Origin of the sequence: Pseudoalteromonas sp. SMS1, from assembly GCF_021530565.1 — a bacterium.
Taxonomy (GTDB): Bacteria; Pseudomonadota; Gammaproteobacteria; order Enterobacterales; family Alteromonadaceae; genus Pseudoalteromonas.
Genome location: NZ_JAKGBI010000019.1, coordinates 57,672 through 115,342 on the forward strand (window position 1 = coordinate 57,672; position 57,671 = coordinate 115,342).

Annotated in this window: 52 protein-coding genes and 5 tRNA genes (1 of these 57 only partly in view); 21 read left to right on the forward strand and 36 right to left on the reverse strand. The window is 41.6% G+C overall.

Annotated elements, in window-relative coordinates; all coding sequences use genetic code 11:
• Nucleotides 1–14: 14 nt before the first annotated feature.
• The 7 genes from L1286_RS18660 to hutH all read right to left on the reverse strand — a co-directional run bounded on the left by L1286_RS18660 (nt 15) and on the right by hutH (nt 8,668).
• Nucleotides 15–443, reverse strand: a complete 429-nt coding sequence (locus tag L1286_RS18660) for a hypothetical protein (protein ID WP_235408538.1) — start codon at nt 441–443, stop codon at nt 15–17.
• Between the two features lie 83 nt (nt 444–526).
• Nucleotides 527–889, reverse strand: coding sequence for a VOC family protein (locus L1286_RS18665; protein ID WP_235408539.1), 363 nt, complete (start codon nt 887–889; stop codon nt 527–529).
• 686 nt (nt 890–1,575) lie between these two features.
• On the reverse strand, nt 1,576–3,210 hold the full coding sequence (locus tag L1286_RS18670) for a methyl-accepting chemotaxis protein (RefSeq protein WP_235408540.1): 1,635 nt from the start codon (nt 3,208–3,210) through the stop codon (nt 1,576–1,578).
• 330 nt (nt 3,211–3,540) lie between these two features.
• Entirely contained in the window at nt 3,541–4,155 is a 615-nt protein-coding gene (locus L1286_RS18675) for an HAD family hydrolase (RefSeq protein ID WP_235408541.1), read from the reverse strand.
• 286 nt (nt 4,156–4,441) lie between these two features.
• Nucleotides 4,442–4,615 carry a hypothetical protein gene (locus L1286_RS18680; protein WP_235408542.1) on the reverse strand — a complete coding sequence of 58 codons (174 nt, stop codon included), beginning with the start codon at nt 4,613–4,615 and terminating at the stop codon, nt 4,442–4,444.
• 541 nt (nt 4,616–5,156) lie between these two features.
• Entirely contained in the window at nt 5,157–7,157 is a 2,001-nt protein-coding gene (locus tag L1286_RS18685) for a urocanate hydratase (protein ID WP_235408543.1), read from the reverse strand.
• A gap of 11 nt (nt 7,158–7,168) precedes the next feature.
• On the reverse strand, nt 7,169–8,668 hold the full coding sequence (hutH, locus tag L1286_RS18690; RefSeq protein WP_235408603.1) for a histidine ammonia-lyase: 1,500 nt from the start codon (nt 8,666–8,668) through the stop codon (nt 7,169–7,171).
• A gap of 215 nt (nt 8,669–8,883) precedes the next feature.
• Between hutH and L1286_RS18695 the strand changes: the two genes are divergently transcribed.
• On the forward strand, nt 8,884–9,780 hold the full coding sequence (locus L1286_RS18695; protein WP_235408544.1) for a LysR family transcriptional regulator: 897 nt from the start codon (nt 8,884–8,886) through the stop codon (nt 9,778–9,780).
• Between the two features lie 332 nt (nt 9,781–10,112).
• Here L1286_RS18695 and L1286_RS18700 read toward each other — a convergent pair whose 3' ends face one another.
• On the reverse strand, nt 10,113–10,523 hold the full coding sequence (locus L1286_RS18700; protein ID WP_235408545.1) for a GNAT family N-acetyltransferase: 411 nt from the start codon (nt 10,521–10,523) through the stop codon (nt 10,113–10,115).
• A 221-nt stretch (nt 10,524–10,744) separates the two neighbouring features.
• A complete protein-coding gene (locus L1286_RS18705; RefSeq protein WP_235408546.1) occupies nt 10,745–11,206 on the reverse strand; it encodes a pyridoxamine 5'-phosphate oxidase family protein in 462 nt (153 codons plus the stop codon).
• Between the two features lie 355 nt (nt 11,207–11,561).
• On the opposite strand from L1286_RS18705, the gene L1286_RS18710 reads away from it, so the two are divergent.
• Nucleotides 11,562–12,722 (forward strand): lactonase family protein, encoded by a 1,161-nt coding sequence (locus tag L1286_RS18710; RefSeq protein ID WP_235408547.1) that lies wholly within the window; start codon nt 11,562–11,564, stop codon nt 12,720–12,722.
• 16 nt (nt 12,723–12,738) lie between these two features.
• Here the strand turns inward: L1286_RS18710 and L1286_RS18715 are convergent, their stop codons facing one another.
• Entirely contained in the window at nt 12,739–13,437 is a 699-nt protein-coding gene (locus tag L1286_RS18715) for an alpha/beta fold hydrolase (protein WP_235408548.1), read from the reverse strand.
• A gap of 41 nt (nt 13,438–13,478) precedes the next feature.
• On the reverse strand, nt 13,479–14,183 hold the full coding sequence (locus L1286_RS18720) for a hypothetical protein (protein ID WP_235408549.1): 705 nt from the start codon (nt 14,181–14,183) through the stop codon (nt 13,479–13,481).
• 789 nt (nt 14,184–14,972) lie between these two features.
• Between L1286_RS18720 and L1286_RS18725 the strand changes: the two genes are divergently transcribed.
• Nucleotides 14,973–15,779, forward strand: a complete 807-nt coding sequence (locus L1286_RS18725) for a hypothetical protein (RefSeq protein WP_235408550.1) — start codon at nt 14,973–14,975, stop codon at nt 15,777–15,779.
• 173 nt (nt 15,780–15,952) lie between these two features.
• Here L1286_RS18725 and L1286_RS18730 read toward each other — a convergent pair whose 3' ends face one another.
• Nucleotides 15,953–17,194 (reverse strand): amidohydrolase family protein, encoded by a 1,242-nt coding sequence (locus L1286_RS18730; protein ID WP_235408551.1) that lies wholly within the window; start codon nt 17,192–17,194, stop codon nt 15,953–15,955.
• Nucleotides 17,195–17,204: 10 nt separating this feature from the next.
• Nucleotides 17,205–18,590: an amidohydrolase gene (locus L1286_RS18735; RefSeq protein WP_235408552.1), complete on the reverse strand. Its 1,386-nt coding sequence runs from the start codon at nt 18,588–18,590 to the stop codon at nt 17,205–17,207.
• A 481-nt stretch (nt 18,591–19,071) separates the two neighbouring features.
• On the opposite strand from L1286_RS18735, the gene L1286_RS18740 reads away from it, so the two are divergent.
• Nucleotides 19,072–19,425: a DUF3718 domain-containing protein gene (locus L1286_RS18740; RefSeq protein WP_235408553.1), complete on the forward strand. Its 354-nt coding sequence runs from the start codon at nt 19,072–19,074 to the stop codon at nt 19,423–19,425.
• Between the two features lie 65 nt (nt 19,426–19,490).
• Here the strand turns inward: L1286_RS18740 and L1286_RS18745 are convergent, their stop codons facing one another.
• Nucleotides 19,491–20,183: a DUF445 domain-containing protein gene (locus L1286_RS18745; protein ID WP_235408554.1), complete on the reverse strand. Its 693-nt coding sequence runs from the start codon at nt 20,181–20,183 to the stop codon at nt 19,491–19,493.
• A gap of 128 nt (nt 20,184–20,311) precedes the next feature.
• On the opposite strand from L1286_RS18745, the gene L1286_RS18750 reads away from it, so the two are divergent.
• Together L1286_RS18750 and L1286_RS18755 are read left to right on the forward strand one after the other, a co-directional pair.
• Nucleotides 20,312–21,166: a fructosamine kinase family protein gene (locus L1286_RS18750; protein ID WP_235408555.1), complete on the forward strand. Its 855-nt coding sequence runs from the start codon at nt 20,312–20,314 to the stop codon at nt 21,164–21,166.
• Nucleotides 21,167–21,243: 77 nt separating this feature from the next.
• The gene (locus L1286_RS18755; RefSeq protein WP_235408556.1) at nt 21,244–21,447 is read left to right on the forward strand and encodes a CPXCG motif-containing cysteine-rich protein; all 204 of its coding nucleotides are present in this window, start codon (nt 21,244–21,246) and stop codon (nt 21,445–21,447) included.
• Here the strand turns inward: L1286_RS18755 and L1286_RS18760 are convergent.
• Nucleotides 21,444–22,085 (reverse strand): riboflavin synthase subunit alpha, encoded by a 642-nt coding sequence (locus L1286_RS18760; protein WP_235408557.1) that lies wholly within the window; start codon nt 22,083–22,085, stop codon nt 21,444–21,446. The genes L1286_RS18755 and L1286_RS18760 overlap by 4 nt on opposite strands.
• A gap of 138 nt (nt 22,086–22,223) precedes the next feature.
• Between L1286_RS18760 and L1286_RS18765 the strand changes: the two genes are divergently transcribed.
• The 6 genes from L1286_RS18765 to L1286_RS18790 all read left to right on the forward strand — a co-directional run bounded on the left by L1286_RS18765 (nt 22,224) and on the right by L1286_RS18790 (nt 25,025).
• The gene (locus L1286_RS18765; RefSeq protein WP_235408558.1) at nt 22,224–23,582 is read left to right on the forward strand and encodes an MATE family efflux transporter; all 1,359 of its coding nucleotides are present in this window, start codon (nt 22,224–22,226) and stop codon (nt 23,580–23,582) included.
• Nucleotides 23,554–24,537 (forward strand): DUF3080 family protein, encoded by a 984-nt coding sequence (locus tag L1286_RS18770; protein WP_235408559.1) that lies wholly within the window; start codon nt 23,554–23,556, stop codon nt 24,535–24,537. The genes L1286_RS18765 and L1286_RS18770 overlap by 29 nt, the downstream gene beginning before the upstream one ends.
• 102 nt (nt 24,538–24,639) lie before the next feature.
• Nucleotides 24,640–24,716 (forward strand) — tRNA-Val (locus tag L1286_RS18775).
• A 29-nt stretch (nt 24,717–24,745) separates the two neighbouring features.
• A tRNA-Val gene (locus L1286_RS18780) sits at nt 24,746–24,822 on the forward strand.
• 30 nt (nt 24,823–24,852) lie between these two features.
• Nucleotides 24,853–24,929: transfer RNA gene (locus L1286_RS18785), tRNA-Val, on the forward strand.
• 19 nt (nt 24,930–24,948) lie between these two features.
• Nucleotides 24,949–25,025: transfer RNA gene (locus L1286_RS18790), tRNA-Val, on the forward strand.
• A 91-nt stretch (nt 25,026–25,116) separates the two neighbouring features.
• On the opposite strand, the gene L1286_RS18795 is transcribed toward L1286_RS18790, so the two are convergent.
• On the reverse strand, nt 25,117–27,102 hold the full coding sequence (locus L1286_RS18795) for a hypothetical protein (protein ID WP_235408560.1): 1,986 nt from the start codon (nt 27,100–27,102) through the stop codon (nt 25,117–25,119).
• A gap of 281 nt (nt 27,103–27,383) precedes the next feature.
• Here L1286_RS18795 and L1286_RS18800 point away from each other — a divergent pair, with 281 nt between their 5' ends.
• Both L1286_RS18800 and L1286_RS18805 read left to right on the forward strand, forming a co-directional pair.
• On the forward strand, nt 27,384–27,698 hold the full coding sequence (locus tag L1286_RS18800) for a hypothetical protein (RefSeq protein WP_235408561.1): 315 nt from the start codon (nt 27,384–27,386) through the stop codon (nt 27,696–27,698).
• Between the two features lie 161 nt (nt 27,699–27,859).
• The gene (locus tag L1286_RS18805; RefSeq protein WP_235408562.1) at nt 27,860–28,423 is read left to right on the forward strand and encodes a 2OG-Fe(II) oxygenase; all 564 of its coding nucleotides are present in this window, start codon (nt 27,860–27,862) and stop codon (nt 28,421–28,423) included.
• 28 nt (nt 28,424–28,451) lie between these two features.
• Here L1286_RS18805 and bioD read toward each other — a convergent pair whose 3' ends face one another.
• From bioD to bioB, 4 genes are read right to left on the reverse strand one after another with little or no spacing between them, the layout of a single operon-like run.
• Complete coding sequence (gene bioD / locus L1286_RS18810) at nt 28,452–29,129, reverse strand: dethiobiotin synthase (protein ID WP_235408563.1); 678 nt, start codon at nt 29,127–29,129, stop codon at nt 28,452–28,454.
• A complete protein-coding gene (locus L1286_RS18815; RefSeq protein ID WP_235408564.1) occupies nt 29,126–29,881 on the reverse strand; it encodes a methyltransferase domain-containing protein in 756 nt (251 codons plus the stop codon). Before L1286_RS18815 ends, bioD begins: the two co-directional genes overlap by 4 nt.
• Complete coding sequence (locus tag L1286_RS18820; RefSeq protein ID WP_235408565.1) at nt 29,878–31,011, reverse strand: aminotransferase class I/II-fold pyridoxal phosphate-dependent enzyme; 1,134 nt, start codon at nt 31,009–31,011, stop codon at nt 29,878–29,880. The genes L1286_RS18815 and L1286_RS18820 overlap by 4 nt, the downstream gene beginning before the upstream one ends.
• Complete coding sequence (bioB, locus tag L1286_RS18825; RefSeq protein ID WP_235408566.1) at nt 31,012–32,055, reverse strand: biotin synthase BioB; 1,044 nt, start codon at nt 32,053–32,055, stop codon at nt 31,012–31,014.
• Between the two features lie 114 nt (nt 32,056–32,169).
• On the opposite strand from bioB, the gene bioA reads away from it, so the two are divergent.
• Nucleotides 32,170–33,459, forward strand: a complete 1,290-nt coding sequence (bioA, locus tag L1286_RS18830; protein WP_235408567.1) for an adenosylmethionine--8-amino-7-oxononanoate transaminase — start codon at nt 32,170–32,172, stop codon at nt 33,457–33,459.
• A gap of 221 nt (nt 33,460–33,680) precedes the next feature.
• Nucleotides 33,681–35,018: a KamA family radical SAM protein gene (locus tag L1286_RS18835; RefSeq protein ID WP_063357188.1), complete on the forward strand. Its 1,338-nt coding sequence runs from the start codon at nt 33,681–33,683 to the stop codon at nt 35,016–35,018.
• 31 nt (nt 35,019–35,049) lie between these two features.
• Here L1286_RS18835 and L1286_RS18840 read toward each other — a convergent pair whose 3' ends face one another.
• Nucleotides 35,050–35,484: an AAA family ATPase gene (locus L1286_RS18840; RefSeq protein WP_235408568.1), complete on the reverse strand. Its 435-nt coding sequence runs from the start codon at nt 35,482–35,484 to the stop codon at nt 35,050–35,052.
• A gap of 349 nt (nt 35,485–35,833) precedes the next feature.
• Here L1286_RS18840 and asnS point away from each other — a divergent pair, with 349 nt between their 5' ends.
• Nucleotides 35,834–37,231: an asparagine--tRNA ligase gene (asnS, locus tag L1286_RS18845; protein ID WP_235408569.1), complete on the forward strand. Its 1,398-nt coding sequence runs from the start codon at nt 35,834–35,836 to the stop codon at nt 37,229–37,231.
• A gap of 92 nt (nt 37,232–37,323) precedes the next feature.
• Here asnS and L1286_RS18850 read toward each other — a convergent pair whose 3' ends face one another.
• The 5 genes from L1286_RS18850 to L1286_RS18870 form a co-directional block, all read right to left on the reverse strand.
• Nucleotides 37,324–38,547 carry a glycoside hydrolase family 18 protein gene (locus L1286_RS18850; RefSeq protein ID WP_235408570.1) on the reverse strand — a complete coding sequence of 408 codons (1,224 nt, stop codon included), beginning with the start codon at nt 38,545–38,547 and terminating at the stop codon, nt 37,324–37,326.
• Between the two features lie 172 nt (nt 38,548–38,719).
• Entirely contained in the window at nt 38,720–39,136 is a 417-nt protein-coding gene (locus tag L1286_RS18855) for a globin family protein (RefSeq protein WP_235408571.1), read from the reverse strand.
• Between the two features lie 247 nt (nt 39,137–39,383).
• Nucleotides 39,384–39,968: a cytochrome P460 family protein gene (locus L1286_RS18860; RefSeq protein WP_235408572.1), complete on the reverse strand. Its 585-nt coding sequence runs from the start codon at nt 39,966–39,968 to the stop codon at nt 39,384–39,386.
• Between the two features lie 9 nt (nt 39,969–39,977).
• The gene (locus L1286_RS18865; RefSeq protein WP_235408573.1) at nt 39,978–40,586 is read right to left on the reverse strand and encodes a hypothetical protein; all 609 of its coding nucleotides are present in this window, start codon (nt 40,584–40,586) and stop codon (nt 39,978–39,980) included.
• Nucleotides 40,587–40,595: 9 nt separating this feature from the next.
• The gene (locus tag L1286_RS18870) at nt 40,596–41,588 is read right to left on the reverse strand and encodes a cytochrome-c peroxidase (protein ID WP_235408574.1); all 993 of its coding nucleotides are present in this window, start codon (nt 41,586–41,588) and stop codon (nt 40,596–40,598) included.
• Between the two features lie 196 nt (nt 41,589–41,784).
• Here L1286_RS18870 and L1286_RS18875 point away from each other — a divergent pair, with 196 nt between their 5' ends.
• The gene (locus L1286_RS18875; protein WP_235408575.1) at nt 41,785–44,202 is read left to right on the forward strand and encodes a methyl-accepting chemotaxis protein; all 2,418 of its coding nucleotides are present in this window, start codon (nt 41,785–41,787) and stop codon (nt 44,200–44,202) included.
• Nucleotides 44,203–44,255: 53 nt separating this feature from the next.
• Here the strand turns inward: L1286_RS18875 and L1286_RS18880 are convergent, their stop codons facing one another.
• From L1286_RS18880 to L1286_RS18895, 4 genes are all read right to left on the reverse strand, one after another.
• Nucleotides 44,256–44,873, reverse strand: coding sequence for an FKBP-type peptidyl-prolyl cis-trans isomerase (locus tag L1286_RS18880; protein WP_235408576.1), 618 nt, complete (start codon nt 44,871–44,873; stop codon nt 44,256–44,258).
• Nucleotides 44,874–44,981: 108 nt separating this feature from the next.
• Nucleotides 44,982–45,350, reverse strand: coding sequence for a hypothetical protein (locus L1286_RS18885; RefSeq protein WP_235408577.1), 369 nt, complete (start codon nt 45,348–45,350; stop codon nt 44,982–44,984).
• 50 nt (nt 45,351–45,400) lie between these two features.
• Nucleotides 45,401–45,491: transfer RNA gene (locus L1286_RS18890), tRNA-Ser, on the reverse strand.
• An 86-nt stretch (nt 45,492–45,577) separates the two neighbouring features.
• Nucleotides 45,578–45,949: a hypothetical protein gene (locus L1286_RS18895; protein WP_235408578.1), complete on the reverse strand. Its 372-nt coding sequence runs from the start codon at nt 45,947–45,949 to the stop codon at nt 45,578–45,580.
• A gap of 455 nt (nt 45,950–46,404) precedes the next feature.
• Here L1286_RS18895 and L1286_RS18900 point away from each other — a divergent pair, with 455 nt between their 5' ends.
• From L1286_RS18900 to L1286_RS18910, 3 genes are all read left to right on the forward strand, one after another.
• Nucleotides 46,405–48,717: a TonB-dependent siderophore receptor gene (locus L1286_RS18900; RefSeq protein ID WP_235408579.1), complete on the forward strand. Its 2,313-nt coding sequence runs from the start codon at nt 46,405–46,407 to the stop codon at nt 48,715–48,717.
• A 279-nt stretch (nt 48,718–48,996) separates the two neighbouring features.
• Complete coding sequence (locus tag L1286_RS18905; RefSeq protein ID WP_235408580.1) at nt 48,997–50,601, forward strand: trypsin-like serine protease; 1,605 nt, start codon at nt 48,997–48,999, stop codon at nt 50,599–50,601.
• Between the two features lie 91 nt (nt 50,602–50,692).
• Nucleotides 50,693–51,892, forward strand: coding sequence for a hypothetical protein (locus L1286_RS18910; protein ID WP_235408581.1), 1,200 nt, complete (start codon nt 50,693–50,695; stop codon nt 51,890–51,892).
• Here L1286_RS18910 and L1286_RS18915 read toward each other — a convergent pair whose 3' ends face one another.
• The 6 genes from L1286_RS18915 to L1286_RS18940 form a co-directional block, all read right to left on the reverse strand.
• Nucleotides 51,893–53,464 (reverse strand): cryptochrome/photolyase family protein, encoded by a 1,572-nt coding sequence (locus L1286_RS18915; protein WP_235408582.1) that lies wholly within the window; start codon nt 53,462–53,464, stop codon nt 51,893–51,895.
• Nucleotides 53,465–53,467: 3 nt separating this feature from the next.
• Nucleotides 53,468–53,611, reverse strand: coding sequence for a DUF2256 domain-containing protein (locus L1286_RS18920; protein ID WP_235408583.1), 144 nt, complete (start codon nt 53,609–53,611; stop codon nt 53,468–53,470).
• Between the two features lie 5 nt (nt 53,612–53,616).
• The gene (locus L1286_RS18925; RefSeq protein WP_235408584.1) at nt 53,617–55,065 is read right to left on the reverse strand and encodes a cryptochrome/deoxyribodipyrimidine photo-lyase family protein; all 1,449 of its coding nucleotides are present in this window, start codon (nt 55,063–55,065) and stop codon (nt 53,617–53,619) included.
• Between the two features lie 4 nt (nt 55,066–55,069).
• Nucleotides 55,070–56,392 (reverse strand): DASH family cryptochrome, encoded by a 1,323-nt coding sequence (locus L1286_RS18930; RefSeq protein WP_235408585.1) that lies wholly within the window; start codon nt 56,390–56,392, stop codon nt 55,070–55,072.
• A gap of 154 nt (nt 56,393–56,546) precedes the next feature.
• Complete coding sequence (gene pyrF, locus L1286_RS18935; RefSeq protein WP_235408586.1) at nt 56,547–57,251, reverse strand: orotidine-5'-phosphate decarboxylase; 705 nt, start codon at nt 57,249–57,251, stop codon at nt 56,547–56,549.
• A gap of 36 nt (nt 57,252–57,287) precedes the next feature.
• Nucleotides 57,288–57,671 carry the 3' portion of a lipopolysaccharide assembly protein LapB gene (locus L1286_RS18940; RefSeq protein WP_235408587.1) on the reverse strand. The gene runs 753 nt beyond the window's last position, so 384 of the gene's 1,137 nt are visible here — the last part of the coding sequence; its start codon lies beyond the right edge, outside the window — the gene reads right to left on this strand; the stop codon is at nt 57,288–57,290.

Here is a 57,671-nt window from a genome sequence, read left to right on the forward strand (position 1 = left end):
TAGGCAGATAAGCACTAAAGCTCTTCAAATTGGTTTAGTGCATTTAAGTTAATTTGTGTTTGAAAATAAAATTTATCCGTTTCTTTCCCGTATTCATAGACCGTGTACTTTACTCTCTTCGCTTTTCCTTTGACTATTATTCTTTTGCCAAGAAAGTAAATTTCAGGTGGTATCCCTGTTTTCTTTTTAAATTTATGAATAAATTTCTCGGTCAAAAAAATGGTGACATTTTTCTCGCTTTTGTAATCCATCATGGTGTTTAAAAACACGCCGCCACGATGGCGTAAACTGCCGGCGATTTTTAGTTCGAATGTGCCATGCACGCCCCCCACCTTGCTCTCTTTTACTACATTACCTATGTTTGCAGTTTGTTGAATTGAGTAGTAATTGTGCGAACTACACGCACCAAGAAGGAAAAGACAAATAATTACGATATGTTTCAAAGGGGCCCCTATTTATACCTATTGCTAAACTATTTTGTGAAATTAGAGTTAGTTCACTCGCTTTGAATCATGCAAGCGTGTTCTTATACCCTTTGTGTTTCAGACCAAACAGCAAATTCATTACCACTCGGCTCTTTAAAGTGAAAGCGACACCCACCTGGAAATTCAAAAATAGGCTTTACTATCTCACCGCCATGTTCTGTAACATTGCACAATGTCACATTGATATCATTGCTATAAAAAACCAGTAGTGCACCACCCGTACTTGCGTCGCTACACATATCTGCTTGATAAAAACCACCATCTAGCCCTTTATTTGAGAATGCTGTGTAATCAGGGCCATAGTCGACAAACTCCCAATTGAAAACGGAAGCGAAAAATGATTTCGTGGCGTGTAAATCTTTTGCCGCAAACTCTACATAATTTAATTTTCCATGCTGATGCATAATGAGCCTTTTATTTTTATTGTGTAATATCTAATAACGTGAATAGTAACGCGCACGTACTGCTTAAAACAAGCCTGTTTGACACAATCTAAGCACACTAAATATGGCGAAAATTTTGGATAAGCATGCGCTGAAATCGCTACTAAGTAATACGATTGTGCAGCGTCACTGAGTAAAATGGCATCAGGAACCTTTACAACCTCGTTTTCAAACTCAATAAACAATTGACCTATTGTCAATAGCCATCATTAAGCAACCATATACAGGGCGTTAAATCACGTCTTCATTGTGTACTAATATTAATCCGCCTATGGTGAATTAAAGTGCTGCGTCATAGTCGAGAAATTTGTCTAGTTTTAATGTGTTTATTAACCCCCCTAACAAGCCCCATTGCTCGAGTGTCAACTTAAGCCAAACGCATAAGTGATGGCGTGTCTCGGTGTGCCATTTAAATTCGCCTTACCAAGACTATTTTTGCAAGATGGTACTATGACCTCTATCGAAGGGAGATATTTTCACGCTAGCCTGCCAGCGGCACAGATACTTGCAGAAAATAACGAGAAAGTGGTGAAATCAATTGTATTTATAATCCCTCTCATATTTAGACACTCGAACATACACCAACCCTACCGCCCCTCGATAAGTTGATACATCGACAGAAGCTAACTGAAGGGTGACACCTTAGATTAGTCCAATTTAAATCCGCCAACTGCTTGCCTGAGCCTATTTGCACTTGCCATTGTTTGGTCTGCAACCGTCTCATTTTCGACCGCCGTATCAAAGTTTTCACGAGTCCCCTCAGACATACGCGTCAAATTGCTGCTGATATCGTCTGTTACTTTGCTTTGTTCTTCCGTTGCAGTTGCAGTTTGCATAGCCATATCCGATACGCGTTGAGAGGCTGTCGCAATCTGGCTCAAGGATTCGAGCGTTTGTGCGGAACACTCAACGGTTGATTGTGTGGATTCATTGCCTTTTTCTATAGAGCTGACAGCTTGCCCTACCCCTTGCTGTAGGTTTTCAATCATCTCCTGAATATTTTCTGTCGACTGCTGAGTTTTACTGGCAAGCGTTCTTACTTCATCTGCCACAACCGCAAACCCTCGACCTTGCTCACCTGCCCTTGCAGCTTCAATCGCAGCATTCAGCGCGAGTAAATTAGTTTGCTCAGCAATACCACGTATCACGTCTAAGACCGACGTAATATTAGTCGAATCTTCAGATACCTTAGAAATAGTGTGAGACGCGTTTGCAATAATATCCGACAGTTGATTTATCTCAGTAACTGTTCTATTGGTCACTTTGGCGCCTTCATCTGTGAGTTGGTTAACATCCGCAAGATCCTGTGCAGTTGAACTGGCATTCTCTGCGACTTCTTTGATGGCATATGACATTTCATTCACAGCAGTTACGATCACTTCAATCGCTTGCAGCTGAGTGGAACAGGTATCATGAATACTCTTGGAACCTTTCTCTAGTGCCTCTACCCCGTTTGTTACAGACATAGACTCACTGACTATTGTCTTAATTAAGTCTGCTAACCCCGCAACAAAGTTATCAAACTCTCTAGCTACATCCCCTAACTCGTCCTCTCGTGAAGAGTTAATGCGCTTAGTTAGGTCACCATCCCCCTGGCTCATGTCTCTCAGTTGATGTGCCAAATCGTTCAGCGCATTGGCTATTTTCTTAGGCGCAATCAAGCCAATTGCGATAATGACACCAATAATGATCGCGCTAAAAATCAAAATCACCATCAGAGTACGATTTACTTCACTAATCGACTCGCTACTCACTTGCTCACTGATGCTATCTGCGGATTCTCCCGCAACATTAAAATAGTCGCGCAGCGCATTAAAACTTTGTGTTGCTTTGCCTTCACTTTGTGTAATCGCAGCACGCCTTTCTCCTTGCTGCATAAGATCAAATACCCTTTGTGAGTCTGCAAGCCAAATACGGTATTGCTCATCGAAACCTCTCAAAGGCGTTAATGCACTCGGGTAGTCGTCCATCAACAACCTGTACTTATTCATTCTATCCAAGGCTTGTTTTGCGTTTTCTTGGTAATCTGTATACAAACTTTGAAAACGACGGTCGAAATTAGTGGAATACAGTAAATGTTGCTCTGCGGCAAGTGCCTGATACAAATCTCTATCGGCATTGATTACAGCAGAAATTGCGGGGTTAAACTTATTACCGACTTCATTCAAGCTATGCTCTGTTTTGGAAATAAGGAATAAATTGACTGATACAATGAAAACAAAAAACACGGAAATCGCAATGAAGAGTAACGAATATTTTACCTGCAAACTTTTGAAGTTCATATACAACCACACATCGTTGTTAACGTTACATAACTATAGTAATAAACTTCGTGCTTTTGCATTGTTGTTTTACGCGCTGTAGCGTGTATGGCTATTGAACTTTGCCCACGCTTTTCGGCCATAGCGCACCGTTTACAAGACTAATCTTTTGTCTTTGCCATGTTGAAAGAAGCGTAACGTTCGATTCTTAATATATATCTTATGACAAACTGACGCGGCGACCTCCCCGTAAGATAGGCAGTAACCTTAAGTAAAATGACACACCATTCTTGCGCATTGAAGGCGATAATATCCATTCAGATATCAGGTTTTTGCGTACACGGCGCCACACTAAAAAATTAGCCCACGCATTTTGAGCGCCAGCTCACATTGTTTAGTATCTTCAAACTGAATCGCTTCGATGCCCATGGCCTTTGCACCAGCGACATTATGTGGCATATCATCAATAAAGATGGTTTCATTTGCCTTAAGACTAAATTGCGTCAGTAATGCGTCATATATGGCGGGATCAGGCTTAAGTACACCTAGATCAGCTGAGACGATCACCCCTTCAAATAAGGGCCAAAATTGATAAGTAGACTTTAAATAGTCCACAATTTCATGAACATTATCGGTTAATGCATACACTTTAAACCCAGCTTGTTTGACCCGTTCAATTAATGGCACAGCGTCATAGATAGGTATTAAAGATTGCTTAATGTAGTGAAATAAACGGTCACAGTCTTCACGCGTCAACGCTAACGTTTGTTGATACTTTAACTTAGTTTCTGCTTCCGTCATTAAACCTTTATTTAAGTCTAGCCATATCTCTGAGTGAAATATTTTTTCGGTCAATTCGACTTGGTTGGCTGATTCACCAAATGTCATACTGATGATGTCTGCTGGAGACCAACGAACCACGACGTTTCCTATATCAAATACCACATTTTTAATGATTGCTTCCATTTGTATGCCTTTTCAATAATAGACTTACCCAAGCGTTCTTTGATACTACTTTACACGAGGTATTCTTAATACAAGCAATAAGTATAAAGCGCTAATTTTTACAGTATTAAAATATGCGTGTAGCTAATCTAGGTTTGCCATTTGTAGCTGAGTTTTGAACGAAGTTTTGAACGAAGTTTTGAACAAAGTTTTGAACAAAGTTTTGAACAAAGTGTAGAGTATCGATAGTAGGCCAATCAAGGCCTACAACAACAAGGGTTAAGGACTGTTACTCGTGTAAACAACCTTAGCGGTCGTCCGAGTAACACTGCCAAGAAATAGGACACTTAACAGTAGGTAGACAACCTAAAGAGTCTAGGCCTTGACCACCGCCTACTTGTGGAGTTTGTTGCAAGTTAAGCGACTTATTTGCAGCGCTTAGGTTTTTCACTTTCTTTTTACTAAGTTTAAGTAACATCATAATTTCCTTTGGTTAGTTACGTTCAACAAGGTCACTTTAGCAGGTTTATATATTCACTCAAGATCTTTTTCATGGATTTTTTATTTAAATCAAACCAAGATTAAGAATTAATCAAATTGTATAATTTAAAAATCTAGCACTAAATAGACTATGAATGTTTTCATTTTGAGCAGATTTAACATTCCGATATCTTAAAACGACTAAAACAGCTAGATACACAAGCGGGTTCTTGCACAAAGATAAATGTTTTATCGTGCCTAAAAGAAGAGGATTGGTTTATTAAGGTGAGCCACTTAAATAACTCGAACTAGTTTAGATGCAGTTTTAGCGACTAAAAACATGTCGACAAACCGTTGAGAGGAGACTTGTTGAATATCTTCATTTTGCACTGCATGCTAACTCGCGAGTAACATGGTAATACATTGGTGGTATTAAAATCTAAGTGATACAGTGAGTATCATTGTGCCTTCGGGGCATGACAGTTGAAATCAATTTTGACGAAAAACAGGGCATCAAAGATGCCCTGTTTTCGACGCAGAAATTATAAAGATAAACCTTTTAGAAGATCATCATCTACATTGTTAGCAAGTGTGACTTTTAGCTTCGGTGTTCTTTCCATTTCGCGTTTAATTGCAAAATTGGCTTCTTCGTTACGAGCCCAGCTACGACGTGCAATACCATTGTTCACGTCGAATAAAAGCATAGACGTCAAGCGGCGCTCTGCATCACTGGAACCGTCGAGTAACATACCAAAACCACCATTGATAACTTCACCCCAGCCAACACCGCCGCCGTTGTGAATAGATACCCAAGTAGCGCCACGGAAACCATCGCCGATAACGTTGTGGATCGCCATATCAGCTGTAAAGCGGCTGCCATCATAGATGTTAGATGTTTCACGGAATGGTGAATCAGTGCCAGATACATCGTGGTGGTCACGACCAAGCACAACAGGACCAATTTCACCACGTTCAATGGCATCATTAAATGCTTTAGCAATCTTGATACGGCCTTCGGCATCCGCATAAAGAATGCGTGCTTGCGAACCAACAACCAGCTTGTTTTCTTTTGCGTCTTTGATCCAAGTAATGTTGTCTTGCATCTGCTGCTGAATTTCTTCTGGGGATTCAGCCATGATCTCTTCAAGCACTTTTGCAGCAATTGCGTCAGTCTTGTCTAAATCTTCAGGTTTACCTGATGTACACACCCAGCGGAATGGACCAAAACCATAGTCAAAACACATCGGGCCTAAAATATCCTGAACATAAGACGGATATTTAAAGTCGATACCGTTTGCGGCCATCACGTCACCACCAGCGCGTGAAGACTCAAGTAAAAACGCGTTACCGTAATCGAAGAAGTAAGTGCCTTTAGCAGTATGCTTGTTGACAGCGTCTGCGTGGCGCTTAAGTGTCGCTTGTACTTTTTCTTTGAATACTTCTGGCTCTTCACGAATTAAGCGGTTTGACTCTTCGTAACTGATCCCAACAGGGTAGTAGCCGCCTGACCACGGGTTATGAAGAGATGTTTGGTCAGAACCAAGGTGTACAAAAATATCTTCTGCAAGGAATGACTCCCATACATCAACGATGTTACCGATGAATGCAATAGACACCACCTCTTCGCCTGCTTGTGCTTTTTTAACACGTGCAACCAAGTCAGGCATATTGTCGACTAATTCATCCACCCAACCTTGCTCGTGACGTTTAATCGCCGCTTTGGGGTTTACCTCTGCACAGACAGTAATACAGTTAGCGATATTACCTGCTTTAGGTTGCGCGCCGCTCATGCCGCCAAGACCTGCGGTTAAGAAGATCTTGCCTTTTGGACTGTCGCCTTTCTCTAGTACCTTACGGAATGCATTCATTACCGTAATAGTTGTACCGTGTACGATGCCCTGAGGGCCAATGTACATGAATGAACCCGCTGTCATCTGGCCATACTGTGTTACGCCCAGTGCGTTGAACTTTTCCCAATCATCTGGCTGAGAGTAGTTCGGGATCATCATACCGTTCGTTACGACAACGCGTGGCGCATCTTTTGATGACGGGAATAATCCCATCGGGTGGCCAGAGTACATATGAAGCGTTTGGTCTTCTTCCATTTCACTTAAGTACTTCATCGCAAGTAGGTATTGTGCCCAGTTTTGGAATACTGCACCGTTACCACCGTAAGTGATAAGCTCTTCTGGGTGCTGCGCCACAGCCGGATCTAAGTTGTTGTCAATCATCAACATGATTGCCGCAGCTTGCTCGCATTTAGCTGGATAGTCTGAAATTGAACGCGCCTTAAGCTCATAATTAGGCTTAAAACGATACATATATATACGACCAAAATCTTTCAACTCTTGCGCAAATTCAGCTGCAAGTTCTTTATGCCACTCTTTTGGAAAGTAGCGCAGCGCGTTTCTAACTGCTAGCTGCTTTTCTTCTGGGCTTAAAATATCTTTGCGCTTTGGCGCACGGTTTGCACCTGCCGGATATGGCTTTGCTTCAGGCAATACGCTAGGGATACCCTGCTTTATTTGTTCTTGAAAATTCATGTCGGATTTCCTTAGTTCACTGTAACCGTAAATGCTTGAGACTTAACAAACTCAACCATAGCATCGATATCTGGCTTAAGTAGTCTGTCTTCTTCAAGTTTTGCGACCTTTGTACGGATCAAAGCGTGATTCTGTTCAATAATATCTGAACATGTATTTGGACGTCTAAAATCAACCGCTTGTGCAGCATACATCAGCTCAATCGCGAAGATTTTTTCTAGATTGCCCAAGATTTGGTTGAATTTACGTCCTGAAATACTGCCCATTGAAACATGGTCTTCTTGACCCATAGACGTCGGTACACTGTCAGCAGACGGTGGGAAACACAGAGATTTGTTTTCTGTTACCAAGGCCGCAGTCGTATACTGAGGGATCATCATACCTGAGTTTAGACCACCTGATGTGGTAAGCAGTCGAGGTAGTCCGTGTAAGCCTTCAAGTAGTAAATAACAACGACGATCAGAGATGTTACCAAGCTCAGCAGCAGCAATTGACGCGTAATCAAGTACCATTGCTAAAGGCTGGCCGTGGAAGCTACCACCAGAAATGGCTTCTTCTTCACTGATAACAATTGGGTTGTCTGTCACTGAGTTCATTTCTGTCTCAGCAAGCGCTTTCAAGTGATTAAATGCGTTGCGTGATGCGCCGTGCACCTGTGGGATACATCTAAGCGAATATGGGTCTTGAACGCGATCACACTCTTCGTGATCAGCCATATTCTGTGAATCTTTGAATAAACGGCGCATGCGTTTTGCAACTGCAATGTTACCTTCAAATGCACGGATAGCATGTAGCTCTTCACGGAATGGCTGCTCACTGCCCTGCATGCCTTCAATACTCATCGCACCAGCTACATCAGCAAGATCAAGTAGGTAACGCATTTTGGTCAATCCAGTAATGGCGTGAGACAAAATAAACTGGGTACCATTAATAAGCGCCAGGCCCTCTTTTGAGTCAAGGTCCATTGCTTCTAGATTATTGTCTGCCAGAACTTTCGCCGCAGGTTGAATGTCGTCACCGACCCAAAACTCCCCTTCACCCAGTAAAGGTAAAAATAGATGTGACAGCGGCGCTAGATCACCTGATGCGCCCACTGAACCTTGCTCTGGGACAACAGGAATAATGTCTAATTCAATGAATTTAAGCATACGCTCAACGACAGCTAATCGAATACCTGAAAAGCCCTGACTTAGTGCATGTACTTTCGTGATTAGCATCAACTTAGAAATAGGCTTCGCAATTGGGTTACCAACACCAACGGCATGTGTGATAAGTAGATTTTTTTGCAGTAACTTGGTTTCTTCAGGGGAAACTTGCGTATCACATAACGGACCAAATCCGGTATTAATACCATATACAGCTTTATCGGACGCGGCCATCTTGTCAACACGTTGGCGGCTCTTGTTTATTTTATCTAATGCTTCCTGACAAAGCTCTGCTTTAATACTGCCATCGGCTATGCCGTTTACAATATCAAGGTTTAGACGATCCACACCATATCTAAACGTCATCATATTCTCCTAAATACTTATGTTTCTTAAGCAACTACGTGCTCTAATGGCGCAATGTTAGCTTGTGCAAGATGTTTTATAAATGCATAATAATCGTAATTCATTCCGATAATATCAAACTTTAAAATTGAATTGTTTAGAACTAAACAAAGTTGCACAAATGCTGTGCTATTACGCTATTGAAAGACTGATAACTATGAAGGGAGAGAAAACAAGTGCAAGTTCATGACGTTGATTTGAGGCTACTTAGAATATTTGTTGCCATCGTCGAATGTGGCGGGCTGTCAGCTGCGGAGTCTAGGTTAAATATTGGTCGCTCTACAATTAGTTCTCACCTTTCAGATCTTGAAGTTAGACTTGGGATTAAACTTTGTAAACGTGGTCGGGGTGGCTTTGAGTTAACTGAACCAGGCAGAGTGACTTATCAAGCATCTTTAGAATTACTTCAACAATGTGAAGCTTTTGCAACGACCGTGGCAAGTTCAAAAAATGAATTATCTGGACGTGTCACCATTGCCACGATAGACACGATAGTAAGCGACCCGCGATGCGGAGTTGCTCGTGCCATTTCTGCTTTGAAAGCCAAAGGGGGCAATATCCAATTTGAGATTAACGTATGTGAAGCCAGAGAAGTCGAAACGTCTGTTATCAATGGACGATCTTTAGTTGGACTTGGTGTAAGTCGTCATCATTTAAGGGGGTTAGATTACTACCCACTTCACAATGAAACCAATTTTTTATATTGTGCCCACGGTCACCCCTTATTTGGTTGCAAGGATTCTGAGATTACTCGGTTATTAAAAAAAGCGGAAGTGATCACAAGTAACTACATGCGTGACAGAGAAACACGAAATGATGGGTTAAACTATCAAAATAGTGGTATTGCTTATCATGATGAGGGCATTGCACACCTAATCTTAACAGGGGAGTTTATTGGTTATCTACCAGAACACTATGCTGCATATTGGGTTGATAAGGGCTTATTCAAAGCAATTTTACCCGATAAGTTTTCTTACAAAATTCCAGTTGTTTTAATCACCGCAAAAAACAGCTCCACCTCTCCCCTTGCCGAGGCGATTATCGAAGAATTGAAAAGGAGTCACACAGACTGACATCAAAGTCATACATCGCACAATACATTAAGAACATCGCACGGCCCACTGGTAACGGCTGCCAAGATTGGGCTAAATTTAGTTTAACAGCCACCCTCACTCGGTAACAGATGCACAGTAGGAGCCATAGGGATACTGGTTTCTATGTGTCTGCTTCACTTATATTTGGCCAAACGCGCTATCCGTTGAATGAGCAACGTCAATGACTCATTGTCAGTAAGCTTTATGCCGTATCCCATGGACACTTCAGATAAGCACGCGATATTTTATCTGGCCACTTAAGCTGTTTGTTACCAGCGTTGATGTGTTCACACCAAGCGCTAACAACTTACTTAAGCTACTTTAAACTTTTTAGTCATCCCTTGGCTTTTGGGCGCCACTAGCCGATACCCGAGTTTCTCATAAAAAGCCGGTTCATCAGCAATCATGGAGACATATGAACCTTCAAATACCGCGGAAGTCAAATATGCATCAATGCATTCCATGACCTTTCGACCAAGTCCTGTACCTTGGAAATCTGGGTCGACGGCAACATCTACGATTTCAAAATTACAAGCGCCATCTCCGACCACCCTGCCCATCGCAATTAATACATCTTTGCCATTTCTAATAGAAACCCCATAGAGTGTGTTTTTTAGGCCTACTTGCGCAGCCTCCATAGATTTACCAGACAAACCGGCCTTCAAACGCATTTCACAATACTCTTTGGGTGTTGGCACTGTGTGTTCAATTTTATGTGTCATATCACTCTCCTTACTTCGTGCCTTTTATGATACACAAACACTGTATATATAAACAGTTAAAAGTCTATCGCGTTTTTCGATTGAGTGTAAAAGACTCTGAATTGTCACAAAATATCGCGAAACCGTTATGCGTTCAGAGATTTAAGGTGCGTTTTTGCAGTGCAAAATGATATGCGTCATGCCACTATAACCAGACGTCTACTGGCCTTACAAAACCTGAACTAGCGCTTGTGAAGACGCGGTGACACGTGATACGTTTTCATGGCACTTTTAATTTGACTCTCAGCAGTGGTATTGGGGAACAAAAAATAACTCGGCGCAACGATCTTTGATTTAGACTCGATACAAACTTCAAAAATGTTTTTTACTGGGTAACTTTCATCCGCGATTTCTCGAATGGACTTTAAGTACGATTGGCCAAGTTCTGAGTGAATATCTATAACCTTTGCCGAGCCTTTTAGTTTAAAGCCTCTTTGCTCAAACACATCAATCAAGGATACACACACATTGGCGTTAGCATAAATATTGCGCTCGCTGATTGGTGAGGCAATATTAGCAATCAGTAACGTATCGTCATTGGCTAAGGTAAACACTTCTTTAGGAGAGACATTAGGCATCAAATCTTCTCCCACAGTCGCTAACCAGCATAAGACGCTTTGGTTTATATACGCTTTTAATTCCATAAAATTGACTTGCCTAAACAACAGATACTTTTAATCTAAATCATTGTCATGACGCGAGCTACTCTGAAATAATGTATATGAGTATTTTTCAATAGAATCTGAACGCAAGGCTGATAATACTCGCCTTGTTCTCTAAGCTTTAAACGTTGAGTTTATATTAAGTGTGGCAAATAGATTGACAAAACGTTCAAACAATATTGTGATAATTAGTCGCACCGCGCGCAGTAATTATGCCTATCACTTCCTGTGCTACATTCCTTGAATTTACTGCTATTTACATATATTTCATTGAGTTACTTTCCTTAATATGTGAGAAGTGGTACTTTGAAACCAATATTATTGAGTGTTTTTGTACATGACCAAGCGTTTTTATTTCTTTCTGTTGAGTCTCGTAACCTTTTCAGTTGATGCTGAAATTTTAAAATTAAAACAAGTATTACAAAATGGTTCACAAGGCATACAAGGGATATCTAATCCAAGAGATATCACCATTTCACCCAGTCTAAATAAGATTTTTTTGGTGAGTGGTGACGATGATGCGTTGACAATGTTGGATATAGATGAGCATTTTAACTTGTCCCACTCGCAAAGCTTTACGGACAAGCAATTTCCAAAATTAAGACTCAAAGGCGCATCGAGTGTACGCTTTTCAAAGGCACACCAAAGGGTTTATACCACGTCATTTTATAGTGGTGCCCTTACCTCATTTTCATATCAAAATGACGCGTTGCTCGCCCCAACATCCACGTTGTCAGATAATCTCGACCATAAAGTCGTATTCAATGATTTCAATTCGGTCAAATCACTAGACTCTCATGGGCTTCTTGGGGCTTGGAGTGCAGTCATTTCGCCCGACAATAAAACAATACTCACCTCCAGTTATATGAGTAACGCTGTTTCAGTATTTAAATTGGATGAACATGGAAATGCTTCATTTAAAGAAAAGTTACTGCCTAACCAGAATTGGGGGTATCCCACGTCAATAGCCCAAACATCAAAGGGGAATATGGTCTTTGTGGCTGGATTTGAAAGCAATCAAATCTTTGTTTTACGCAAAGTGAACGGTGACGCGTATGCACTTAATCAAACGCTCTCTCACCCAACGCTACAAAATCCGCAAAATATCTTTGTGTCACATTCTGGAAAATACATATTCGTTGCTGCTGCAAAAAGTAATTCACTCATTACCTTTAAACAGGACGAATATGGTCAGTACGCACATCACCAAAGTATTCAAAACCACCAGCTTCCTACCCAAGGGCTCAATGGTGCCTGTTGTATCGCAATGTCCCCAAAAGGACGCTTTTTGTTTGCAAGTGCAGAAGCAGATGCGGGCATTTTAATTTTTAACCACTCAAAAAAGACAGGCAAACTCTCATTGCTCTCCCACATACAGTCACTTGACGGTGTTGAAATAAACAACGTTTCTGTTTTGAAAACAACTGCAGATGGCAAGCATTTACTGGTTGGCACTGGAAAGCAGAATCAATTGCTCGTATTACAGGTTGTCCATTAAGCTATTTGTTGCTCGATTATTTGTCCAACCAATGGATCAGCAAGCGAGTCAACTGCGCATCTTGTTCTATGGGCAACATATGCCCACAGCCAGGAGCAACATGAACCTCGCAGGATGTCTGTTGTTCAATAGTGCTATCAAACCAATCCGTATTGATAAGTGAGTCATGTTCGCTGTACCAATATATCAAAGGTATTTTTAACGAAAGTAATGATGACTTTAAGCAATGACGTTCAGAAGTATGGGTATACACACTAATAAATTCATCAGGGCCCAGATCCTTATCCATTTCTTGAAGTAGTTCGATGTGAGCCTGTGTAACGTTACCAGGGTCTAACAGTAATTTAGCCTTGTGTGTACTTAACCCGCCATATCCAAAGTTTTTGACAAAAGCCAACATTTGGCTTCTTTGCTTTACTTCCGATACAGGCAATTTTGTAGGACTATTTGAAATAATAAATAGTCTTTTGACTTTATTTGGAAATAAAGTACTAAAATAAGCAGCGATATACCCGCCTAAAGAGAACCCCAACAGATTGATAGACTCTTCAGTTATCGAATCATTAAAATATTTACAAATTTCATTAAATGAGGCATCTCTTGGAATTGTTAAATGAATCAGTTCAATGTGTGTATTTATTTTGGCTTGTACCATATTCCAAAGTTTATGATTACACATCGTGCCAGCAATCACATAAACTCTTTTTAGATCCACTTTAAGCTCCCTATTAGAATACGTTTACTATATAGCCAAACCTATTTTATTGTGTTGAAGGTATTTTTACTCGAATCAAGACGATTTACCACCACATTGACATAACCTCTACCCAAAAGTACAACGGATATTAACAAAACATACAGACATAGGTCCGAAACAATCTGCGTGAAAATCTGGTCAAAGAAGCGGTGAATAAATAAAGAGATAATTGTGGCAGAAAACACCACATAAAGCGCCATCAATAAGTTTAGATCCAAAAGAGCATTGTTATCGCTTTCGTTAACCTGTGCTCGGATTAAACCCGCCCTACCGTATCTATGTATCCAATACTGGAAGTAGCAAACTGCGATTAATGAAAGGGAATATATGCCATAAGTGGGTTTACTGTCTGCCATAATACAAAAAGTCAGTATTGTGACAAAAGGCAGAACGCACGCAAATAGATGTGTTCTATTAACTCGGTTTAGAGACATAACCGATATATAGACAATGCACAAGGGGCCCAGCAACAGAAATGAAGACTGCATAAACGCAACAATATAATCAGGAACTGTAATAGATAGCAATCGCTCAGTTCGCTCTATCATTAGACCAATTGGGGCCAAGATAAGTACCCAATAAATCGTAAGCTCTAATCCAGCCTTTGCAGAGAGGTGCTGTTGGATAGTGACATAGGATGTCGTAATTAAAAAGATGACGACCATACCGAGTAGATAACACATGATAAGCAAATCAACTGTCAAAATACGCTCCTGCTGTTAAATAAGCTTGCTTGCACGCTGAGCTTCGAACGTCCACATAATGATGGATGTACCTAACCCATGTCAGCTAGCGTGTCATGGTAGTTGATACATCTCTCTACGTTTAATCCTTTTTAACAAATCTAACTCCCTTTTTAAAGCCATCCCTTCTGTACAAGGCAGTTCAATTTAGACTTAGATCAACAAAAGTGACAGAACGTAATTTTTTTGTTTCAATTTTCTCATCAATAGAGCGCTTTTTGATTTTTATCTGGGCCTTGATAAAGTCATCACATTTTAAAACCTCTTAAATTTAAACCCTTACTTTCTAAAAATACTGTAAACCAATATTAAACCACCTTTTGAGATGCATTATTTTAAAAATAAAAACCAGATACCACAAAGAGATAAAAACTTGAAATTATATCCATAACGATTGATAACCAAATTATTGAAATATAAAAACAAAAAACAACAGAATAATTTATTTTAAAATCTCAAAATCACACTTTGCAAATAAAAAAACAATTACGAAAAAAGCATTTTAATCGGGGGTTTACAGAATGAAATTTACTGGTTAGCTTGAATAAGAGTTAGCAAGCTGAGCATACGTTCACTTGCTTACAGCTTGAAATCAAGGTCGTTAATATAAATCAAATGGTATGAATAAAACTCGTACACTAACTCACATGTCAATATGAATTTATTCATTCCCTAAACGTATTAAAGACATGTGCTCAAGCGATAAACCGAGGGAACATCCCTTTCAAATTGTTATCAAAGGAGTTATCAATGAAACTTAAACTACTCGCAGTGCTTACAACGAGCTTACTGGCAACAACAGCATACGCTCAAGTAGTAGTGAATGACTTAGACGGTTATAACAGAACAACTGCTTATACAAACGGCGCAGTAGATCGTATCGTCACGGATTCATTTAACGCGCGTACGTTTAACGCTTGGGTTTACTTTAAAGAAGGGGGCTCAGAGTGCACAAGCGGTTACGTGTATGATGAAATTACTGGGCAGCAGTATGGTACCGTCAATATTGGTACAGCGGGGCCTGGGGCAAGTATGGTTGATACTGTTTATTTCAATGGTACATTTAGCGATGACCAATTAACACGTAACCGTGTATTAGCGCTAAATTGCCAAAACCTAGCGGGTGAACAGTACAAGGTCTATCATAAATTTTCTGGTTTACCGGCGATTACTTGGGATACAAGCTTGGTAGGTGTAGGTGAGTACAAAATGCCAGACTGTACTGGTGCCAGCGCGCATTGCGGAGGCCGCGGTTGGTATGAGCAAGTGCGTTATACGTCATCACTGCACATAAACAACAAGAATGACGATACCTTCTGCACATCAACAATCAATGAAGGGCTGACATCTCGTGTATTTAATGGATACGACAGTACGCCGCTCTTTCATACAAATCATTTTGCACTGGAAAATGAGGTATATAACTTTACTGGGCCTGCATTTAGAAAAACGGTGACCTGTCATAGTCCTGTCGGTCAAATTCAACGTACGCAAGTTTGGGTTATCTCTGGTGAAAATGACATAAATTTAGAAGTCGATTACACAGTTTATAAATAATATATCCGTCAATGAGCAGTAATTATGTGCTGCTCACATACTAAGAGTTTCTTTTGCCCAGTCACTCACAGTCTCTGTACTTTACTGACACTAAGGGGCTTTTAAAGTCACTAGTATCTAAAATAAGAGATTAAAAAAGGCACCATCATAGGTGCCTTCTTACATCAACCGATTTATTTCGTATAGCCTCGCGGCATATTCGAATCCGTTGTGTAACGTTCGCGCAATTTATCATGGCGAGACTCGGTTGTTACGGATTCACCATTAATCCAAACTTTGTCTACGCGCGTATTAAATTCAAAAGGATCTGCAGTCCAAAGTACGACGTCAGCTCGCTCGCCTTTGGCAATCTTACCACCCTCTATACCAAAAGCATCTGCGACATTCACGGTCATTGCTTTAAGCGCACCGTCATGTGACATGCCATTAGCGACTGCAATGCCTGCGTCAAAACGCATTTGATATACGTTGTGGCTGCCATCGCCCGCTACATTTAAGATAACCTTAACGCCTGCCTGCTCTAATTCACCGGCATTGCCAAGGTGTGCATGTAACGCGTCAAAACCCGAAGGTAAGTTTGACACAGCACTCACAATCACTGGGACTTCAGCTTTAGCCAACTGTTCTTTAACCAGCACAGCGTCATTTGCACCATATATAATCAGATTTAGGCCAAACTTTTCTTTGAGGGCGATCAGTTCAAGAAGTTGAGAAGCTCTCGATGCATATGCAACGACAGGCAGATCACCTTTAAGCACGTCGATCAACAACTTTTCTTCTGAAGTTGGATCTTTGTCTTTCTTCTTGTCTTTCTTTGATTTTAGCTTCTTCTCTTGCTCAGCAAGTTTTTTGGTAAAAGACTGCATTGCAGATGCGCGTGACGCATCTCCGCTCACGGCGCCTAAGTCAACGATTAACGCGGTTTTACGGTCAGTAACACTGCCAAACTCACCCGATAGATCAGCAACAAATGCTAACCCCATAAACACACCACTTTCACCCCAAGGTAAGGATGGTACGCTGATATTTTGTGTCACCCCACCCTTGCGAGCATATGGGATCAAACTTGAACGAGGGTTAAATGCAGTGCTTGGGTCGAATTCAATACCAGATTTATCGTAAGCATCCACAGAGCGTGACACGGCGCCAACCTCAACAAGGCCAAGGTGGTTCATTGAGCCAATTAAACCTGGCGTTAACACTTTGCCCTGGGCGTCTACTGTGACATCAGCATTAAATGATTTTGGATTAACCGCTTTGATCTTGCCGTCTTCAATTAACACCGTGGCATTTTCTAGCACGCCTTGTGCAGTTTGCGTGTGAACCGTTGCGTTAGTAATCGCTGTAATTTGAGCGAATGCCGCTGAGGAGCTTAGCAATGCACCAGTTAGTATCGATAATTTAAACTTGTTCATTGTCACTCTCCTAGCGCTGACCTAACATGAAATCACTAACAGCTTGGTATTTACTGTCATTACGGTCATACACCTTAGCACCATCAATAAATACTTTTTCAGCCTTAGAGTAAACGCTAAATGGACTCTGATCCCAAATAACCACATCAGCTTGCTTACCAGCTGAGATTGAGCCAGTTAGGTCTTCTACACCCAAAGACTTAGCTGCGTTATATGTGATCCACTTTATTGCGTGCTCTTCTTTGATGTCAAAACCCGCTTCGTTCGCAGAGTACATCACTTTGGCTGCTTCGTGATTCAGTCGTTGAATTGTTGTATCTGAATCAGAGTGGATCACCGCACAAGAGTTTTTAGCAGCATCGACGATTGCCACATTTTCTAGCGACATATCATACGCTTCCATTTTGAAGCCCCACCAATCCGGCCATAGTGCAGCACAGTTACCATTCTCTCCTAACAGATCGGCTATTTTATACGCCTCAACACCGTGGTGGAATGTACCCGCATGATAGCCAAACTCTTTAGAAAGGTCGATCATCATCGCCATTTCTTCAGCTTTGTAGCAATGGTTGTGAATTAGGATTTCTCCATCCAGCACACCGCGCAACGTATCAAGCTTAATGTCACGGTGTGGTGCATCAGGATTTAAACCAGCCGCATATTCTGCTTCATATTGCTCCCATGCACGCTTGTACTCACCCGCTTCAATCCAAGCTTCACGGTAACCAGCCATGTTACCCATACGGGTTTTTGGTGCAACACCTTGCCCACCATAGACGCGTTTCGGGTTCTCACCACACGCCATTTTCAGACCATAAGGCGCATCTGGAAACTTCATCCCCTGCATCGTTTCGGAAGGCACATTTTTTAACGTCACAGCACGGCCACCAAATAAGTTGGCTGAACCTGGTAGGATTTGAAGTGATGTGATCCCGCCTTCACGGGCACGGTTAAAGCCAGGGTCTTGTGGCCAAACAGAATGTTCTACCCATACTTGAGCGGTGTTCGGGTTGATCATTTCGTTACCATCTTGGTGCGACTCTACTCCAGGGCTTGGGTACGCACCCAAATGTGAGTGATTGTCGATGATACCTGGGGTGACCCACTTTCCTGCTGCATCGATTGTCGTATCGGCCGAAACAGTCAGATCTTTGCCAACCTGGCTAATCTTGCCATCGACAATATAGACATCAGCGTCATTGATCCTTTCGCCGGTACCAGTCAGCACAGTTGCGTTAGTAATTAATGTACTTGAAGAAGAGTGAGGCTTGTAAGTACTTGGATATGGGTTTTTCTCGATTGTGACTTTATCTTTCTGAGGGCCAGTATCTTGCTGACATCCAAAAAGAGCGGTGCTTAGAGCAAGCACGATCACAGAGGGCTTAAATATTTTCATTTTTCTCTCTCTGTAGTTTTTATGTGATTAATACTAAATTTCACATATGTGACTGTAGCTAAAATTCATCAAAATTTCGATATAAAAACCTCAAAATGCAATAAATCATGGTGAATGACTTAAAATTCTCAACCTTGTTCAAGAAAAGAACACCCCGAGTATGCTTGAAGACTAAATTTTGAACACACTTTCACATACTCTGACACACTTTTGAAATAGGTTTTAATGAAAAACTGAAAAGATGGTAAAACCATTAAAATATAACGTTGATTAAATGATAATCAAATTAGTGTTGAAATTTATTTTTGCCTATTCGTCATATTTATTCCTGTAATTTAATATAATAATTAAGCACTTAAAAGCAGTAGTAACCTAATACACAAATACTTACATTCGCACAATTTTCAATTACAGCATTTTTCCCACAAAGCGCCAATACTGAGGGGGAGTCGCACAAAACACCCAGATTTGGAGAACTAAAATGAAAGCATTATTGACCACAGTTGCACTAGTTGGACTTGTATCTACCGCGCATCAAGCGCAAGCACTCGAGTTTATTGCCGCCGATGACAGTATGGCGACAAAATTGTGTTTAGCCTTTGCGTCAAACCGACCACATGTCATGTTGGAAGAATTACGAGGCAATCATGCGTTGAAAAAGAACATCGCGAATAAATTGCACTGCAACGATATGGACCTAGAAGAGTTTGCAGAAGCTTACAGCCTCACTCGCAACGCAAAGTTTATGAACATTGAGCTAGATACCAAAACATCTATCAAGGATTTGACTACGCAAAACACGCCTGCAACCGTTGTTTTATCGGGCTCTAAGTAATGCGCGTTATTTTACATGCAAAATCAAAGTGCGCATTATTTTAACTGACAATGCGCACTTACCTATTATAGAAAACTTGCAACCACGCCAAACAAACCGCCAAATACGCCGCCCCACACTACTAGCCAGCCTAGGTGCGTATGGATCATATTCTGGACGATATTTTTCACCATCACGGGCGTCAATTCATTTAACCTTTCATCCACGGCATGTTCTATGGCACCTCTAATCGAGTCTAGTGATTGACCATTCGTCAGCACACCTGACACCTGCTCTTTAAATTCAGGCTCTTCACTGATCTCTCGAAGCGCTTCTTTCATTTTTTCAGTAAATGTATCGCGCATAGGCTCGATGGCTTCTTTACCGCCTACCATTGCTAACATCGCGCCGAATTGCGAGCCCTCAATCACTTGCACCAACTTATTGAACGCGATTGATAAATCGGCCTGTTCAATTACTGGATTCAAATCGATGTCAATCTGATTTTTAGTAGCGAAACTTTGCAGCTTATCTTGGTTGAAAAATTCGTCTAAGATCAACTCTTTGATAGCTACTTTAAATTCTTTAAACTTAATGGTTATTACACCAGAGCCATATAATCCCGGCACTTTCTCAAACAACATATGCACCGCCAGCCAATTTGTTACCGCGCCTGAAAGCGCGAACATGCCCATTGTTAATACCAAGTCGCTTCCACTCAACCAGCCAAGCGCCACTAAAGCAGCGGCCAATAAATTTGTTACTACACTTTTATTCAATGTGGTTATTCCAGTACGTTACAAAAACTGTTGCTATTCTATTAGATTTAAAATTGCACTCAAGTATTTGTGTTATAGCCAAAATCGTCCATAGTTAGGAGTAAGCGCTTTGGCACAGTGGGCAGACTATGTGGAACCTTGTAAATCAATACATCAGTGATGCAATTCATGACCATTTTGAATTTACTAAAAAAACCCAACTGCCCTGCAATTCAAAATCCAAAACATTCAAAATTGAAAACGACAAACATAGTTTCCTTGTCAAAGTAGACCATGTTTGCGCACTTGAGCGGTATGAGTGCGAAGCCCAAAATCATACGCTATTGATCAGAGACAGTGATTTTTTAGTCGCCGATCCAATTACAATAGGCTCAAGCCTCGAGTACTGTTTTATTGTATTTGAATGGTTGCACACGCAACCGGACCAGGAAAACTGGTACGATTGTGGTAGGACCCTTGCTAGAATGCATGCGCGCCATGAGCAAGAAATGTTTGGTCTTGAGCAAGAAAACTATTTACTCGGACTTGCGCAGCCGAATCAATGGCACAAGAAGTGGTCTGTATTTTTCGCCGAGGAGAGAATTGCTTGGCAATTGCAGCTTCTTCAGGAAAAGAACATCACCTTAGTCGATATCGATCTATTCGTAGAACAACTTAAACCGCTTATTAGTCACTCACTTCAGCCCTCTCTGCTTCATGGATATTTTTGGCGCGGTAACATTGCTTTTGCCAATAAAAAGCCCTGTGTTTACTCTCCGGCTTGCTACTACGGAGACAGAGAAGTAGACATTGCAAATAGCGAGCTATTTGCGGCCCTGCCCGAAGCCTTTTATACGGGGTACGAAGATACCTACCCGTTGGAGTCCAGCTACCAGCAACGCAAGTCTATTTATCAACTTTATACATTACTATGCCATGCAAACCTCTTTGCCGGAGATTATATTTTGCAGTCACAAAAGCAAATAGAGGCGCTTTTAAAATAGCTGTCACGCTGCGGTAATAGTTGCAATTAATGCTATAATAGAGAAAGGAATGACAGAGCGGTTGTTGGAGTAAAACCATGAAACAGCTGTATCACCAACGTATTAGCTGCCCTCACTGTGGCCATCATATCTTTATTGATTTAGACACAAGTGAAGGCGATCAAGATTATTATGAAGATTGTGCAGCGTGCTGTAATCCGATTCACCTCAACATGCATATTGATGAAGCTATCAATAAATTGGAGTTGAGGATCGACAGCGACGATGAGCAGATCTTTTAGTCGATACGATTTAACGTATTTTTTCTCAAATAGTGTTCAACTGTGTTCACGATTGTGTAAGTTTGTTGGTCGACTTCAATGTTGAGCTTATCGCCTTTTGATGCTCGACCTATATTAGTAATAGACAGTGTTTCCGGAATTAAATGAAGCCAAAACCCGTCTTCATCCATTTGTCCTACAGTCAAACTCGCCCCATTAACAGCAATGAACCCCTTGTAGAACACATATTTTGACCAGTCTTGTGACAGCAATAATTTAATTTTGACATTGTCGGCAGAACGAACCACTTGATCAATCGTTGCCATGTCATGGATGTGTCCAGAAACAATATGACCGCCAAGTTCAGTGCCGAAAGTAACTGACCGTTCAAAATTTACCTTGTCACCGCATGTCAGTGTCCCCAAATTTGTTAGTTGAAGGGATTCATCAATGACGTCAAAGCTGACTTGACCCACCACATCTGAGCGACTCGTTTCAAATTGAACGACGGTCAAACAACAACCATTTACCGCGATACTTGCGCCAATCGTTAATTGCTGCAAGTATTCATTACCTACAGACAAAACCAAGCGCATTACGCCATCATTTAAAATAGCACTAACCACAGATGCTTGAGTTTGAACAATTCCAGTAAACATGTTTTTTCCGAGAGTAAAATTATGTCTCTAGTTTACCCTAACCACCCTTTGCCTGAAACAATATGAAACAAGTTATTTCATAGATAAAAAGCAAAAACTTCAATAGAATACATTTTTCAAGAATTACTGAGTTTTTTTATGAAGTTCGAACTTTGGGAAGCCAAAAGGCTTGTGCGTCTGGCAACGCCAGTTTTCCTTGCGCAAGTAACATTGGTACTGATGTCCGTTGTCGATACGATGATGGCAGGACAAGTAAGCCCAAGTGACTTAGCCGCTTTATCAATCGCCACAGGTGTGATGAATCCGCTCATGTTTTCGTTACAGTCTATTCTATTAGCCATAACCAGCCTTGTCGCACATAGTCATGGCGCCAAAGACAAAAACAGTATCAAGCGCTTTTTTCAACAAGGCTTATATTTAGCGGTTGCACTGTCCAGTTTAGGGTTTGTGGCAAGCTATTTTACGCCTAGTTTGTTTGCCAGTATCGGGACCGAGCCTCATATTGCGCAACTCGCGCAAGATTATATTGATTACGTAAAGTATGGACTCGTGGCGTTTTTGGTCTTCTCGGTATACAGAAATGTGACAGAAGGCATGGGAAATACCAAGGTTGCTTTTTACATTGGTATTTTAGGCCTATGTATTAACGTGATTGCAAATTATATATTTATCTACGGTAAATTGGGTATGCCTGCACTTGGTGGCGCAGGATGTGGTGTCGCTACCAGTATTGTGATTTGGACCATGGCTATCACCCAAATTTGTTATAGCCTTAAAAGCAAAACGATCAACGGAAAGTGGTTAATAAGTAAATTTATGAGGCCACACAAAGAGACGTTACTACAGATTTTTAAGTTAGGGCTGCCTATCTCCTTTGCAACCTTTTTCGAAGTGACTCTGTTTGCCTGTATTCCTCTGTTTATCGCAGACTTAGGTGCTGTAGCAGTGTCTGGACACCAAGTTGCCGCCAGTGTCACGATGATTCTGTTCATGCTACCTCTCAGCTTATCTATGGCGATAGGGATCAGAATTGGTAACATTAGCGGCCAGAATGATGTACAAAAATTAGTTAACAGCACGTTCACGAGCTTCATGTTGGCCATTGTGATTGCCGCCTTTGTTGCACTGGCCACCTACATTGTGCGTGATGACATAAGCTGGTTATATACTCAAGAGAAAGAAGTTGCCCTACTCGCGTCAAGCATTATTGTTCTGGCCTGTGTTTATCAATTGCCTGACGCACTTCAAGTCGCAGCTAACGGCGTATTAAGAGGTTTAAGGTACACAAAGCCCATTACCGGTGTGACATTTTTCTCTTACTGGATAATCGGCTTCACGTTGGGATACGTATTAGCTAAGACAGATCTCATTGTGCCAGCAATGGGCCCCACCGGTTTTTGGGTGGGTATTATTGTGGGTTTGTCTGTTGCCGCTGTTTTACTTATTTACTTCGTCAGGAGGAAGCTCATTGAAATGCAAACTGCTCGTAGCGCTTAGCATTTTATTACTTGGGTGCTCGCCAGCACCCAGTGACGTAAATCAAGAGTACAACGAACGACTCGCCAACGTCTTGAATGCTAGCCCCCCCAGTACTGCTAAGCCGACGGCAAGTAAATTGGCCGTGTCTACCTTACCCGTATCAAAATTCTCAATTTCCGTCATCGATTTAGCAAAGTTAGGACACTGTCGTGTCGCTACCCATATCGCCAGCCATAATAATCAACTTGGAAAGCTCGCAAAGCCAAGCGAAATATTTAAATATAATGTCAACTTTATTCGATATGCCCAAGCATGTATCGAGCATAGAGACACCGAAAACGAGGTACGGCTAACTCTAATAAAGGCGAGCGCCCAAAAGCAAAAAGATCTGCCTGCAATACTCGCACACGTATTTACCAACGAAAAAGAACTCTCGCAGTTTTTCTCTTTAACATTCGAGGAGGTGACTTATGAAGTAAGTGATGGAGAAATTAGTGCGCAAGAGGCGCTTTCTACACTTGCTAAACTCACCAATAACCTTGGCAAACCAACACACATTCAAGAAAATAACCTTACTGCTGCACTCGAAAAGCTCAACAACAACCGTTACATTCAGTCTTTACTGAGTAGTACCAAAAAACAAATAGCATGGAATTTAAACGGCACGCGTTGGTTAAACGAATTCTCATTAACGCGCACCATTTGCCCAGATGGGAAAAACAAAAAGAAAGCCAAGGTGCTTAACAACGTGTTTCAAAAGTACTACATACAAAACATACAAGCTTACCAATCAAAGTTAGCGCTACGTCTGCACACGATAGAGCCCTACTTCGAGTCATTTTCTCATAAGTTTGGTGCTCATATTTATCCAAATCCAATCACCCCTCTGCTTAATGAGCTGAAGCTATCTGCAAAACAGCATGTATTTTGGTGGCAAACCTTTTATAAAGTGTGCAAAGTAACGCCATTGTGATCAAAAAAAACTCAGACAAACAAAAATTTAGCAAAGATACTTGATCATAAGTTCAGAGCACTATATATTAGCCGCCGTTGCACAGAAACACTGTGTGCTAGTACGACCGTAGCTCAGTTGGTTAGAGCACCACCTTGACATGGTGGGGGTCGGTGGTTCGAATCCACTCGGTCGTACCAACTTAACAAAATCAGGTTACAGATATAATACGACCGTAGCTCAGTTGGTTAGAGCACTACCTTGACATGGTAGGGGTCGGTGGTTCGAATCCACTCGGTCGTACCAACTTGATGTTGTTAAATCAAAAGTGATAATACGACCGTAGCTCAGTTGGTTAGAGCACCACCTTGACATGGTGGGGGTCGGTGGTTCGAATCCACTCGGTCGTACCAAAACGCTTCAATAAATTGTACAACCGTAGCTCAGTTGGTTAGAGCACTACCTTGACATGGTAGGGGTCGGTGGTTCGAATCCACTCGGTTGTACCAATTCTTCTGCTTCTATTTTTTTACCAAAAAATCCTAAATAGCCTTTAAAGTCTCAGAGCTGTCAAAAGCGTCTGACAGCCCAGAGTATATTTTAATTACTTGGTCTAATGTAAGGCGTGCCTGATTCTATGCAAACCACAGACATCTTCCCGGATTTAAGAAACACAGTAGACCCATTCACGTGCGCACTATTGTGACCATATTGGGTATCTGGGTCTGCGGCATTTGGGCTCGAAGTCCAATAAAACGCCTTATGCCAACCACATGTTTCTGCGGAGGAGTCATTGACTTGCGATACTTCCTCAAATTCAGCTGAGCTTGGTAAGCGCAATCCTTGCATCGAACAGTATACTTGAGCTTCACTGAAATTCATTTCATCGTTAGCAACCGCAGAAAACTTGGGGCAGTCATGCCCAACTTCAGTTTCCCCCTCTACAAAAGCCATTCTATGAAGCCCACTTTTCGTGTTAAATATATCTTTTCTATCTGGCCCATTTTCAATCTTCAAGCTTGACTCTACCGTTATCTTGTCAATGATGTCTGTGTCTCCACTTGGGATCTCAAACACAAGCCTTAAGTCTTCGATCAAGTCTTTGTGATTGCGCTCAAACGTTTTATAGTAATCGTCGCTCCCCTTTATTGCTACATGAATCGACGCGATGATCTCTGCTAGCTCTTGTGAACGCCTATATACGTTAATTTCATCAATTTTTGCTATGTCGTCAGGCGTTGTCAACGCAACCTCAAGCTGATATGTGCTCTTTGATGTCGCTTCTAGGCTCATACCATCAGCAACCAATGTACTGTTATTTTGCTTAAATGTAGTTGCGAATTGCCATCCAAGCTGTCTGAATGAAAAAATTACATCATGACTCTTATTACCCCCTTTTAAACTATGACTGAAGGGACCGTTCATAGTGTAAGCTTCACCCGAGTATATAGACACTTCAGCTGAAGCGAATGCATTGTCAACGTCTAGATACAGCCATTCAATGAGATAATTAGACACGTCATCTGAGTTTGTACAAATTGCATACTCAATGGTACCCGGGTTAGACTGAATAACTTCTTCAAACTGAAGAAAAAGCGGCTGAAGTAACACATCCTTTATAAATCCTTTAACGAGAAATTTAACTGTTTCTCCCGGCCCTTCGGTGACAAATTTGTGCGTAGTTATAAACACATTAATCGATTCGCTCAACTCCGCTTTCATCTCAGAGTTCAGTATCCGAAATACATCACTTAGTACGACAATAGGAAGTGATGGATACTCATCTTTACATCTGCTAAGTACCCCACTAACCAGTTCGTCACGCACTTTATCAACGACGGACTCTTTGTTGCCGATATGAGTCATATCTAAAACTTCTGAAGAATAGTAACGATTGTCATTGTCATGGATTAAGTCAAACCTGAAGGTCAGCGGACCAATATATTGCTTGGCAAAGTCAGAGCTACTTCCTGGAAGCAGCGTAAGCTCACCGAAGACGTCAGCGACTAAATAAGGTTCCACACCATTGCTTCCGATATAATCAGATATGAAAGTATTCATTGAAAACCTTTTATCAAGATCAACTGTTCGCGCACGACTCATACCCAGACGTGATTTATGCATATCATTCAATATGTAAGGTTCATACTTTTCAAATAACGCGTCAAAGCCTTCTATAGGCGCATGATCTAATCTCCAATTTACCCCTTCCGCTGGGATTTCTAGAGCCATAAAATCACGGTGAAACCTTAACTTTACGCCGTTACTGGAAAGCACAAGGTGATCTTTTCTTGCGACTATATCCATTGCCATGTCGCTGTCTAAGCTTTTTACTGTCACTTTATTTGGGTCTTGATAAAGCGTTACAGCGTAGTCGTCTATTTCGACAATTCCTAAAATAAATTGCGCCATATCAGGTACTAGTGTTACTTTACCTTGTCTGCTATTGAGTCTGTCAACTGGTGGCGATACAGTTGTATCACTCCCGCTTTTTTTGTCCGTTCTTTCTTTATTATTCCCTGCTCCACCACAACCAAAAACAAAAAAACTCAAAATAGTGATAAAAAGTATCTTTTGAATCGCCACTTATATTTTCCTTTATTTAGTCCATAATTATGTTCTGCCAATTCTATCATATGGGTACAGCCTGTATATTGATTAAAGAGTCACCTGAGGTTTAGCTAATATAAAGTCTTGATGTAACCTTTGAGGTGTTTTGAAATAGGCTAAATATCAATTGAAAATTGCGCCAAATCAGGTGTTGATAGTTAATGTATAATTTAGGGCCGTAACCATGTGTAATACACTTTTGCATTAATCACGTTAACATTGGAATGAAAGTGAACACACTTAGGAGAGTGAATATCATGACCGCACCTACTCAACATATTGAAAGCAATGACAGTATAATTACGAACTTTATTGCAACAGTTGACCGAAACAAACTCGCCCACTTCGTTACCATGACAAAAGACAACGGCGCTCTGTCTCGTGACGATGCCCAAAATAATATGAGGGATATGAACACCCTATTGTCAACGGCTGCCGGAACTGCACTGGCTAAGTTTCTAGAATCAGGTGATACGAAATACTTAGAGGCACTCACCAATTTAAACGAGCATGCTCAGCGTTCACTGAAGCATTTTATTAGCCTATATCACTCTGTTAATGAGGCAGAATAATTTGCTATGACTGTCATTGACTAAGAAGGTACAAGACCACAAATTCATTTACCTTGTTAGTCAATATTCAAAATATCGTCTATATATACTCAATTTGATAGGGTTGAACATCCATTTTATTCCACGTATATATTAATACAATAAACCAGATACAAAACACCATGCACCTTAACACCCTAAGTCATAATATATTTACAATAAATGCCTTTTTAACTGAACAAACATGCCACAAGTTCATATTGCAAGCCGAGCAATCTGGTTTTCAACTTGCAGACGTCGATTTGGGTGATCAACGCACTGTCATAAATTCTATCAGGAACAATGAACGGGTTGACTGGTTCTCAGAAAGTCTGGCTAAAGATTGGTGGCGGAAACTTGCACCGATGGGTCTCCCTGAACTTGAACAGAAACGGGCAATCAGCCTCTCTCCTCGATTTAGGTTTTATCGCTATAGCGAAGGCCAGAAATTTAACATGCACAAAGATGGCCGCCAACGCGTTGATGGACAATCAACCATGATGACCTTGCTCGTTTATTTGAACGATAATTATGACGGAGGCAGTACAAACTTTAGGCAAGATAACTTAGCAGTTTATCCGAAGACAGGCACGGCGCTTTTATTTGAACATCAGCTCTGGCACCAAGGAACCAGAGTCAAGGCGGGGTTTAAATACATTCTCCGCACGGATGTAATTTATCAAAATAAAGTCAACGCTGAAAGTTGACTCTACTTCAAAAGGAAGGTCGAGACGACTAAACCCCCAATAAGCTATTAAGTGCAGGGTGAACTTGCATCTTTGCCTTATCTTCAGAATAAGGTGTCACAGCCAATAGTGGGCTATTTAACCGTTGTTTTAGGGTGTCTAAATTGGCATCAAATTCGGCCATATTGGGATCTATTTGATTCGCAATCCAACCAACACATTTAGCACCTGTGGCTTCAATGGCCTGAAGGGTTAAAAATGCATGATTTAAACAACCCAGTTTCATCCCTACAACTAAAATAACTGGTAAGTTTTGCTCGGCAACCCAACTAGACAAAAACTCTGTATCATTGATGGGTAACGCCCATCCACCAGCACCTTCAACCAGCGTAAACTCGGCCCCCAGTGTAGAAACCTCAGCTAGTTTGTTTGTGAGATCTTGCTTTGCAATATGCACGTTCACTCGTTGTGCCGCAATATGTGGCGCAATTGGTGGCGCGAAACAAAATGGGTTTATTTGCTCATAGGTACCATGTACATTTGCAGCTTCCATCAATGTGAGTGCATCTTCATTCACAAGTTCTCCAAACGCTTCTTCAGCGCCCGCAGCAATCGGCTTGAACCCTAATGCTTTTTTCTTTTTAGATACTAGATACTTGAGTAACAAACTGGTGACATAGGTTTTACCCACTTCGGTATCTGTGCCAGTTATAAAAAATTGACTCATTGTTTTGTTAACTCCAAAAATGCGACTTCATAACTAACATGGGCGCAATCACCTGCAAGTGGATATGACGCCAACAAGGCTTGGTAGCTTTTCTTACCGACCAACCCTCTTCGATTAGTGTTGCTATTGAGCTGGTTTGCACCAATATTTTTGACCGATTTCATCGCGTCTTTAGGCGAGTCAAATATATCGACTAAACATCGCTTACTGATTGACCGAACACTAAAACCAGCCTCTCTTGCAGCTTGTAACAAACGATCAAACTCGATAAATCGATTCACATGGCAATGGTTATCAACGCCTTGCCAAGCTGTTGAGATTTCTCTCAACGACCCATCCACCACAATAGACAGATGTGCACTGCCGTCAGGTTTTAATACATCATATAGCTTATTTAGCAGTAAAGGTAAGTCACTACTCCATTGCATTGCAAAGTTACTGAAAATGCAGTCAAAAGAACTTGGTAAGAATGGCAGCATATCCATATCAGCACACACTTTATGTGCGCTCTCAGGCCCTTGCCTTAACATGTTTTGGCTCAAATCAAGTGCAACCAAGACATCACTTTTTTGAGAAAGCGCGTTGTGATGCTGCATTGGGCCCGCGCCCATATCAAGCATATGTCCATAGCGTCTATTCATATTTGCCAACAAGATCTCAGCTGAACGCTTTTGTACATTTGCATGTTTTAAATATTGAGCCGATGCGCGTGAGAACTTATCTGCAACCTGTAACTTGAGTGCTGCACTCATACTACATCCTCCAAACATTGCACCAAATATTCTATGTCCTTTTTTTCATGAGCAGCTGTCAGAGTGACCCGTAACCTCGCAGTATTATGCGGCACAGTTGGCGGTCTGATCGCGGTTAGCCACACGCCTTTTCGCGCAAGTGCCTGTTGGGCCGTCAGTGTACCTTCAGCACTCCCAAGCACCACAGGTTGTATCGCACTATTCGATACTTGAAGTGGTATACCCGCATCAGCTGACAGTCGTTTAAAGAGCGCAATATTTGAATTCAAGCGCTGCCTTGCTCCTTCCCCCTCACACAAACGGGTTAACTGCGTAGCGGCAATCTCCACCAATGCAGGTGACATTGCTGTCGAATAAGTATATTCGCGGTTAAACTGTAGCATGTAATCAATAACGCGTTTGCTCGCAAGTACTGCAGCGCCTTGGCAACCCATTGCTTTGCCAAAAGTTATGACCAAAACATCCGGTTTAATGCCACTTTCAATTGACCCTAAGCCATTGGGGCCACAAACACCAAAACTGTGTGCATCATCTATCATTAACCATGCTTTATGAGCCTTGCAAAGCTTATCGAGGTCTTTTAACGGCGCGCCGTCGCCATCCATTGAAAATATGCCTTCACTAATCACCAGCTTATGGACCGCGTCACTTTTCTCCAACCTCGCACGGAGGTGCCCCATGTCATTGTGGTTAAACCGGATTAACTTCGCTTGGCTATTTAAGCTCCCGTCAATTAAGCTTGCATGGTTGAGTTTATCTTGAAAAACAGCACTGGCTTGGCCAACTTTTGGATCATTAAATAGTGCGCTAATCACACTAAAGTTCGCAGCGAAGCCGCTGGCGAACAACATCGCTCTCTCGAACCCAAGAAGCTGGCACAACTTAGATTCAAGCAGTCGGTGTGATCGATGATACCCGGTGACAAGAGCAGAACTTTTACTACCTGCAGTTAACGTCGCAGAAACTGGCATATCAGCTAACGCTAAATAATCATTGCTGGCAAAATTTAAGTACTGTGCGCCTTCAACTTGTATATGTCGCGCAGAGGCCTTGTCAATGCAAATGCGCCGACGCAACAAAGCGTTCTGCGCCTTTGCATCTAGCGCTTGATCTATAAATTCAAACGCCATTTACTTTGCTTCGTAAAACAACTCAGACGTTGCCTTATCGGCAATCGCCGAATTGAGAGACGCTTCGTATGCCTCATCCGAGTAGTCTTCACGTGTTTCTGGTTTCATGCCTAGCTTTTTAAGCAAGTTCATGTCCGCATCAGCTTCAGGGTTTTCAGTCGTTAATAGCTTGTCACCATAGAAAATTGAGTTGGCACCAGCAAAGAAACACATTGATTGCATTTGCTCATTCATCGCCGTACGACCAGCTGATAAACGTACGTAGCTTTCTGGCATCATAATGCGGGCAACAGCAATCGTACGGATAAACTCAAAGTGGTCTAAGTCATCAACATCTTCAAGGGGTGTGCCCGCTACTTTTACTAGCATGTTAATTGGCACACTTTCAGGCTGCTTAGGCAAGTTCGCCAATTGCATTAATAATCCATAGCGATCTGCTGCTTGCTCGCCCATACCTACAATGCCACCTGAACACACCTTCATACCAGCATCACGAACATGATCAATGGTATTTAAGCGGTCTTGATATGTACGAGTCGTAATGATTTGCTCGTAGTACTCTGGCGAGGTGTCGAGATTATGGTTGTAGTAATCCAATCCAGCATCTCTAAGTGCGTGTGCTTTTTCATTGTCTAATTTGCCAAGCGTCATACATGTTTCCAAGCCCAGAGCGCTGACTTCCTTAACCATTTTTTCGATATAAGGCATATCTCTGTCTTTAGGGTCAGACCAAGCTGCCCCCATACAAAAGCGTGTTGCGCCTTTTTCTTTTGCTAACTTAGCTTGGTTAACAACTTTCTCAACTTCCATTAGGCGCTCTCTTTCTAGGTCAGTTTTGTAATGACCTGATTGAGGGCAGTATTTACAGTCTTCAGGACAAGCACCTGTTTTAATGGACAACAACGTGGAGATCTGAACTTCATTTTGCTTGAAGTTTTTACGATGCACACTTGCCGCATGAAAAAGCAGATCGTTAAAAGGCATATCAAATAATGCCTTTACTTCATTGTGTTTCCAATCGTGACGCACGATGCCATATTCCATAAGTTATTCTCTTCTTTTCTGGTTCTTTTTTCGCCAGACAATTTGACGGTGATTGGCTTAGTCTACTTCTTGGTTTACTATTGTCAACGACACTGACTAGCAAAAGGTTTACAAGTGAGTAATTATCAATCAATAGATTTAGATTTTGATAGAGAACATATCTGGCACCCCTATACTTCCATGATCGAACCTCTCCCTGTTTACCCTGTTACCCACACAGACAAGAACCGAATATTCCTCGAAACAGGTGAATCATTGATCGATGGGATGGCTTCTTGGTGGAGCGCGCTACATGGGTATAATCACCCAAAACTTGTAAAGGCCATGACCGTTCAAGCCAGTAAAATGAGTCATGTCATGTTTGGTGGGATAACACATGCACCCGCCGTCGATCTATGTAAAAAGCTCGTTGAAATTACACCTAAGCCTCTACAAAAAGTGTTCTTAGCAGATAGCGGCTCTGTCAGTGTAGAAGTCGCAATCAAAATGGCATTGCAGTACTGGCTTAGTCAAGGTCTGAGCAATAAAACAAAATTAATGACGGCCAAAAAGGGCTACCATGGCGATACATTTGCAGCAATGAGTGTGTGTGACCCAGTAAATTCGATGCACAGTATGTATCAAGGCTTCCTACCAGAACATATTTTTGTGGATGCACCACAATCCAAGTTTGGCGAAGAGCAAAACGACGCTGAACTAATTGCCTTAGAAAATACATTTAAACAGCACCACAATGAGCTTGCTGCCTTCATCATTGAGCCAATTGTGCAAAACGCGGGCGGCATGAACTTTTACAATGCCAAATATCTTAAAAAGCTCCGCGAGCTTTGCGACAAGTACGACGTGCTGTTAATACTTGACGAAATTGCCACAGGCTTCGGTCGTACCGGCAAAATGTTTGCTTGCGAACATGCTGATATCGCACCTGATATTTTGTGTATCGGCAAAGCATTAACAGGTGGATGTATGACGTTATCAGCTACCTTAACGACAGACAAGGTCGCGCTGGGAATAAGCCAAGGAGAAGCAAAAGTGCTGATGCACGGTCCAACTTTTATGGGTAATCCACTCGCATGCGCCACAGCAATTGCTAGCCTTGAACTGCTGGAAGAAACAGACTGGCAAGCAAACGTTGAAAGAATTAACCATGCTATGCAGAACCTACACCGTTGCACAACGCTAGGTGTAGTTAGAGAAGTTAGAACGCTTGGGGCTATTGGGGTTGTTGAACTATGCGAAACTGTCGATGTTGCAAAAATTCAGAAGTTTTTTATTGATAAAGGTTTGTGGATCCGACCTTTTGGAAAACTGATTTATATTATGCCGCCTTACATCACACCGGATAAAGACATAGAGAGACTTTGCTCAGGGATCTATGAGGCTATCGAGCACAAGGCCTATTAATCTGTCTCATTTCCGGTGCAAGCTCTGCCTTGTGCCGGAATTACCCTCTTTCGAATTTCTGAAATTGACTAAATTTCTCTCTTGTCTGTATATAATCCAAGCACATACAAAGAAAAGTATCACTTTTTCAGTGTCTTTGATGATTTGTACCTGAATTTACTTCAAGTTTTTGCTACAATACGCCTCTTATTTATAATCTAGCAAGCCGAGAAGTAGTAAGTATGCAACAATCCGTCCAATTGCAGCCGGCAGAGGCCTATCAACCACCTCGCTTTACTGTGTATCAACACCGTCAAATTGATAAAATCGAGCAGCTTGACAAACTGCCAGAGCACCTTCGCTTTCAAATGAAGGTGGTTGCTAATGTTTTTCCTTTCCGTGTAAACAATTACGTTATTGACGAATTGATTGACTGGGACAAGGTACCTAATGATCCTGTATTCCAGCTCACCTTTCCACAGCGTGGCATGCTTGACGATGAATCTTATGATGAAATGGCCGCTTTACTAAAACGTGACCATACACCAGAAGAAGTATTTGAACTTGCAACTAAGCTAAGACAAAAGCTGAACCCACACCCAGCCGGTCAAATGGACAAAAACGTCCCGTCTTTCGAAGGTGAAAACGTGGCAGGTGTGCAACATAAATATAAAGAAACGGTCTTATTCTTCCCTGCACAAGGCCAATATTGCCACTCGTACTGTACTTTCTGTTTCCGTTGGGCACAATTCGTTGGTAAAGCAACGCGCTTTAATAACAATGACGAAGAGTTATTACACCGATATTTAGAAGAGCACACTGAGGTGACCGATCTGCTAATGACCGGGGGTGACCCAATGGTAATGCGCACAGTTAAATTGCGTAAATACCTTGAGGCATTAAAAGAGCCAAGATTTGATCATATTCGTACGATTCGTATTGGTACTAAATCTTTGACATTCTGGCCATTCAGATATGTAACTGACCCAGATGCAGAAGATTTGTTGGCGCTAATAAAAGAGTTAGTGGATGCGGGCAAACACGTATCTTTCATGGCTCATGTTAACCATAAGCAAGAATTACGCACCGATGTTGCGAAAGAAGCCATAAAACTTATCCGTAAGACTGGCGCGCAGATCCGTACTCAAGCACCACTACTTAACCACTTGAATACAGATCCAAATATGTGGGCTGAAATGTGGAAAGAGCAAACTCAAATGGGCATGATCCCATACTATATGTTCATTGAACGTGATACGGGTGCCAAACGCTATTTTGAGTTGCCTCTGCATAAAACCTGGGAAATCTTCAAAGATGCGTACAAACAAGTTTCGGGTGTAAGTAGAACCGTTCGTGGACCTTCAATGAGTGCAGGCCCTGGTAAAGTTGAAATTTCTGGTGTTACCGAAATTGCCGGCGAAAAAGTCTTCGCGCTTCGCTTTATCCAAGCTCGTAACCCTGAGTGGGTTCAGCGTCCGTTCTTTGCAAAGTTCGATGAGAACGCGCATTGGCTGGATGACTTAAAGCCCGCATTTGGTGAAGAGAAATTTTTCTGGCAAGAAGAATACGAAGCAATGTAATGCAGAAAAAGCCGACGCTAGCGTCGGCTTTTTACCATTCAAATATATGTGCCATTTTACTAATGGTCTTTAATGCCACCCCATGCACATTCCGCTTAGCGTATAAATGCTGCATAGACTTATCTTTCACTTCTCCGACTATCACTTCTTTTACCTGGTACCCCATTGCCTGAGCTGCGCTGGTATAAGCAATAAACTCCCACTTTTTAATGTTTGTGTTATCCACAATCACAAGTGGAATACCCTGCGCCAGTGCATTTATAAACCTAGCTAAGTTTAGATTATGGTATTGAGGAAGTTTTGATTTATGGAACTCATAACGACCCTCTTCGTTTGTGAAGTAGTCATCTGTTGAACAGATAAAGAACTGAGAGTCATCTCCCGCGACGAGTTCGTCTGCTAGCGAGTGCGCATAATGGGTTTTGCCTGAGCCTGGCAAACCTCTAAGAATAAAAGCTTGTTTCATTTAGTGAAATTTCATTCCGACTATTTTCTAATTAACTGACTTATAATGCCATAAAAATGCGCTTTCGCACAGCCTCTTAAACGCTCAATAACACAGCGGTTGATGAATTAAATAGCATTTTTAAGAAGTTTTTTGACATATCCTTAAATTGGTAGTTTTTTTATGTAGCCATCAGGGGTAAGATACGGATTACGTGACTTCACACACTAACAAGCGAATTTCGTTAAATAAAAGCAAGTCACAGCAGAAATTGCACACAGCACATTGAAATATGCGTCTGTGTACATATATAGACAAAAACAAGTCGGGCAAAATTCGCCCTTACATAATTAATCATTTTGGAGTAAAGATGAGCCACATAGCGATATCGGAGCTACTAGCAGGCACCGTTGCGGTAGACAGCCAAGTTACGATCAAAGGCTGGATCCGTACACGACGCGATTCAAAAGCGGGTATTTCATTTCTTGCCGTCCACGACGGTTCTTGTTTTGACCCTATTCAAGCAGTAGTACCTAATTCGCTTAATAATTATGAAGAAGTAACTCGTCTTACTGCAGGCTGTTCTGTGGCTGTTACTGGTGTACTTGTAGAGTCACAAGGTAAAGGTCAAAGCTATGAACTTCAAGCAAACTCAGTAGAGGTACTAGGTTGGGTAGAAAACCCAGACACATACCCAATGGCCGCAAAACGTCATTCAATCGAATACCTACGTGAACATGCACACCTTCGCCCTCGCACGAATGTAATTGGCGCGGTTACACGAGTTCGCAACTGTTTATCTCAGGCAATACATAGATTCTTCCATGAACAGGGGTACATGTGGATCAGTACACCAATCATCACAGCAAGTGACTGTGAGGGTGCTGGCGAGATGTTCCGTGTTTCAACGCTAGATATGAACAACTTACCTCGCACTGACAAAGGCGATGTCGACTACAACGAGGACTTTTTCGGCAAAGAAGCTTTCTTGACTGTATCTGGCCAGTTAAATGGTGAAACATATGCAAGTGCGATGTCTAAAATCTACACTTTTGGCCCGACTTTCCGTGCTGAAAACTCAAACACATCTCGCCACTTGGCAGAATTCTGGATGGTTGAACCAGAAGTTGCGTTTGCTGACTTAGATGACATTGCCAACTTAGCAGAGAGCATGCTGAAATACGTATTTAAAGCCGTATTAGAAGAGCGCCGTGACGACATGGAATTCTTCGCTCAGCGTATCAATAAAGAGGCGATCACAAGACTTGAGAGCTTTGTGGACAAAGATTTTGCACAAGTTGACTACACTGATGCGATTGACATCTTAACAGCATCTGGTAAGAAATTTGAATATGACGTTGAATGGGGTGTTGACCTTCAGTCAGAGCACGAACGTTATCTTGCGGAAGAACACTTCAAAGCACCTGTTGTAATCAAGAATTATCCACGTGATATTAAAGCATTCTACATGCGTCAAAATGAAGACGGTAAAACAGTGGCAGCGATGGATGTTGTTGCACCTGGCATCGGTGAAATTATTGGTGGTTCGCAACGTGAAGAGCGTTTAGATGTACTTGACGCCCGTCTAGAAGAAATGGGCTTAGACAAAGAAGACTACAGTTGGTACAGAGACCTTCGCAAATACGGTACCGTGCCACATTCTGGATTTGGTCTTGGCTTCGAGCGTCTCGTCGCATATGTAACAGGTATGGGCAACGTGCGTGATGTTATCGCGTTTCCTCGCACCAAAGGCAGCGCTACTTATTAAGCGTTAAGCTGACAAGTGATAAATTAAAAGCCCCTACTTTTAGGGGCTTTTTTGTTTTTAAATTAGATGTACGTTAGTCAACTGATTTAACTTTATAGACGGTTACTCAATACATAACTTTTACACGCGCCTAGCTCTGTATATCTATGCTCGTGCCCTAGCGTTTTTGGTGCAACGCCGTGTAAAGGACCACCATTTACCTGCCAATTTTTACCCTCAAAGCTCACCACATCACCAGCACTATATATACTAGGATATGGTTGCCACGCCTGTGCGCATGGCTGGCATTTAGGCAGCTCACTTGCTATCACATCTAAGAGCTTGTAACCGTCTTCACGTGAATCTTGGTGTAGCTCCCAGATAAAAATACCTGGGTAGCCATTTTCAGAAACAAAGTCTGTTTTGGTTTTAATTAGCGCTGGCGTTTCCCAAAAATGAACATAATTACCCAACTCGTAGGTGCCTTGGTTATAATCAACGCCTTCCCCTTTGACGATAGTCTCTACAATCTCTCGGGCTGTTAGCGTCTTAACTGGCCCGCTCGTCAGAGGAAAAGACTTATTATAAAAAGGGATCCCCAAACTTGTTTTCGATACTTCGTATTTGGTTATCATACTTTGGCTCCATTCAGCTGGATGAACCAAACCACCATGAATATACGCCCATGCGGCGTGGTGGTTCTTAGGTGATCCTCCCCAACCCCCCGTGTAGTCATAAGCCATAAAGCGAATAATGTCCGCATGCTCATCTAAGTCTTTGTGAAAGTTAATACCTGACCAACCACCAGCTTGGACGTCTACGGACACTTCTAGGTTTTGAGGTAGCTTTTCTCTGAGTTCTTTGACCAAGTTTAATAGATATCCACTTTCAACTGGGTTTGGTTGGTTATATGTACTCCAGTCTTCCCAATCGACATCAATGCCATCTAGGTTATGTAGCTCCGCATATGCCACTAAATTGTCGACTAGGATACTCCTTGCAGTAGCATCCATAGATAAAAAGTCCACACCTGCCCCACCTACAGACAGCATAACTCCAGTATTATTAGCATGAGCATGCTCAACAATATCATCAATATAGCGATCAGCTTCTGTGGTATCCAATGAGCCATCTGCACGGGGGTAGGCAAATGCAACAATGATATGTGTTAACTGATCGGTCGCGAGATCTTTAACGTCTAACTCCCCCCCAGCAGGGTAATCCCAAGTTGAATAAAAGCCTTCAACTCTTGGGCAATAATCTGCTGCCAGCGCATTTGCACTGACAGCACCTAAACTCATCATAGCTAGCGCAGCCAAATAACTTTTTTTAAACATAACCTTCTCCATGTTGAATAGAATATAAATTCCCTTTTTTAATAACATGATTAGAGCACTTCTTATATTGAAATTATATAAAGGCTTTGCATTTTGAAGGTCGGGACGTTAATGCCGGTTTGAGCAATAAATACGTGCTTACTTGTGAGGGCGTTTGCCAATATAACAATGACTAAATTTTGAAAGCATGACTTTTCATTACTGTCGCAACCAATCTAATCACGTCTACCCAGGCCTGTCTCAATTCTGGGTTCCAATCATCACCTAAGCCCTTTTTAAGTGTATATAGAAGTGCATTACCGACAGGCGTAAAATGAGAAGCTTTAACACCATAATTAACGTGTCTTTCTGCGAGCTTTTGTAATACAGGTACCAAACTATCGAGATCATCAAGCGACTTTACAGCTACTTTTAGTGTCGCCATTAACTTTTGCCCTTGGCTTTTTATGCTGTTTTTGAAAAGTGCTTTGAGTGAAGGATCATAGTGAAAAAGCGTATTATAAAAAATCTCCGCAGCTTGCTCTGCAATTGGTTCAACTTTAGCAAAGCTATCCTGTACTAGCTGCTTTTGTCTTGCGGTGATACTCATATAAATATTCACGATCTAACGGGCATACAATACACTCTAGACCCTATTCTTCAGCATCGCTAATAATTGTGCAATATTAAATATTTAATTATCAAATGCGTCTTTATATTGGGAATAAAAGTGAAAAAATCTAATTGAGAAAAGTTTTTTGTGTCATTTAGGTTAAATATACAAACATTAAATACACACTAAAGAAAGTGTTCAATACTGAGTAAAACAGCGACAGCCACAATACTCAGTATTCCAGCTATTTTTTCCTTGAATAAAAGTTTGCAAATATGAAGTCGCGCTCTGCAATACTGGCATGGCAATTTGAGCACATATGTTTAATGGCTGTTTCACTGCCCTTACCTGCCAGTATAATATTACCTAACTTATCAAACTGAACGTACTCCCAATCCCCAAAACCATCTGAGTAGCCTTTTTCACGCTTGATCATCATGGTTATTGTTAAAGCGTCATGAGGAGCACCAGACTGGGAAGAAAAATTCTCTTTTAAGACGATTGTACCTGGTTTGTACGTTTTAAAGTTGGGATCAGCCAGCTCTTCTTCCTCTTCTTCTTCATCGTAATCTTGATAATACCTGAGATATTCAAGGTAGTTATTCTCATAAACTCTGACATCCTTATTCAAAAATACAACAATAAATTGCTGCCAGTGCAAACCTGAATGCTCAAAGCCCGTCACCCGGTGCCAATCGGTACGGTAGTTTTTTAACGCCGCTTTGTATTTATCTGGCACTTTAAAAGGGTATACTTTGAATGGGTCTGCACTTGCCGAAAAAGCTCCAAATAATGTTCCAATACATAGACTTGTCAATATACGTTTCATCGCTAAGCCTTATTTGAGCGCTAGTTTTAAAGTTGCACGCTTTTTGCCTTTATACATCACATCGACACTGCTCTCCTGCCCCTTAGCGAGCTTTAACTCAACGAGATCATACTTTGGGATCTGCAACACAAACTCAGTATGTGTCCCAACATCTAAGTTGATCGGGTACACTTTTTGCTTTTTGCTAAACGGTATGACCTGATACGCATCGGACTGAACATTTGCAATGTAACTCCGCATTTTAGGATGTATTTTACATCCGATACGCGTCAACGTATTTTCAGACCAATCCGCTGACACTTTGGTTGTTTGTCCTTGGTTCATTAACCCCACGTCAAATTTCACGCCGGAATTAGGATCGTTTGCGAAAATGTTATGCTGAAACTCGTCTGAGTTTTTAAACGTGATTTCACCTTTAGGCCCAATGACCACTGCTTTTTTGTCAAACACTTTATTAGATTGGTCAAGCTCAGCTTTTTTTGGGCCGACTCCACCTTTGGCGTAAACCACCCCAACAAATGATGGTCTTTTTACAAACTCTAACTCACCAGTGAGTACAGCTGCATCAACAGAGAATACTGTACCAAGTCCTACCATTAATATTGCGCACTTTTTCATCTCTACTCCTTAATTCGGTAAAATTGGTCTTTCAATCACAACAGGATCGGTCAAGGCTGCCATAAAAGCGATCAAATCAGCCTTTTCTTGGGGATTTAAGTTCAGTGGTACAATCAGAGGGCTCACATTTTTTACATTAACGGCACCTTTATCATAATGGTCTATGACCGCCTCCAAACTACCCAATGAACCATCGTGCATATAGGGTGCACTCATAATGATGTTTCTAAGACCTGGTGTTTTAAATGCGCCTTTTAGCTCATTGTTTTTATCAATGGCGTAACGCCCGGCGTCACCACTTTGAATCCCAATGTTATGAAAGCTATCATCGGTGAAATTTGCGCCGTCATGACACTTCACGCAACGCGCTTTACCGACAAAAAGTTGTAAACCTCTTACCGCAGACATCGACATGGCTTCCGTTTGACCTGCAAGGTATTTGTCGAAGGCAGAGTCATCGCTGACAATGGTCATTTCAAATGCGGCAATTGCTTTACCCACATTCTCAAACGTCATTTCACCATAGAGCGATTCAAACTCTTTTTTATAAAACGGAATTTTTTTGAGTCTCTGCAGGACATCTTTAGGCGTCATTTGCATTTCAACATCTGACACTAACGGTCCCAGTGCTTGTTCTTGAAGTGAACCAGCCCTGCCATCCCAAAAAAATATGCCGGACCAAGCTAAGTTATATAAGTGCGGCGCATTCCGGCCAAGAATATCTCCCCCACTGCCGATCCCTTTTGCCAACCCATCGCTAAAGCCCAGCTCTGGATTGTGGCAAGTTGCACAAGATTGGTTTTGATGCTTTGACAGTCGATTGTCAAAAAATAGCATTTTACCTAGCTGTACCTCTCTATCTGATGGCTCGTCTTCATCAATGTACTCGATATCATCGACATCAGGTGTCGACAAATTACCAAACACGGGCATGTCCTTGGCGTGTATCTGCATACTCAATATCAAAGGCAAAGCAGCAAACGCCCACTTTTTACAATCCATCACCCATCCCCCAAAACATTTCGTTTACACATGTTAATTTTAACGGTTAATCTTTGACCTTATCGAAGGATTGTCTATATTTGTCAATAAATCAAAAAATTAGCACCTTTTAATAAAAGTTTCGCAAAACAGGTAAATGCACTTACTCAACTTTCATTAAGATAGCTAATACCAACTCTGAGACACTCATAAAAACATGATGATTTCTAGATTTGTTCCGGGCATTGCAGCGCAAATGCTCTTGGCCTTTGGTGTAATCACGTCACTCGGGATATTCAGTAATTTCTTTGTATATCTGAGCACAGGCACCCTAGCTCAAAACTTTACACATGTTTCCTCTGTGTCAATTCCTTTGGTAAATGCAAACTCAGATCTCAAAATGAAAATTTTAGATTCGCTAATAGCATTAGAGGAACAAATCATCACAGGGAACAACGCAATGGCAAAGAACAATGCGATTGCGAAACGAGATGAAGCATGGCGAGATATTGACATAGGATTTTCGCAACTGAGCCAATTCGCCAAAGAAACGGGATTTGATGAAGCAAAACTCGAAAATATAGAAACACACCTTCAAGCACTTAAATATGAGCAACAAGTAATATCGGATATTGCCAATACGTTAGACAATGAGCCTGCCGTAAAGTTACTGGTTACTGAAGCAATCCCGCTCGCAGAATCGATGGTTAAGCTATTGGCACAGATCATAGAAGTAGAGAAAGAAGAAGAGGTTGATGAAGATCGCTTTGAATTGTTTAAACTCTTGGTCGACTCAGAAATCAGCTTTGCCACCGCAATATCCGAGTTAAGGGCATTTTTGCTGACTCGCGAGCAAAAGAATATCGATGGTTTTGACCAAGCTTGGTTTCAAAACAGTGATGCGTTTGTCTCAATTTTAGACGATTACGAAGATCTTTTCACAGAAGCGCAATTTGAGTACTGGAACGCTTACACTGAAGAAAGAGAAAAACTGGCTCCGATCACAATCAAAGCATTTGAAAAACAAGCCAGTGAAGAATCAAACTTCGCTAATAACCATCTCAGGAAAGTGATCAAACCTTTAACCGCTAATATATTTAATGAACTACAAGCGATGAATCTTCACGTTACCGACGTCACAAAGCAGGGTATAGATGATACGCAAAATGCGCTCGCCGATATGTTCATTGTGCTAGCTATTAGCTCAATATTGACCATTTTCATTGCCGGCACTATTAGCGTTGTATTCAGCAATAAGCTCAAAAACCGGGTCCAATCTTTACTTGCTCGCGCTAAGAATATTTCTGTGGGCGATTTTAAAACTCAGGGAGAATATTTCGTTATCCGCTCAAACGATGAGCTCAACCAGTTATCTGAGAGCTTTAATCATATGACGCTTTCTCTGTCCTCTACTATTTCAACGGTAAGAAGGCAATCTAGACAGGTTGGCCACTCAGCTCACCAAGTTGCTGCAATCGCAACTGAAATAAGCACGGTTGCCAAAAATGAAAACTCTAGCTACTCAGAAGTGATGAGGGTAATTGAATCATTTATGGACCTTCTGGTTGAATCTGGGCAAGCCATTGATCAAAGCCAAGGAGTGCTAGAGCAGGCAAAAACCCAAGCTGATACAGGCATACAAGCCGTCAACAGCAATCTAGACGAAATGAATAAGACTGTTGACGTAGTTACACTTGCTTCTGAGGGTGTAGAAGAACTCAAAACAGCCAGTGAAGAGATCGAATCTGTTACAGATGCGATTTCCACCGTAGCAGATCAAACGGCCCTTATCGCGCTTAATGCCGCCATAGAAGCAGCGCGTGCCGGAGAGCAAGGACGCGGGTTTGCGGTTGTTGCAGACGAAGTTCGCAGTCTAGCACAACGCACCGCCAACTCCACCGACGAGATCAGAAATGTTATCTCTCAGCTCACCAATAAAGTTGGCGATGTGATCAGGTTAATGACAGATATTATTCATCAAGTCGATGTCAGTAAAACCCGCTCTGACGAAAGTGGGCAAGCACTGAGAGCGATGACAACTACCATAGAAAGTATCATCGATGCCAATGAACAAATCGCACACCGTTCTGATGAGCAAAGTAATCAAATGCTTGAAATGCAGATAAAGCTTCAGCACTTATTCTCCTCCTTGCAGCAAAATGCAGAAAAGGCGCAAATGGTCTCAATGATTGGCGGGGATTTATATCAAACTTCTGAACTTGTAAATAGCCTAATGGACGGGTTTCATTTTGATGAAGATGATGAATTAGTACAGAAAAAACATGACAAAAGGCGCTCTGATAGACTCGAGGCCAAAGTAAAAATTAAAATTACGCAGGATGATAAGGACTACTCGACTATCACCCGAGAGCTTAGTTGCGTTGGCTGTGGTATTAGACTCAGCAGGCAACTAAATCAAGAACTTGATATTGACTCGACGGTCATATTAGTCATGTATTTACCCAAAAAGAACTATAAAGACTATATGGATCAATCTCCAATGAAGCTCACCGCACGTGTGGTTCGAAAAGAAAATAGAGATAACGAATACACGTATTATGGTTTAGAATTTTCCGCACAAGGCGCTGAGCAGAAAGATGCGCTGTCACAACTCTATGCATTTTTTGATCAGTAAAAAAATACCCAGTTAAAACTGGGTATTTATGTTAATTAAAAGCAGGCTTTTAATTAAAGAATTTCTAGTAACTCAACATCAAAGATTAACGTTGAGTAAGGCGCGATTGATGCACCTGCTCCACGCTCACCATATGCAAGATCGTGTGGGATGTATAAACGTAATTTTGAACCAGCAGTCATAAGCTGTAATGCTTCAGTCCAGCCTTTGATTACGCCATTTACTGGGAATTCAGCTGGTTGACCACGGTCGTATGAACTATCAAACACAGTGCCGTTAATTAGTGTGCCGTGGTAATGTACGCGTACTGTAGAATCAGCAGCTGGCTTGTCGCCTTCACCCGTCGTAATTACTTCGTACTGTAAACCTGATTCAGTCACAGTCACTTCTGTACGTTTTGCATTTTCTTCTAAGAATGCCGTACCTTCTGCAGCGAGTACTTTAGCTTCTTCTTCACGACGAGCTTGGATTTCGCTGTTAATTTTTTCAAAAGCAGCTTGGATCTCTGGGATCTCAACGCGGAATTCACCGCCAGTGTAGGCATCTTTCATGCCTTCAAATACTGCGTTTAAATCAAGACCTTCAAAAGGATTAGCTTTTAACTGCTCACCCATTTGTAGACCGATACCATAGCTCGCTTTACCTGCGTCCGTATTGAATAAATCTGACATTTCAAATTCACTTTATTTATCAGCTTAAAAGGACGCGCAGTGTAGCATAGAGAAAACTGAACTTATAGGGCACCATTAAAAACGATGCCCTTTAAATTGAAAAAGAAATTAAGCGTTTTGATCTTGATGACGTGATTTGAGCTCTTTTACTAAGAAAGTCGCAAAAGGTAAGGAAAGTACCAAGCCGATGAGAAGTTCGTGGCTGTATCCAGCTAGTTTGTCACCAAAAAATACACCGAAACCCAAAATACCAAAAAGAGAAATCACAATTGAAGCCAAGAAAGGCCACAACTTTTCATATTTTGTAACCAGATGTCCAATCAATGCATTATAAAAAAACGTATAAAGCAATGTTTGCCAAAGTGTCGGCTCTGATTGTCCATCAATAGACATAATTACCGCCATTTGTAGACCGCTTAAATAGAAAAAACTAAAGACAATCCATAGTGAACAATGCTTAACAACATTTTGGGCCATTGAACTCTCCTAACGAAAAAAACCGCCGATAGGCGGTTTTGGGAATGAGGTGGCGGAGAGATAGGGATTTGAACCCTAGATACGCTATTAACGTATGCCGGTTTTCAAGACCGGTGCTTTCAACCACTCAGCCATCTCTCCGTTATTGGCGCGCATGATAAGTGCATTTAATATCTATGTAAAGTACTTTTTTGACTATTTCACAATTATCGTAGCGCTGACTATGCCTAGTAATATTGTTTCGGTCTTCTTGCCAATAAAGCACACAAAACGCATACCATTAATAAAGAAATTAATAGAGTGCCCGAATCAACAACAATATGTGTTAACTGCTCCCAGCTATGCCACCGTTGTTCAAAGAGCGGTAACATAGAGATAACACCAACGAGTAGAAATATCTTCAGTGCTCTCATAAAATCAAACCGGCGATTAAAGTTCATCCAAGCAGTCAAAATCAGTAATATCAACACGGGCACCAACAAAACCCACCATGTGTTACTTAATACCGACAACAACAGCTTGCTTAAAACAAGCCCCACGATACCCCATGCGACCCACACCCACCAATTTTCACGTTGCTTTAGAAAAAGATCTCCCATAGCCTATCTTCTTATAATTATTGTTAGGTAATATTTTAGGTACTATATAAAGTAGCACTACAAGACTAACAAAGAGAGTTCAAAAAACAACCAAAAAAACCCGAATTAATGAATAATTTCCTGCGCTGTTTCTCTCCTACCCCATCCAACAACCGCTTTTTGAAAAATTAAACCGGATTTTAGCAGCAGTTTTACACAACAGATGTAATTAGACGATTTAAAAAAAACAAAATTTAACTAAAAAAAGTGATATTTATTAAAAACTTAATATCTATTAATTATTTCTTAAAACCCGATTGAAAGACCTTGACTTCACACCTCTCACAACGATAATGCAAACCATTATCAGTTACGGACCTGGTATGGTACATTTACTCTAATTTTTACCAGCCCATTTAACTGCCCATGGTTGCACTGTATTCATACAGTTTTTTGTTTTTCTGGAATAGGATTTTATGGACAATTCTAATTTGCACGCTTCGTTAAAAAAACGCCCCACGCTTCGCCTTGCTCCTTTAGCGCTTGCACTCACTTCAGTATTTACTTGCTCACATAGTTTGGCCGATACGAGTCAAAAATCGGTAGGCGAACAATCAGCAAATGACATTGAGCGTATTTATGTAACTGCATCAACAATTGGCAATTACTCAGATGCAGCAACCAAATCTGCAACAAAAATGATTTTGTCTTTGAAGGAAACACCACAGTCGGTCTCAGTCATAACACAACAACAGTTAGAGGATTGGAAATCAGTTAATATCAAAGATATTTTGCAACACACCACCGGCGTTTATGCAAGCAATTCTCGAAGTCATGATCGTCCACAATTCATCGTACGCGGTGACGCCGTCAATCTGATCCAAATCGATGGCGTACAACAATTTCCAGGTGGTAGACGAGCTGACGTCAACGGAGACGCCATCGCATACGAACGCGTAGAAATATTACGTGGCGCAAATGGTCTAATGACTGGTGTGGGCTCTCCGACCGCAACAGTTAACCTTGTGAGAAAGCGTGCAATAAGCAAAGAATTTGATGGTTATGTCGGTGTGACCACAGGACGATGGAACAATAATCGAGTTGAGTTAGATATCTCAGCCCCATTGAGTATTGAGGGCAGTATTCGAGGCCGCATCGCTGCCGCACATTATGACAAAGACTCATTTGTAGATAGATATGGGCAAGAGAAAACGTCTATCTATATGACCGCCGAAGCTGATGTCACTGAGTCAACTTTACTTCGAATTGGATACGAATATGCTGATACGGCTTCGCGAGGCGTTATCAATTCACATGCAGCACCTTATTATTTTGCCGATGGAACATTGTTCAATGCCAAAAGAAGCGACACAGGTTTAACCGCGCAAAATAGTACCTGGCCGTTGGAAGAAAAAACCTATTTTACTTCTGTCAGCCACGGCTTTGAGAATGGGTGGCAGCTAAATGCAATTGCGACATACAACACCATAGATATGCAAGGTGGTAAACTGTTTTTTATCTACCCCGCTGACTTTGATTACTACAATCAAGATGGGTCTACAAAACTGGATCATAACTTCAGTGCGGTGATAAGTAGCTCAGAAGATGTTCAAAAAACATTTGATATCAATATTCAAGGTGGTTTTGAGCTATTGGGGCAAGAACACGACCTAATTATTGGTTTTAATAATTTTGATCGCGATAGAACTAATATCGGTAACACACACAAGCAAAATGAAGTCACACTCGGCGATATTTCAAAAGTGAATTATTACACTTGGACAGGTGATATACCTCACTATTCATTCGAAGACAAAGACCCGAATAAGTTAACTAATCACAAGAGTAGTGGTGCTTACATCGCAACGCGTTTATCGCTAACTGACAATTTGAAAACGATTATTGGCGCGAGGCTTACCAATTGGGAAGTGATAAATTACGGCACGGATAAAACTACCAATACCATTGATTACAACAAAAAGAGTGGTTTTAAAGTTGATAACGAAATAACGCCATATGCTGGTATTATTTATGATCTTGGCGATGATTATAGTATTTATGCCAGTTATTCAGACGCCTTTGAGCCTCAAAATAAATATGATAAAAATGACAATTTGCAAAAGCCGATTGTTGGAGACAGCATAGAAGCAGGTTTCAAAGCTGAACTTGGATTACTGAACTTCTCTTTCGCTGTTTTTGAAAGCAACAAGAAAAACCTCGCGGTGAAAGACCCATCTGTTAATCAACCAACACCCGAAGGCAATACGGCGACTATCTTAGTAGATGATGCGCAGACTCGAGGACTCGAAGTAGAATTGAGTGGAGAAGTGTTTCCTGGTTTAAATATTTACACAGGCTACTCGTACGCCAAGTCTGAAGATCAACAGGGAAATCAACTAAAAACAGAGGTACCTAAGCAACTATTTAACTTGTACACAACCTATCAACCTACTGACTTAATTGAAAATTTAACCATAGGTTTAGGAGTGAACTGGAAAGATGGCTATTGGGTTAATAGCGTAAGACCAACCGGTGTTTACGATGAATTTACAGCCCCTTGGGGTGAGTTGGTATATGGTAATATTCCTGAACGAGAAAGACGTGACCATGGTTCAATCACTCTTTTTAACTTAATGGCACGCTATGATGTAACTGAGCAATTGAGTGTTTCTCTGAATATAGACAACCTGTTCGATAAAAGTTATCACAATGCTATTTCCACTTGGGACGGTTCAGTAACTTGGGGGGAGCCAAGAAACTGGAAGCTTTCTTTGCGCTATGACTTTTAGGGTTTCGCACTGAAAACATACTTAAAGCGGGCTAAATAGTCCGCTTTTTAGAATTAAACTTCAATAAATTATGTTTTACATAATTCACCACCATCAAAAATCAGTGTAAATTTTTTGTTACACCAAAATATGATGGAAAACAACTCTCTACTCCCTACGGTTTAACAAAAGTAAGTGCTCTTACCAGTGGTTAATTTTCGCTCACCCCTTGAACTTAAGGTGTATCTAAGATTATTTCTATTACTGCTTATTTTCAAGCTATTAAAGGAAAGATACATCATGATAAAGGTTAAATTTTTACTCTCTGCAATTGCAGCCGTCAGTGTATATGGGCATGCAACCCCTGTTACTGACGTTACCCCAAGCGTCGTAGGAGGAATTGAAACACCAGCATATTCAAGACCATACCAAGTTGCACTGCTAATGAACGGTCGGCAAGGATGCGGCGGCACATTGATCAGCCCAAACTGGGTTTTGACCGCAGCCCACTGCCTAGATAGTGCTTCTACAAACAGTCTAACAGTGCGTATTGGCGCCCACTCTATCAGCCGAGGAGATGGGCAAACCTTAAGGGTATCTCAGATTATTAATCACGAACGATGGCGTGGTGCGAATGGGATTCGTTCCGGCTATGATATTGCACTGCTCAAACTGGCCTCTCCCGCGCCAAGTCAGTACACACCAGCAAAACTCCCCACTACAGCCATTGAGTCTCAATATGCGAATGTCGGTGATTATGTAACGGTTTCTGGCTGGGGGCTTACTACCAATCGAGGACGCCCTAGCGATGTTTTACGAGAGGCAGAGTTACCTGTTATCAGCAATAGTAGCTGTAGCTCATTATTAAACTTTTCTATTCCTGGTTCTGTGATCTGCGGTGGTGGTGAAGGTGGCCGTTCAGCGTGTAACGGAGACAGTGGTGGTCCATATGCTGTCAAAGTCGGCAACGATTTCTATAGCATTGGCACAGTAAGTTGGGGGATAGCATGTCAGGGTGCGACTGCGTTTACACGCACCACAAGCTATCTTGACTGGATTAAGCAAAAAACAGGGATTGGAGATATACCAACAGACAATCCACCCACTGCAAACTTTACATATTCAGTGAATGGCACCACAGTCAGTTTCACAAGCCAATCTAGTGACGACAATGGCATCACTCAGTATCAATGGCGTTTTGGACAAGGGAACGAAACATCTTCTGTACCCAATCCAAGCTTTGACTACGGCGGAACAGGTAACTTCAATGTTTCATTGACAGTAACAGATACCAACAATCAAACGGATACGATATCAAAAGTCGTGAACGTAGGTACGCCTCCGAATTGCGCACCAACTTGGGATGCTCAAAAAAGCTATGCACCTGGAGAGCAAGTGTCATTCAATGGTGCTGTCTATGAGGCTATATGGTGGTCACAAGGCGCACAACCGGACCTGTATAGTAACGTTTGGCGTAAAGGCGCTGATTGTGATGGTTCGAACGACGTGAAAGCGGATTTCTCTTTTTCCACTAGTGGATTAAGCGTCTCACTTCAGAACACAAGTACGGGCAGTTCGAGTGTATCATGGAACTTTGGCGATGGTACATCCAGTACAGAGCATTCCCCCAAACATACGTATAGGCAATCTGGGCAATACACCATCACGTTAGTTGCCAGCGATAGAGATGGCAACTCAGACAGTATAAGTAAAACAGTCACAGTGAACGACGATTCAACTGGTTGTAATGGGCTACCAGCTTGGTCACCAAGTGCTGTCTATCTAAAAGGTGACAGTGTCGCTCATAATAACAATGTATATGAAGCGAACTGGTGGGTACAGGGTGAAGATCCAGCTCAATCCGGCCCTTGGGGTCCATGGAAGCACTTAGGTGCATGTAACTAATATAAGTACAAATTAATTCACTGAATACTTTAAAAACCCTTCAGTCCCATGTAATCTAAGGAAAAATGTGAAAGAGAACGTTTTTTAGAGCATGGGACTGAATCAAGAAGAAAAGACTGAGTTAACTCGCTTGGGTGAACGCATACAAAAAACGTTTATTGCTGTCCAAGCGAGTTTGGACAACAGTGCGCACTCCATTGGCGGATTTTCAAAGTTTCTGGATTATAATCGCTCAAATAGCCAACGTTTTTTTGCAGCCTGCAAAGCAAGTAATGGGCTAAAGGTATTAATTGAGCTGCCCGGCACACAAGCACTCTCGCTTTTAATAGAAAAAGTAACACCATATTTATCAGCCTCTTTATTAGGCCAGCTAAATCAAGTGGTAACCTTGTTTAGCCAGTGTTTGAGAAGGCATGCCAAAAGCCATGCTCAACTCAAGCGCTTAATCTTAGATGAAATAAAAACCCCCCAAATTCACCCTCAAGAGCAAGACAAAAAAGCACAATTGTATTATGCAGCGAAAGCGCTCTTAAAATTCAGTGTTGATGAAGTTTTTTGTATCTATATTTTGCGTCAGAATAAGAACGATCCAAGGTACTTACAAGAAACAGCACTGATTAGTAAATCGGGCATTCAGAGAGAGCCGGGGGCAGTGCCATTTGTACAGTTTTACACTCACCCACACCCTGATGACTTCGAACCCCCACTTAATATTACGCATCAAAGTAAACTCGATTCGCAAGCATTTACGTTAGGTGTATCTAAAGAGCATTCGACAACCGGATTTCTTGCCTCCTTTAGTACATACTCTCCCAGCAATTCAGGGCTTGTTTTCGACCCTTTACCTAAACACAACTGCGATGTCACCTTTGTGTTTAATAACCCAGATGAGGTGGTGAACCCGCTCAATCAGAATAGTCCTTGCAGTTCTACGAGCCTATCAATAAAAAACCCTGTCAAAAAACTCACCATGATGGTACTGCTAGAAAAACAAATAGATCGTTGTAGCACAGTGAATATCGGCTGTTACCACAACAATCAAAAAGTAGAAGAAGGTAAATTAAGAGCAAGCGATATGTGGACAGAACGATTTCCTGAATTTCCGAACCTTAGCGTCACGTCTGTAGAAAACAATTTTGCCCATATTCAGCTAGACCAAAAACAAGTCGACAAGCTGAGATACTTATTAGAGGTGAGCGATACCAATATAGAAGACTTCATCTGTTACATGACAAACGTCGATTTTCCAATTTGGTCAAGTACTTATAGAATTTACTTCGAACATCAATAATTACAAATCATCTAAAGAGCCGAGGTAAAATCGTGCCTTTTCAAGGATGCTTTCTCTTTGCTCAGGCTGTTTTTTACGCCAGCTTGCGTAAATCATCTTATTGCGTGGGTTATTTGAAAATTTCTCTTCATTTTCGCTCATAAAATGCCAGTATAACGAGTTCATTGGACATGCTTTATGACCATCGACAGATTTGATGTCGTATTGACAATCAGCGCAATAGTCACTCATTTTATTGATGTAGTTCCCGCTTGATGCATACGCTTTTGACCCAACTATGCCACCATCAGCGAACTGGCTCATACCTCTTGTGTTTGGCATTTCGACCCACTCTATAGCATCTATGTAAACACCTAGGTACCAATCATCTACGTGTTTTGGGTCAATACCAGCTATTAAACAAAAATTACCTGTTACCATCAGTCTTTGTATATGGTGAGCATAGGCATAATCTAGAGATTGTTTAACGGCGTGTTTTTGGCAATTCATTTTTGTTTCGCCGCTCCAAAACCAATGCGGTAAATTGCGCTTTGCTTGGAGTTCATTTAGCTGTGCATATTCAGGCATATTCACCCAATAAATGCCACGCACAAATTCTCGCCAACCTATAATCTGGCGAACAAATCCCTCAATCTGCGCAATATCAATCTCATTTGCGTGGTTATGATAGTAACTAATAACGGTATCAACGACATAGGCGGGGCTGATTATTTTGCTATTTAACGCAAATGACAACCTAGAGTGATACAGACTCCATTGCTTTTTAGTATACAGGTCATCCGCTTTGCAGGTCATCGCATCTTGAAAAAAACCAAATTTTGACAGCTGTGTCTCGCAAAATGCCCTCACCAGCTCCCTCGCCTGCTGTCTATTTACCGGCCAAAGTAGCTGTGCATGATATGCTCCAAATGTGTCTACTTTATGCCGTTTAAGCCGCTTTTCAATTTCACTGACATCATTGTCAAACATCAAAGGTTCGGGGATGATAGATAAATCTTTTTGCTTCAGTTTGTTTCGGTTATTACTGTCGTAATTCCATTCACCACCAATAGGCTGACCTTCTTCCATTAAAACATTAAACCGTGTTCGCATTTTTCTGTAAAATGCTTCTAACCGATGTTTTTTTCCTCGGGTGAAGTAACGACTTATCTCGTTGTCAGAAAGGTAAAAGTGCTCTGTTTCATATACATTTGAGGCAACTTTTATTTCATTTTGAAAATCACTCAATTGACAACGGAGTCTGTATTCATCCGGTAATTGGTATTCAAACAACGTGATATGATGTTTCTCTATTAGATCTGCCAATAAGCTAGGTAGATGGGAAAAATGCTGTGTCTCATCCAACGTTAAATATGTGACATGATGCCCCGCTTTCGATAATGCTTGACTAAAAGCATGCATGGCAGCAAAAAACGCGCAAACTTTCTGCACATGGTGTTTTACGTAACTTGTTTCTTGGTGTAACTCCGCTATCACGTATAAGGTGTCATCATTTTTACAAGTATACCAAGAGTGACTAGCATTCAACTGATCGCCCAGTATTAGCCGCAGTGTTTTATAGGCATGCACCATTACTTATTCCCCTTTTTTACGCTTCGAAGCACACCGCTTAGAGCAATACTTCACGTTTTCCCAATCTCTTTGCCACTTTTTTCGCCAGGTAAACGATTTTTGGCAAACGACACACTCTTTCGTTGGTAAATTAAGCTTTTTATGCATGGTGGTTACCTAACATGAACAGACAATACGCGTTTGGACTCACGAGCAACGTCTGCGCGCTTTTTCCATTGCCACAATAATGCCTGTGCTTTTGTATAGCTATCTTTGAGGTCCACTACGGGCAAGGGATAATCAACCCCCAACTCAATCCCATACATCATCTGCTCCATCTCGGTTAGCGACCAGGGGCTGTGTACAAGCGGTGCTGGGACGTTTGCAAGTTCTGGAACCCACTTTTTAACAAACTGGCCTGTTGGGTCTTTGTCTTCTCCCTGTTTAACTGGATTGTAGATGCGAATCGTGTTGATGCCAGTCACTCCGGCCTGCATTTGGAATTGGCTATAGTGGATGCCTGGTTCAAAATCCAGAAATACCCTTGCTAAATGGGTCACACCTGCGCGCCAATCTATCGCTAAATGATGGCATAAGAAGCTGACTAACATCGCTCTCATACGAAAATTAAGGTAACCCGTTGCAATCAAACTTCTCATACATGCATCAACCATCGGCACACCAGTATGCCCACTTTTCCATGCTTCCAGCCTTTGTTGCCCTTCTTTGCCCGTCACTCTTGGCATTTTCTCGTAAGCACGATTGACACACCTAAACTCCATGTCACATTCACTTTCGAATTTTTGGATAAAATGGCAGTGCCAATGCAGCCTTGAGGTAAATGCAACCAACGACCTTCGCCAATGTGGCTTATTCCAATTTTTGAACACTTGTTGATAGACCTGACGTAAACTTAGGTTGCCCCACGCAAGATAAGTAGACAGCCTTGAGCAATGTTGCAGTGCGGTGTCAGGGTTGGACAAAGAAAAAGCGTACTCTCTGCCTCTGACGTCAAAGAAAGAGTTGAGTGTTTGCCACCCGAGACTTTCTCCACCCGCTTGAAAAACGCTACAATCTTGAGATTGAATAAAAAACTGCAAATCCACATGATTCGTCAACATTTCCTTTTGCGTAAAAAAACGCATATGTTCGATGTCAGCATTTAAAGTTTTGCTTCGCATCACCGCTTGCCAGTTTTCATCCCAGTTAGTTCTATTCTGGAGCCCTCTGATGACAGCACCGTGCGGAAATTCATGCCACGTAATATTTTTTGAGCTACACCATTTTGCAACCTGCTTATCCCGCGCATAGGTGTACCCTAACCCAACCTCCTGATGACTATAAATCTCTGCAATTTCGATAACTTGGCTCAATTGTTCAAGCACCTCTAGGCAATCACCATATGCACAATACAAAGCGCCGTCAGGAAGCCGCATTTTGATATCTACCAAAGACTGTGCAATAAATGTTAAATGCCGCTTAGAAGTGTGTTTGTCGCGCAAAACGGTCGGCTCAAAACAGTACATTAGAAGAACAGGGTTACCATTCGTAGCGGCATGGAACAAAGCCTGATTGTCAGCCAATCTCAAGTCTCTTTTCAACCACACTAGATTAACAGCCACGCCATTACCCTTCTTGAGGCCAATCGACCATATCTACTTCGCTGCTGACTACTGGCTCATTTGACAGCCACTTACGAGTAAACTCTCCTCTTGGGTCATAAAATTGAGTTTGCTTGTCGATGTTAAAGTGCCTCCCGCCCCTTGGATCGTCACCAACCCCTGCTATATACTGCCAATTCCCCCAATTTGAAGCGACGTCATGGTCTATTAACTGTTGCTGAAAGTAAGCGGCGCCATAGCGCCAATCAACTTGAAACTCATTGACCAAGCAACTCGCCACTATTTGTCTTCCGCGATTTGACATGTAGCCTGTCGCATTGAGCTCTCGCATTAGGGCATTCACTAATGCAAAGGGGGTTTCTCCATTGCACCAACTCAGAAACCGCTGTGGATAGTATGTTGTTAAAGGACGTTTGTGTGTTTCTCCAGAAAACGCGAACAATTTGCTGCCTTTTATCATCGCCTTGTGATGAAAAAACTCTCTCCACAGCAATTCGAAAAAAATCCAATAGGTTGAGTCATTTGCGCCATGTTTGTGTTCATAACACTTCAAACTTTCTACTATCTGCCTTGGCGATATATTGCCCAGCGCGAGATAGGGACTAAATTTAGTTGAGTTGTCGTATCCATCTAGTTCATTGCGTGTTTCTTTGTAACGCGATGCAGCTTCACCTGAGAAATAGCTTTCTATCGCATTCAGCGCTTCTAACTCCCCGCCTCTAAAATTTGAGGCGACACCGTGCTCAGAATGCCCAGCTCTAAATTCCCAGCTCCTTAACTCGACTGTTTTACTATTTACTGGCATGGGAAGCGTGTCAGAGAGCACACTATCAACTGGCTCGTACACAACAGTGTGTGCCGTTTTCTTACGAAACTTAGAAAATGAGCCAGTCAGCGCATTACTGTCTATTTGTTTATGACCAAACAATAAATTATTGTTTTGAGATATAAATCGTATTTTAGGAAGCTGCTCGGTCAGTTTTTGTAGACCTTTCCTCTCATAAAATCCAGTAGAATTATGACAACCAATTACATCGATACTCAACGTATGGACTATCTCTTTTACAACATCGTTGGGCTTTCCTCTTAGCACGAGCAACTCATACCCGAGCTGCTGCAACTGCTCTGACAAATCTAACAAAGACTCCTTTATAAACTGTAATTTGCAGGTGCCCAGCTGTGCATGATTATAATTAGTAGGCTTCAATAAACGTTCATCTAACACATAAACAAATAAAACCTCATCGCACGCGTACAGTGTGGCATTTAACGAAATATTGTCTTGTAAGCGAAGATCGTCTGTAAACCAGTAGAGGCCCGTTTTCATTACTCAGCCATACCCTTTTTGATAAACCTATTGAACAATGCTCAATACGTAAAAAAAGCGTGTTTAGATTAGTTGCTGACGAAAATTGAAGAAATGCACAGAAGTGAAAATGCCAGTACGCCCTATCACATACTGGCATTATATAAAGATATGATTAAGCGATACTTGAGTTAATTGCTCTGAGTGCTTGTGCGGGGTTATCAGCCTGAGTAATTGGACGACCAACAACTAAATAATCACTGCCCGCTGCAATTGCTTTTTCGGGCGTCATGATGCGCTTTTGATCTCCTGCATCGCTGCCCGCAGGGCGAATGCCAGGTGTAATTAATTTAAATTCAGTACCCAGCTCCGCTTTTAAAGTCTCAGCTTCTTGCGCAGAACAAACAACACCATCAAGACCTGATTCTTTAGCAAGCTTAGCCAAGTAAAGAACTTGTTCTTGAGGTGTTTTCTCAACACCTAACTTGCTCAACTGAGCCTGATCCATGCTGGTTAAAACAGTAACAGCAATCAACAGAGGGGCTTTTTCACCGTACTGAGCTAGGGCTTGTTTAGCCTTACTCATCATTTCTGTTCCACCACTGGCATGCACATTCACCATCCATACGCCCAATTCAGCGGCAGCAGTCACTGCTTTAGCGACCGTGTTTGGAATATCATGAAATTTCAAGTCTAGAAAAACGTCAAAACCAAGGTCGACAAGCTTTTTTACGAATTGAGGCCCAAAGTAGGTAAACATCTCTTTGCCAACTTTAAGACGACACTCATTTGGAGACAGCTGAGAAACAAATTCTAATGCCGCACCTTCGTCATCATAATCCAACGCAATTAGCACTTTTTTTAGTTCAATGTTTGACATAATTACCTTACTTTTGTTCAAAAGAGTCAATGAATATTAGTATCCATCTAAACCACGATTAGGAACGACCGACTCCCATGTTTTACAAGATGGGCACAACCAGTATAGCTTATGGCTGGTAAAGCCACATTTATGACACTGGTAGTCGGGTTTCGTCGCGATGTATGAAGTAACCAAGTGATCAATTTCACTCAGTACATCCTGTATTTTAGCGTTTTTAGAACTTAGCAATTGGAGCAAGTAACTAAAGCCTCTAATAGATGGCTCTCTTTTCAAGCTATCTGTTAGAAACTCTATGGCCGCCATGGTATCCCCTGCTTCAACAAGTCCTTGGCAATGCTTAATTTTGACAGTCACGCCACTAGTTGGTAATAACTCTTCAATTAATTCGTAATACTCAAGCGCAATATTCAAAGATTT

Bases quoted from the DNA above. Each gene is read 5' to 3' on its own strand.
- L1286_RS18665 (WP_235408539.1), bottom strand. From the start codon at position 889: ATGCATCAGCATGGAAAATTAAATTATGTAGAGTTTGCGGCAAAAGAT.
- L1286_RS18670 (WP_235408540.1), bottom strand. From the start codon at position 3,210: ATGAACTTCAAAAGTTTGCAGGTAAAATATTCGTTACTCTTCATTGCG.
- L1286_RS18675 (WP_235408541.1), bottom strand. From the start codon at position 4,155: ATGGAAGCAATCATTAAAAATGTGGTATTTGATATAGGAAACGTCGTG.
- L1286_RS18680 (WP_235408542.1), bottom strand. From the start codon at position 4,615: ATGATGTTACTTAAACTTAGTAAAAAGAAAGTGAAAAACCTAAGCGCT.
- L1286_RS18685 (WP_235408543.1), bottom strand. From the start codon at position 7,157: ATGAATTTTCAAGAACAAATAAAGCAGGGTATCCCTAGCGTATTGCCT.
- hutH (WP_235408603.1), bottom strand. From the start codon at position 8,668: ATGACGTTTAGATATGGTGTGGATCGTCTAAACCTTGATATTGTAAAC.
- L1286_RS18700 (WP_235408545.1), bottom strand. From the start codon at position 10,523: ATGACACATAAAATTGAACACACAGTGCCAACACCCAAAGAGTATTGT.
- L1286_RS18705 (WP_235408546.1), bottom strand. From the start codon at position 11,206: ATGGAATTAAAAGCGTATATAAACCAAAGCGTCTTATGCTGGTTAGCG.
- L1286_RS18710 (WP_235408547.1), top strand. From the start codon at position 11,562: ATGACCAAGCGTTTTTATTTCTTTCTGTTGAGTCTCGTAACCTTTTCA.
- L1286_RS18725 (WP_235408550.1), top strand. From the start codon at position 14,973: ATGAAACTTAAACTACTCGCAGTGCTTACAACGAGCTTACTGGCAACA.
- L1286_RS18730 (WP_235408551.1), bottom strand. From the start codon at position 17,194: ATGAACAAGTTTAAATTATCGATACTAACTGGTGCATTGCTAAGCTCC.
- L1286_RS18735 (WP_235408552.1), bottom strand. From the start codon at position 18,590: ATGAAAATATTTAAGCCCTCTGTGATCGTGCTTGCTCTAAGCACCGCT.
- L1286_RS18740 (WP_235408553.1), top strand. From the start codon at position 19,072: ATGAAAGCATTATTGACCACAGTTGCACTAGTTGGACTTGTATCTACC.
- L1286_RS18750 (WP_235408555.1), top strand. From the start codon at position 20,312: ATGTGGAACCTTGTAAATCAATACATCAGTGATGCAATTCATGACCAT.
- L1286_RS18755 (WP_235408556.1), top strand. From the start codon at position 21,244: ATGAAACAGCTGTATCACCAACGTATTAGCTGCCCTCACTGTGGCCAT.
- L1286_RS18760 (WP_235408557.1), bottom strand. From the start codon at position 22,085: ATGTTTACTGGAATTGTTCAAACTCAAGCATCTGTGGTTAGTGCTATT.
- L1286_RS18765 (WP_235408558.1), top strand. From the start codon at position 22,224: ATGAAGTTCGAACTTTGGGAAGCCAAAAGGCTTGTGCGTCTGGCAACG.
- L1286_RS18800 (WP_235408561.1), top strand. From the start codon at position 27,384: ATGACCGCACCTACTCAACATATTGAAAGCAATGACAGTATAATTACG.
- L1286_RS18805 (WP_235408562.1), top strand. From the start codon at position 27,860: ATGCACCTTAACACCCTAAGTCATAATATATTTACAATAAATGCCTTT.
- bioD (WP_235408563.1), bottom strand. From the start codon at position 29,129: ATGAGTCAATTTTTTATAACTGGCACAGATACCGAAGTGGGTAAAACC.
- L1286_RS18815 (WP_235408564.1), bottom strand. From the start codon at position 29,881: ATGAGTGCAGCACTCAAGTTACAGGTTGCAGATAAGTTCTCACGCGCA.
- L1286_RS18820 (WP_235408565.1), bottom strand. From the start codon at position 31,011: ATGGCGTTTGAATTTATAGATCAAGCGCTAGATGCAAAGGCGCAGAAC.
- bioB (WP_235408566.1), bottom strand. From the start codon at position 32,055: ATGGAATATGGCATCGTGCGTCACGATTGGAAACACAATGAAGTAAAG.
- L1286_RS18835 (WP_063357188.1), top strand. From the start codon at position 33,681: ATGCAACAATCCGTCCAATTGCAGCCGGCAGAGGCCTATCAACCACCT.
- L1286_RS18840 (WP_235408568.1), bottom strand. From the start codon at position 35,484: ATGAAACAAGCTTTTATTCTTAGAGGTTTGCCAGGCTCAGGCAAAACC.
- asnS (WP_235408569.1), top strand. From the start codon at position 35,834: ATGAGCCACATAGCGATATCGGAGCTACTAGCAGGCACCGTTGCGGTA.
- L1286_RS18850 (WP_235408570.1), bottom strand. From the start codon at position 38,547: ATGTTTAAAAAAAGTTATTTGGCTGCGCTAGCTATGATGAGTTTAGGT.
- L1286_RS18855 (WP_235408571.1), bottom strand. From the start codon at position 39,136: ATGAGTATCACCGCAAGACAAAAGCAGCTAGTACAGGATAGCTTTGCT.
- L1286_RS18860 (WP_235408572.1), bottom strand. From the start codon at position 39,968: ATGAAACGTATATTGACAAGTCTATGTATTGGAACATTATTTGGAGCT.
- L1286_RS18865 (WP_235408573.1), bottom strand. From the start codon at position 40,586: ATGAAAAAGTGCGCAATATTAATGGTAGGACTTGGTACAGTATTCTCT.
- L1286_RS18870 (WP_235408574.1), bottom strand. From the start codon at position 41,588: ATGGATTGTAAAAAGTGGGCGTTTGCTGCTTTGCCTTTGATATTGAGT.
- L1286_RS18875 (WP_235408575.1), top strand. From the start codon at position 41,785: ATGATGATTTCTAGATTTGTTCCGGGCATTGCAGCGCAAATGCTCTTG.
- L1286_RS18880 (WP_235408576.1), bottom strand. From the start codon at position 44,873: ATGTCAGATTTATTCAATACGGACGCAGGTAAAGCGAGCTATGGTATC.
- L1286_RS18885 (WP_235408577.1), bottom strand. From the start codon at position 45,350: ATGGCCCAAAATGTTGTTAAGCATTGTTCACTATGGATTGTCTTTAGT.
- L1286_RS18895 (WP_235408578.1), bottom strand. From the start codon at position 45,949: ATGGGAGATCTTTTTCTAAAGCAACGTGAAAATTGGTGGGTGTGGGTC.
- L1286_RS18900 (WP_235408579.1), top strand. From the start codon at position 46,405: ATGGACAATTCTAATTTGCACGCTTCGTTAAAAAAACGCCCCACGCTT.
- L1286_RS18905 (WP_235408580.1), top strand. From the start codon at position 48,997: ATGATAAAGGTTAAATTTTTACTCTCTGCAATTGCAGCCGTCAGTGTA.
- L1286_RS18910 (WP_235408581.1), top strand. From the start codon at position 50,693: ATGGGACTGAATCAAGAAGAAAAGACTGAGTTAACTCGCTTGGGTGAA.
- L1286_RS18915 (WP_235408582.1), bottom strand. From the start codon at position 53,464: ATGGTGCATGCCTATAAAACACTGCGGCTAATACTGGGCGATCAGTTG.
- L1286_RS18920 (WP_235408583.1), bottom strand. From the start codon at position 53,611: ATGCATAAAAAGCTTAATTTACCAACGAAAGAGTGTGTCGTTTGCCAA.
- L1286_RS18930 (WP_235408585.1), bottom strand. From the start codon at position 56,392: ATGAAAACGGGCCTCTACTGGTTTACAGACGATCTTCGCTTACAAGAC.
- pyrF (WP_235408586.1), bottom strand. From the start codon at position 57,251: ATGTCAAACATTGAACTAAAAAAAGTGCTAATTGCGTTGGATTATGAT.